This is a genomic window from Micromonospora sp. DT81.3 (genome assembly GCF_049847225.1).
Lineage (GTDB): Bacteria > Actinomycetota > Actinomycetes > Actinomycetales > Microbacteriaceae > Microbacterium.
The window spans coordinates 340,867-392,951 of record NZ_JBNCNY010000005.1 but is presented as its reverse complement, the minus strand read 5'-3'; the positions used below and the strand labels follow the sequence as shown (position 1 = coordinate 392,951).

Below are 52,085 nucleotides of genomic sequence, written 5' to 3'. Positions count from 1 at the left end.
GAGACGGAACCCTCTACCAACCGAGGAACACCGAACCCGCCCTTGCAGCTTGACACAGGACATAGGGGCACCCCCCCGGACGCGCCACGGACGCGCCGCACGCCTTCCTCCGGTACCTGTGTCCGCGCGGGCACCCTCCGGTACAGAGGGGGCACGGGGCCGCGCCCTTCGGTACATGCGGAATCGTGTCGCGAGCACAACGGCGGGTTTCCTCCGCGACACGCCGTCTGCCCCCGCCTGTTTCCGGCGCGTCGCCGCCAATCCCCGCCGTTGTGCACGAAATGCCGCTACTTGAGTACTTGCGTAATGACTCAAGTATGCGTAGGTTGAGGACATGACAGACGACCTCAGCGCGACGTTCGCGGCCCTCGCGGACCCGACAAGGCGCGCGATCCTCGAGCGGCTGTCGCGGGGTGAGGCGACGATCGGCGAACTGGCCGAGCCGTTCGACCTCAGCCTGCCCGCGGTCTCGCGGCACATCACCGTGCTCGAGCAGGCGGGGCTCGTGATCAAGCACCGACACGCGCAGCAGCGCTCGTGCCGCATCGAACCCGCCAGACTGCGGGATGCCGAGGACTGGATCGGCCGCTACCGCTCGTTCTTCGAGGAGCGCTTCGACCGTCTGGGGCGTCAGCTCGCCGGGCTCACGGCATCCGACCGACCACTTGCAGATCCGATGAATCAGAAGGAGACACGATCGTGACCGAGACGCAGATCCAGCGCGAGATCAGCATCCGCAGGCATTTCGACGCTCCGCCGAGCGCGGTCTTCCGTGCGTGGACCGACCCCGATCACCTCGGCTGGTTCCTGAATCCGGAGCAGCCGCGCCCCGAGCAGCCCATCGAGGTCGACCTCCGCGTGGGCGGCGCCTGGCGGGTGCCGATGGTGATCGATGACCAGACCGCGTACACGACCGGAGGCATCTACCTCGAACTCGAGCGCGACCGCCGCATCGTCTTCGCGTGGGGCGCGGTGGACGGATGGCCGGAGCTCGACCCTGAGGACCTGGGCGCCGGTCCCGTGGGCACGGTCGAGCTGGTGGATGCCGGGGGCGGCACCGACGCGACCTTCTCCCTGACACTGCCCGACCACCTCTCCGAGGCCGCCGCGCAGCGGTGGCTCGATCTCGGCATCCGCGAAGGCTGGACCATGACGATCGCGCGGCTGCACCTCTGACCTGTCCGACCATCGCGAAAGGACGCGAACGGCGGTTTCGCGCCGCCTGAAGACGCAGATCGCGTCCCCTCGGCAACTGAGGAGGATGCGATCGCCTTCGCCGTAGGGGAGAGAGCGATCCCATTTGGGTTCACCCGGGATACGATGCGTGGGCGCACATGCACCCGAATCGTGGGCGTGAGATTCACCGTGCACGAGACTGAGTTTCACGCGCCGCACACCGAAAGAGCTCTCGATGACGAAGCAGGACATCGCGCCGACGATCGTGGCGGACTCCGATCTGCCCCCCGAACCACGCCGCGGCAGAGCCGGCAGGATCCTCGGACGCACGCTGTTCGCGGCCGTCGCGGGCGTGCTCGTGATCGCGGTGATCGCCGCGAGCTTCGTGGTCTGGACCATCCAGCGGTCATTCCCGGCGCTCTCCGGGAGCATCACGATCTCGGCAGTCGAGAGCCCCGTGGCGGTGCAGCGCGACGCCCTCGGGATCCCGACGATCTCGGCCGACAGCACCCACGATCTGTTCGCGGCGCAGGGATACGTGCACGCCCAGGACCGGTTCTGGGAGATGGACTTCCGCCGGCACGTCACCAGCGGCCGCGTCTCCGAGCTCTTCGGCGAGTCGCAGCTCGGCACCGACAGCTTCCTCCGCACGCTCGGATGGCGGGTGACGGCCGAGCAGGAGGTCGCGGCCATGGATCCCACCGTGCTCGGGTACTACGAGGCATACGCCGACGGGGTCAACGCCTACCTCGAGGAGCACGAGGGCGCCGAACTCTCGCTCGAGTACGCCGTGCTCGGCCTGCAGAACGCCGACTACGAGCCCGAGCCGTGGGAGCCGGCGGACTCCGTCGCGTGGCTGAAGGCGATGGCCTGGGACCTGCGCACCAACGTCGAGGACGAGACGACGCGCGCGATGCTCGCCCAGAGTTTCACCCCCAGCCAGCTGACGGAGCTCTACCCCGGCTATCCGTTCGACCGGAATCCCGTGATCGTGCCGGCGGTCGTGGCCGTCGAGCCGGTGAGCGTGGAGGCGGGAGCCGAGGGCGAGGCGGAGGTCGTTCCCGCCGGTATCGAATGGCGTGAGGTCTCCGACGTCGTGTCGGCAGCGAGCGTTCTGCTCGGCGGCGCCGGCGAAGGCATCGGGTCCAACTCGTGGGTCGTCTCGGGAGAGCTGACCGAGACGGGCATGCCGCTCCTGGCGAACGATCCCCACCTCGGGGCGTCGCTGCCCAGCGTGTGGCATCAGATCCAGCTGCGCTGCGCGGTGCGCACCCCGAAGTGCCCGTTCGACGTCGCTGGATTCGGATTCTCCGGGGTGCCCGGCGTCGTCATCGGCCACAACGACCGGATCGCGTGGGGGTTCACCAATCTCACGACGGATGTCACCGACCTCTACATCGAGAAGCTCGAGGGCGACTCGTACTGGCGCGACGGCGCACTCGTGCCGCTCGAGACACGCACCGAGACCATCGAGGTCGCCGGCGGCGAGGACGTGCAGCTCGAGATCCGCTCGACGGTGCACGGCCCGATCGTCTCCGGTCTGACCGAGGGATTCACCGCCATCGCGGGCAACCCCTACCTGTCGGGCGACGGCGGCACGGTCGCGGCGGCCGAGGACCCGCTCGAAGGCGAGTACGCCCTGAGCCTGCGCTGGACCGCGCTCGAGCCCGGCACGACGGCGCAGGCCATCTTCGCGCTCAACGTGGCGCAGGATTTCGAGCAGTTCCGAGCGGCGGCGCAGCGCTTCGACGTGCCGGCGCAGAACCTGATCTACGCCGACGTGGACGGCAACATCGGCTATCAGGCGCCGGGCAAGCTGCCGGTCCGCGGCGCAGGCGATGGGTGGATGCCGCAGCCCGGGTGGGACAGCGCGTACGACTGGAAGGGCTACATCCCGTTCGACGAGCTGCCGACCTCGTACAACCCGGATTCGGGCTACATCGTCACGGCCAACAACGCGATCGTCGACGAGCGCTACCCGTACTTCCTCTCCCGCGACTGGGACTACGGCTACCGGGCCGCCCGCATCGTCGACCTGCTCGAGCGGAAGATCGCGGCGGCGCCGTTGACGGCGGAGGACATGCGTGCGATTCAGGCGGACAACGAGTTCTGGATCGGCAAGCGGCTGGCGACGGCGCTCATGGATGTCGACATCCGCGGTGCGGGTCCGAAGGCCGCCGTGGAGCTGCTGCGGTCCTGGGACGCCCAGAACCAGGCGGATTCCCCGGCCGCCGCCTACGCCAACGTCTATTGGGACACCCTGCTCGACACGCTGTTCGCCGAGCGGGAGGCACCCGCGCCGGTGAGCGGCCAGGGCCGCCTGTTCACGGTCGTCGACACGATGCTCGAGAACCCGGACTCCGGATGGTGGACCAACGAAGAGCTCGGCGTGGACGGCCGCGACGACATGCTCGCCTACGTGGCCGGCGAGGCATACGACCGGCTCGTCGAGCTGCAGGGAGAGGACCCCGACCGGTGGGAGTGGGGCTCGCTCCACACACTCACCCTCGCGAGCGAGACCTTCGGCACCTCCGGAGTCCCGGCCATCGAGGCCCTGTTCAACCGCGGGCCGTTCCCGGTCGGCGGCGGCTCGTCCGTGGTGAATGCGACGGGATGGAACATCGGCGAGGGCTACGAAGTCGTGACGGTGCCCTCGATGCGCATGGTGGTCGACCTGTCCGACTTCGACGCGTCGACCTGGAACCACCTCACCGGCGCGAGCGGCCACGCATTCCATCCCAACTACGCCGACCAGACCGAGGACTGGCAGCACTTCCGCCAGGCGGCGTGGGCATACACGGCGGATGCCGTCGACTCGAGCGCGGCGAACACCCTCACCCTGACGCCGGCGGGGTGAGGATCAGCCGCCGGCGGCCGGTGGGGTCTCGCGCGATTCGCGGAGCTCGTCGGCGACCAGCGCCCGCTCGTCGATCGTGCCGTTGCGGTAGGCCTGCCGGCCCACCATGTGCGCCGACAGCGGTGCCGTCGCCAGCTGGATGAGCACGACGGGCACGAGGAAGGCGACGACTTCCCACGATCGCAGCGAGAGCGCGATGGCCGTGCAGATGAGCATCAGTCCCAGCACCTGCGGCTTCGTGGCGGCGTGCAGCCGCGTCGGCACGTCGCGAAGCCGCAGCAGTCCGATCGCGGCGATCAGGCACAGCAGAGCGCCGATCAGCACCAGCACCATGGCCGCGGCATCCAGGAGAGCGTCGACATCCATCACGGCACGTTGTCCCTTCTCGCGACGAAGCGCGCGACCGCGATCGACCCGAAGACACCCACGGCGGCGATGATCAGCAGCACCGGCAGCGTGCGGGTGTGCTGGTTGATCACCATCTCGGCGCCGAGCACGCACATCACCAGGGTCAGGAGCACGTCCGAGGCGATCGCGCGGTCGAGGATCGACGGCCCGATGACGATGCGGATGACGGTGAGCAGGGCAGCAGCCGAGAAGACGACCAGGATGACCACCATCAGGGCGCTCATACGTTCCTCCCCACCGCGGTCTTCTGCGACTCGCGCACCGTCGCCAGCTGCGCGGTGGAGCCGACGGCTCGCACGATCCGCGCCTCCCAGAGCAGCACGCTGCGGCGCTGGGCCTCGACGTCTTCGAGAGACCTCACGCCGATCACGTGCAGGAAGAGCACGCGCCGATCGCGGTCGGCCTCCACGACCAGCGAACCCGGAATGAGCGAGGCCGTGACGGCCGTGTGCGCCATGATCAGGTCGTCGTCGGTGCGGAGGGGCACCGCCACGATGGCCGTCCCCGGCTGGGCGCGGAAGTCGAGCACCTGCCAGGCGACCAGCAGCGAGCCGCGCACCACCGCCCCGACGAACTGCAGCACGAAGAGCAGCCCGTACCAGACGTTCACGCGGCCCGAGAGCTCGACCGGCGGCAGCCGGAAGACGCGTGTCACGACCACCGCGACCAAAAGCCCGGTGACGAACGCCAGCACGGTGAACTGGCCCCAGAGCAGCATCCATAGCGCGATGAGCCACACGAAGAAGGGCAGCTGCCTCCAGAGCTGACGGAGGGCGGTGCGGCGGGTGTCGGGGCTCACGGCCGCACCCCCGCGTTCTGATCGGCGGCGTTCTGATCGGCGGCGTTCTGGTGGGCGGCGTCGAGCTGCGAGATGTAGACCGGCTCGAGCAGCGCATCGCCGATGCGGGTGCACACCTGGTACAGCGGACCGGCGAACACCGTGAGAGCGATGGTGACCGCGACCATTCCCGTGGTGGCGGCCGTCATGATCAGCGGAATCACCCGGCGCCTGGTCTGCACGCGGGCGGCGGGCGCATCGCCGAGATAGGAGATGCGGGCCGCAGTCTCGGCGGAGTCGTCCTCTTCTCGCCAGAACGCGAGGTTCCACGCGCGCATGAGGGCGTAGAGCGTGAGCAGCGACGTCAGGATGCCGGCCACGATGAGCACCATCATGATCGGCGTGCCGACCTCGGCCGCCGCGTCGAAGAGCGCGAACTTGCCGATGAAGCCGGAGAAGGGCGGCAGGCCGCCGAGGTTGATGGCCGGGATGAAATAGAGCACCGCGATCACCGGTGCCGCCCGCATCAGTCCCTTCACCCGCAGGATCGACGTGCTGCCCGCCCGGCGCTCGATGAGGCCGACCGCGAGGAACAGCGTCGTCTGCACGATGATGTGGTGCACCATGTAGTAGATCGTCGCCCCGATCGCCGCCGGCGTCGCGATCGCCAGTCCGAAGATCATGTAGCCGACGTGGCTGACGAGCGTGAACGACAGGATGCGCTTCAGCTCCGCCTGCGCCACCGCCCCGAGCACGCCGATCACCATCGTGGCGAGGGCGACGATCAGCAGCAGCACGTTGACGCTCGAGTCCGCGAAGAGCTGGGTCTCGGTGCGGATCAGCGCGTACACGCCGACCTTGGTCAGCAGGCCGGCGAACACGGCCGTCACCGGCGCGGGAGCGGTCGGGTAGGAGTCTGGAAGCCAGAAGGAGAGGGGGAAGACGGCGGCCTTGATGCTGAATGCCACGAGCAGCAGCAGGTGCAGAACGAGCTGAACCTCCTGCGGCAGTTCGTTCATCCGCTCGGCGATCTGGGCCATGTTGACCGTGCCGAGGGCCCCGTAGATCGCGGCGATGGCCGCGAGGAACAGGATCGAAGAGACGAGCGAGACCACGATGTAGACGACGCCGGTGCGGATGCGGGACTCGGTGCTGCCGAGCGTTATCAGCACGTACGAGGCCACGAGCAGGATCTCGAAGCCGACGTAGAGGTTGAACAGATCGCCGGCGATGAACGCGGTGAAGATGCCGGCCGACAGGATGAGGTACGACGGGTGGAAGATCGAGACCGGCGTGTCGTCATCGCCGTCCGCCGCGCCCTGGCCGACGGAGAAGAGCAGGACGGCCAGCAGCACGACGCTCGAGACGGCCACCAGCAGGGCCGCCAGCCGGTCCACGTAGAGCACGATGCCGAAGGGGATGGGCCACCCGCCGACCGACACGGCGATCGGCTCGCCGGAGTCGACGGTGACCAGGAGGATCGCCGCGATCACGAAGACGACGGTGAGCGTGACGATCGAGACGGTCACCTGCGAGCGACGGCGGCGACCGAAGATCAGGGTCAGGGCGGCGCCCAGGAGCGGCAGCGTGACGAGCAGGGGAACGAGCGCGCTCATCGTTCCCCTCCTTCTGAGCCGCCGGAGCCCGCACCGCCGGAGCCCGAGCCCCTGTTCCCGCGACGGCCGGCCGACGGCCGATCGGTGGGGGCGTCATCCCGGATGGAGGGGATGTCGCGCGCGTGCAGCACCACGATCGGCGCTGTGTCGACCCCGACGAAGTCGGTGGTCGCCGTGTCGGCCGGGGTGACCGCGTCGTCTTCCATGACATCCTCGGCCTCGGCTCCGCGATCGCGGATGGCGATGTCGGCGAGGTCGTCCTCCACGGTGTCCTGCTGGCCGAGCTGCCATGAGCGGTAGATCAGGGCGAGCAGGAAGGCGGAGACGGCGAAGGTGATGACGATCGCGGTCAGGGTGAGTGCCTGTGGCAGCGGGTCGCTCATCTCGTCCGGATCGCCCGAGCCGAAGAACGGCGCGATCCCCGGACGGCCCATCACGATCAGGAGCAGCAGGTTGGCCGCGTTGCCCAGCAGCAGGAAGCCGATGAGCACCCGGGTGAGGCTGCGCTCGAGCATCGCGTACACGCCGCATGCGAAGAGCACCCCCATGATGACGATGAGTGTGAGCGAGACGGTCATGCCGGCTCCGACGCGGTCTTCATCAGATGCTCACCCCCTTCGAGCGCAGTTCCTGAGCCTGGCGATCGACCTCCGCACCGAGGCTGCGCAGCACGTCGAGCACGAGCCCGATGACCACCAGATAGACGCCGATGTCGAACAGCGTCGACGTGACGAACTCGACATGACCGAGCACGGGCACGTCGGCCTCGAAGTAGGTGCTGGTCAGCGGCGCCGACCCGAAGAAGAGCGGAACGATCGCGCACGCCACCGCGATCGTCATACCGACGCCCAGCAGGGTGCCCGCGTCGCTCGGGGCCGCGACGCCGAGCTCGTAGCGGCCGCCCGCGATGTAGCGCATCACAAGTGCCATGCCGGCGACGAGTCCGCCGGCGAAGCCGCCGCCCGGCAGGTTGTGACCGGCGAAGAGCAGGTAGATCGACACCACGATGATCGTGTGGAAGAGCACGCGGACGATGACCTCGAGCAGGATCGAGCGGTTCTCCGGACGCATCCGCTGCCCGCCGAGCAGCCACGCGCGGGGGCTGTCGCTGTTGTCGGAGGTCTGAAGGCGCACACCGTCGGTGGTCTCCACCAGCGGGCGCCGACGGGTCGTGCGGCTCTTGGTCTTGGGCAGCGGCTGAGTCGCCGCCGGCAGGCTTCCGGAGCGATGGGTCACGAACACGAGCGAGGCGACGCCGGTCGCGGCGAGGATCAGCACCGACAGCTCGCCCATGGTGTCCCAGCCGCGCAGGTCGACGAGCGCCACGTTCACGACGTTCCGCCCGTGCCCCACCTCGTAGGCGAGTTGGGGGAAGCGGTCCGAAATGGGTTCGGCCACCCTCGCTCCGGTGGCGACGATCGCCACGAGCGCCATGGTGACGCCGACGCCGATGCCGAGCACCGCGCGGGCGATAGGCCATACCGACGCGTTGTGCTCGCCCATCCGAGCGGGAAGGCGGCGCAGCACGAGAGCGAACGCCACGAGGGTCACGGTCTCGACGAGCACCTGGGTCAGCGCCAGATCCGGCGCGCCGCTCGTCGCGAACAGAAGGACCATGCCGATGCCGGTCACCGAGACCAGCACGACGCCCGTGTAGCGCTTGGTGGCGCGCACCGCGAAGATCCCCGCGGCGATCATGAGGGGCGCCACCACCAGCTGCATGGGCGTCTGCCACGGCTCCAGGTTCGCGATCCAGTTCCCGCCGGCGACCAGCGCCGTCGCCTCGGCCGCGACCAGCACGACGAAGATCGTGCCCACGTACACCGGCAGCGAACCGCGCTGGGTGAAGGTCGTCGTCAGCACGGAGAGGCGGTCGACGCCCTTCAGGGCGAGGTTGTAGGCGTCCGCGGCGGTGAAGCGCAGCATCCGGGGCCCGGTGTCCCAGCCCGTCGCCCGCGTGAGCCAGAAGATGCCCACGCCGAGCACGAGCGTGATCAGCGACACCAGCAGCGCGGGCTCGATGCCGTGCCAGAGGGCCAGGTGATAGGTCTCGGCGGGTGGGGCGACCTCCGGCGTCGACTCCGGCGCCGTGTCGGCGTACGGGGTGAAGACCGTGTCGAGGAACGGCGCGGCGATTCCCGCGACGACCGTGAGGCCCGCGAGCACGACCGGAGCGCCGAGGAACCCGAGAGGCGGATCCGGCCACGCGGTGACCGGGAGCGGCCGTCTATCGGCATCCTTCTTCGTCGCGAAGGCTCCCCAGACGAAGCGGATGCCGTACGCCATCGTCAGCGCGGACCCGATCGCCGATCCGATGAAGGCGACCCAGCCCCAGGCCGAACCCCCGAAGGCCTCGTACATCAGCGCGGTGAAGACGCCCTCCTTCGCGACGAAGCCGACGGTGGGCGGGATGCCGGCCATCGATGCCACGGCGATGATGGAGAAGGTCGCCATCACGGGCGCCTGCCGGCCCACACCGCTGAGCTCGTCGATGTCCCGGGTCGAGAGCTGACGGTCGATCACGCCGACCACGAGGAACAGCGCCGACTTGAACAGCGCGTGGCTCAGGAGCAGAGCCAGACCGGCCAGCGCGGCATCGCGCGTCCCGAATCCGAGGACCACCGTGAGGAACCCGAGCTGGCTGACCGTGCCGAAGGCCAGCACCCGCTTCAGGTCGGTCTCCCGCAGCGCCTGGATGCCCCCGAGCAGCATCGTGAAGACGCCCAGGCCGATCACGATCGGCCGCCATGGACCGGCATCCGCGAACGCCGGTGCGAGCCGCGCGAGCAGGTAGATCCCCGCCTTCACCATCGCGGCCGCATGCAGGTACGCGCTCACCGGAGTCGGAGCGGCCATCGCGCCCGGCAGCCAGAAGTGGAACGGGAAGATGGCCGACTTGCTGAGCGCCCCGACGAGGAGCAGCACCAGGGCCGCGTCGACGATCGTGCCGGTCGGCGGGTCGGCGAGGATCGTCGAGATGCTCGAGGTGCCGGCCGCGACGACCATCAGCACGACACCGATCAGCATCACCAGGCCGCCGAGCGTCGTCACGAGCAGGGCCTGCAGCGCGGCGCGGCGACTGCCCGCGCGGCGGTGGTAGTACCCGATCAGCAGGTAGGAGAGGACGCTCGTGACCTCCCAGAACATCACGAGCACGACCAGGTCGTCGGTCAGGACCAATCCGTACATGGCGCCCGCGAACGCCAGCAGCACGGCCGAGAACTGGCCGAGTCCCTCGTACTTGTCCCGGAAGTACCACCGGCAGTAGAGCATCACGAGCGCGCCGACGCCGGTGACGATGAGCGCCAGCAGCCAGCTCAGCGTGTCCATGCGCATGGACAGCTCGATGCCGAGCGGCGGGATCCAGTCGTATGACTCGAACGGAATGTTTCCGGCGAGGATGTCCGTCGTCTGGGCCGCGGTATGGATGAACGCGGCGATCGGCAGCACGGCCGCGAGGTAGAACGCCCGGGCGCCGAGCCTGCTCACGAGCCACGGAAGGGCGAGCGGCGCCAGCGCGAACGCACCAAGCAGGAGCAGCATCGGCTTCTCCTCTGGCTCGTCGGCCGGGGACGGCTCAGGCGGGCGGCTGTGATTCCAGTCTACCGGGGAGCGCTCAGGGCACGGGGCCGCTGGTGTTGCCCTCACGGAAGCTGCACTCGAACAGGATCGTCTCGACATCCGCGCCCGCCAGCATCCGGGAGACCGCATCGCCGGCCGCCCGGCCCTTCTCCACGGCGGGCTGCACGAGGGTGGTGAGTTCGTAGGGAGCCAGCCCGTCGACCTGTATTCCGTCGAACCCGGTCACGCTGAGATGCTCGGGAACCCGCAGCCCCGCCTCCTCGGCGGCGCGGATGACGCCGGCGGCCAGCAGGTCGCTCTGCGCGATGATCGCGGTGGGACGCGGGCGCATCGCCAGCAGCGCACGCGCCGCCGACAGCCCCTCGTCGATGGAGCTCGCCGCGGCCGACACCGCGGGGGCGTCCGGATAGACGTCCCGCGCCCCCGCCAGGCGCTCGATCGTGACGGCGACCGTTGCGTTCGCCAGCCGGTCATCCGTCACCGGTCCGCGTTCGCGCTGCGCGTCGAGCGGCAGGGCGACGATGCCGACGTCCTCGTGACCAAGCGCCCGCAGGTGGCTGGCCGCCTGACGCTGCGCCTCGCGGTTGTCCAGGTGGATCTGCGGGATGCCGGGGCCGGCGTCGCCTTCGATGACCACGACCGGGATGCCGCGTGACTGCACGATGTCGAGGGACTCCCTGAGGCGCCCGCTGCAGCCCACGAGCACGACGGCATCGAGCGGCGCGCTGCCTAGGCTCGCCCCGCCGCCTTCGGCGCCGACCCCCTGATCGTCCCGCAGAAGCAGCAGGCCGGCCCCGAGCGGTGCAACGGCGTCGGTCAGCCCGTCCATCAGCGCCGTCTTCACCGGATCGAGGAACGCGGCGCGCAGATGCTCTTCGAAGACGACGCCCACGATGCCGCTGCGTCCGGTGCGCAGCGACGCGGCTCTGGGGTCGGGTCCGGAGTAGCCGAGGGCCGCCGCGGCATCCAGCACCCGCTTTCGCGTCGCCTCGGAGACGGCGGTCTTGCCGCTGAAGACGACGGACGCGGTCGACGGAGACACGTTGGCGCTGCGCGCCACGTCGGCGATCGTGGCTCTTCTGCTGCCCATCGGCACCTCCCTCCAACGAATCGTACGCGGTCCGAGGGATTTGATCGAATCGATTCGATAACGGACGGCCGAATCAGTACTCTTGTCGCATGGACGTCGTTCTCACCCCCGCGCAGCTCACCCGCTGGCGCCTCGCCGTGTTCGCCATCTTCCTCGCGAGCGGCCTGAGCATCGCGACATGGGCATCACGCGTCCCGGCGATCAAGATCACCCTCGGCGTCGACAACATCCAGATCGGCCTCATGCTGCTGGGCGCGGGGATCGCATCCATCGTCGGCCTCTCGCTCGCTCCGCTCGTGCTGGCCCGGTTCGGGGCCCGCCGGGGCATGCTCGTCGCGATCCTGGTCTTCGCGGTCGGCGTCGCCGTCATCGGCGTGGGCACGGATGTCGCCCAGTCGTTCGTGGTGGTGGTGCTCGGCCTGGTGATGTTCGGGCTCGGCAACGGCGCGGTCGACGTCATGATGAACGTCGAGGGCGCCGCGATCGAGAAGCAGACCGGAAAGACGATCCTGCCGCTGTTCCACGCCTTCTTCAGCTTCGGCACCGTGATCGGTGCGGGGCTCGGAGCGCTCGCTGCGGCGTGGGGCATCAACGTGCTCCTGCACACGTCCCTGATGTCGGTCGCCATCGTCGTGATCGGATTCGTCACCTTCGCGAACGTGCCGTCGCGGGACATCGCGATGGATGTCGATGCCGAAGCGGACAAGCCGCACTGGCGCGACCGCCTGCACACGTCTCTGGCCGCGTGGCGGGAGCCCCGCACCTACGCGCTGGGCGTGATCATGCTGGGCATGGCGTTCGCGGAGGGCGGCGCGAACGACTGGCTCGCGCTCGGCATGGTCGAGGGCCACGGCTCGGATCAGGCCATCGGTGCGCTCGGCCTCACGGTCTTCTCGGTGAGCATGACGGTCGTCCGCGTGCTCGGCGGGCCGCTGGTCGACCGGTTCGGCCGCGTCGCGACGCTCCGGGTGCTCGCCGCGACCGCCGCCGTCGGCCTGCTGCTGTTCATCCTCGCTCCGACGGTCCCGCTCGTCTTCGTCGGCGCGGCGCTCTGGGGAGCCGGAGTCTCGCTCGGGTTCCCGCTCGGCATGTCGGCCGCCGCGGACGACCCGCTCAAGGCCGCCGCGCGCGTGAGCGCCGCCGCGACCATCGGCTACATCTCGTTCCTCTGCGGCCCGCCGATCCTCGGGTTCATCAGCGAGCAGATCGGGCTGCTGAACACCCTGTACATCCTCGTCGCGCTGATCGTGGCATCCGGGCTCGCATCGGGCGCGGCCAAGCCCCTTCCCGGCTCGAACGTCGGCGCCGGCCACCCCCGCGAGCACTCGTCCTCGCACTGACCCGGCGGCCCCGACCTCCGTTCGGGTTCGGGGCGCAAACCCACGTTCCGGGGCGCATCCCGCGCGCCCCGAGGGAAGCCACGGGCCCCAAACCCGCCAGTGAAACGGCCGAGTCCCAACGGTCACGCGGCGAGGCGTGGCCTACGGGAGGAGATCCGGCTTGGGGAGGGCGAATTCTTAGGTGATCCTCCTCCCGAGGCGGGATCTCCTCCCGAAGCACGGCCGCGCGCCCCGAGGGAGGAAATCCGCCCCAAACCCGGGTGGGGACCGAGGGGCGATCCGCGGGACAGCCACCGACTCGTCCGCGTGCCGTCTCGGCGCGGGTAGGCTCGTCGCCGTGCGCCTCGTCATTGCCCGCTGCTCCGTCGACTACGCCGGGCGCCTCAACGCGCACCTGCCGCTGGCGACCCGGCTGCTGGTGCACAAGGGCGACGGCAGCCTGCTCGTGCACTCCGACGGCGGCAGCTACAAGCCTCTGAACTGGATGAGCCCGCCCTGCCGCCTGACGGTCGAGCAGCCCGACGAGAACCTCGTCAGCGCCGGCGTCGTCGAGGTCTGGAGGGTCGTTCACCAGAAGACCGGCGACGCGCTCACCGTCCGGCTGCACGAGGTGCTGCACGATTCCGACCACGAGCTCGGCATCGACCCCGGCCTGCAGAAGGATGGGGTGGAGGCCGATCTGCAGCGCCTGCTCGCCGAGCAGGTCGACCTGCTCGGCGACGGCGTCACCCTCGTGCGGCGCGAGTACCCGACCGCGATCGGCCCCGTCGACCTGCTCGTGCGGGATGCTGAAGGGGCCGCCATCGCCGTGGAGGTGAAGCGCCGCGGCGACATCGACGGCGTCGAGCAGCTCACGCGATACCTCGAGCTGCTCGGCCGCGACCCGCATCTCGCTCCTGTCCGCGGGGTCTTCGCGGCCCAGGAGATCAAACCCCAGGCCCGCGTGCTGGCCGCCGATCGCGGTATCCGGTGCCTCACTCTGGACTACGACGAGATGAAGGGGATCGACTCCGGGGTGCCCCGGCTCTTCTGATCCCCACGCCGAGCTTGCGCGGCATCGCCCCGCGCGGGCGGGCACCGTACCGAAGTTTCGCGCACGCGCCGCGCCCGTAGGGTAGACGCATGTCGCCGCGCTCACCCTGGTCCGCCGTCCTCTGGGACGTCGACGGCACGATCGTGGATGCCTCCGACGGCATCCTGCGCCGGCTCACCATCACGCTCGAGCACTTCGGCCGCCGGGCGCCGATCCGCGACGAGCTCGCGCACTGGATCGGCCCGCCGATGTACGAGTCGTTCCAGGCGCAGGGCGGCATGACTCCCGACGAGGCCAATGAGGCGGTCGCCTTCTACCGGGTACTCGGCCGCGGCGATGGCTACACGACGGGAGCCAAGCTCTACCCCGGCGTGAGCGATCTCATCGCGCGCCTGCACGCGGCGGGTGTTCCGCAGGCGACGGCGAGTTCCAAGCCCGAGGTGCAGGTGCGGGCGCTGCTCGACCATTTCGAGCTGACTCCCTCGTTCACGGCCATCGTGGGCGCGACGCTCGATGAGAAGACGCTCAGCGCGAAGAGCGACATCGTCGCCGAGGCGCTCCGGCAGCTGCGGGCGGCGGATGTCGACACCAGCCGCAGCGTGCTGATCGGCGATCGCCACCACGACATCGAGGGGGCGGCGGCGAACGGGCTGCCGACGATCTTCGTGCGGTGGGGCTTCAGCTGGCCCCATGAGGCGGATGCCGCGCAGCGGGCGGTCGAGAACGTCGACGAGCTGGCCCAGCTGCTGCTCGTCGGGAATGCCGAATGAACGAGGCCCTCGTCGCCCTCGTCCCGTCCGTCGTCGTGTTCGGGGCGACGGCCGCCGTGGTCGCGCTCGTTGCCTGGACGGTGCGCCGCTCTCGCCGCGGTCCGCGAGCCCGGGCGGCGGCGGAGGCCGAGCGCGCCACCGCGGGGTCTGCGCTCGTCGCACTCGATGACGCCGTGGCGCAGCTCGACCTGGAGGTGGGCCTCTCGGGCGCCCTCTACGGCGGTGAGGATGCCGCGACCCTTCGCCGCGCCCGCATGAGCGCGCAGCACGCGCGCGACCAGGCGTTCCACGAGTACCGCGACATCTCGGCGCCCGACGTGCCGCCGCCGGTCGTCACGCGCACGGCCGAGCGCATCCGCACCCGATCGCAGAAGGCCCTCGCCGCGATCGCGGCGGCACGCGGCGCACATGACCAGTGGATGAGCGCCCACGTCTCCGCGCCCGCGCAGGTGGCGTCGGCCACGGCTCGGCTCGAGGAGCTCCGCGAGACGATGGGCGACCCGGCCGCGCTCGTGCAGCAGCTTTCCACGCGCTTCGAGGAGTCCGAGTGGCGGCCGGCCGCGGATGCCGCACGCGCGGCCGTCGCCGGCGCGGACGAAGCGCAGCGCCTGCTCGCCTCGGCCGCCGCGCGCTCCCAGGATCCCACCCGATCGGCGCTCCCCGAACTGGCCGCCGCGGAGCGTGCGTTGCGCACCGCGCAGTCCGAGGCGAATGCGCTCGAGGAGGCTCACCGCCTCGTCACCCAGGCCGCGGCCGCTGTGCCGGAAGAGCTCGCGTCGGCGCGGGCCGCCGTTCACCAGGCCGTCACGGTGCGCGACGGGCTCGAGCCGTCGGCCGCCGACCGCCTCGGTGTCGCCATCCGAGCGGCGGACGATGCCCTCGCGCAGATCGAGAAGGATGCCGCCAGGCGTCCCACCGCCGCAATCTCGGCCCTCGCTCGCATGCGCGACCGCCTGGACCTCGCCCTCGGTGATGCGCGGACGGCGCAGCAGCGGCTTCGCGGAGCCCGGACGGCCCTGCCCGGAACGCTCGCCGCCGCCCGCGGAGCGATCGCCCGGGCGGAGTCATCCATCTCGCACGCCACCGCGAGCGCCGACGCCCGGGTTCGCCTCGCCTCCGCCGAGGACGCCCTGGCCGCCGCACGGCAGAGCGGGGATCCGGTGCAGGCGCTCGACTCCGCTCGCCTGGCGATCCGGCATGCCGAGGATGCCCAGGCGCTCGCGGACTTCGCGAAGAGAAGCGCCCGCTGACCTGACGCCGGAACGCCGCGGCCTCTAACCTGATGCCATGACGGCACCGCCAGCGATCCAGACCGAGAGTTCTGCCGGCCGCAGTCGCCCGATCGCCACGGTCGTCCGGCGCATCCCCGCGACGCTCTCCGTCGTGGCCGTGCTTCTGGTCGTCGGGGTGGTCAGCCAAGGCCTTTGGCGCCCCTTCGAAGCGCAGCCGGCGTTCGACGCAGTGGCCTACGGCCTGCCGGCTCTCGAGGCCGGCCGCTGGTGGACACCGGTCACCGGCACGTTCTTCGTCGTGCAGCCGTGGGTCTTCATCCCCACGCTGCTCAGCTTCGCCGGAATGGCGTACCTCGAACATCGCCGGGGTTCCCGCGTCGCGCTGCTCTACTTCGGAATCGGACAGCTCTTCGCGATCTTTGCGGCCGCCGCCTTCCTGATGGTCGGGCGGCTCCTGCCGTGGCCGTGGGCGATCGAGCTCTCGCAGGCACTGGATGTCGGCCCGTCCGGCGGCACGATGGCGTGCATCGCCGCCGCGGTGGGGCTGCTCGCGGCCCCGTGGCGGCAGCGCGGCTGGGTGCTCGTCTTCGTCTACGGCGCGATCAGCCTGCTCTTCCTCGGTGACCTCGCCGACCTCGAGCACGCCATCGCGATCCTGCTCGTGCTGGCCGTCGACAGGTCGTTCCGCATCCAGCGCACGACGATCCGTGAGCAGCGCCTGCTCGCCTTCGCCGGCATCCTCGCCCTCGGCGCGATCCAGATCCTCACCCTGCTCATCCCGACGGACGGACCGTTCGGACCCACCGAGCCGCTCGCGGGGCCCTGGATCGACGTCGCCATCGACACCGTCATCATCCTGCTCGTCGCGACCGGCCTTCGGCGCGGCCGACGCTGGGCGTGGCTCGCGTCGCTCTTATGGATGGCGCTCAGCGTGCTCGCGGTCACGCTTCTCCTCGTGCTGCTCGTCGCCGACGCGGCAGGGGTCGCGGACGCGCTCGGAGATATCGACGTGACTCTGGGAAGCACGTCGCTGAGTGTCGCCTTTTTCGTCTACCTGCTGGCTACGCGGCGCGCCTTCGGGGCGCGGCGTCGTCGTCCGCTGGCGCCGGGCGCACCACCGACAGCGGACGAGGTGCGCTCACTGATCAGGACCGAGGGCGGCGGCACCCTGTCGTGGATGTCGACGTGGGAGGGCATGCAATACCTCCGCACCTCGACCGGCATCGTCCCCTTCCAGACGCACGCCACCGTGGCGATCGTGCTCGCCGATCCGCTGGGACCGGCTGAGGGCATCAGGGACTCCGTCGCCGAGTTCATCGCCGCGACCGAGGCTCAGGGGCTGATTCCCTGCTTCTTCAGCGCGAGCGCCGCGACGCGCGATGCCGTGCCGGACGGATGGCGCGACCTCGTCGTCGCCGACGACACGATCGTCGACCTGCCGGGCCTCACCTTCCAGGGCAAGGCGTGGTCGAAGGTGCGACAGGCGTTCAGCCGCGCCGAGAGGGAGGGAATGATCTTCCGCGTCACAACGCTGGCCGCCGAGCCGTGGGGCATCCGCCAGCAGCTGCGCGCGATCTCGGAATCGTGGGTCGGCGACAAAGGACTCCCCGAGATGCGCTTCACGCTCGGCACCCTCGAAGAGGCGGAGGATCCCGATGTGCGGCTCGCTCTCGCCATCTCGCCGCAGGGGGATGTGGACGGGTTCCTGAGCTGGCTGCCGGTCTTCGGCCCGGGCGGTTCGCCGCGGGGCTGGACGCTCGACCTCATGCGCCGGCGCGATGGCGGCTTCCCGGCGGTCATGGAGTTCCTGATCGGCACGTCGGCGCGCACGTTCCGCGACGAGGGCGCACAGATCATGTCGCTCTCGGGAGCCCCGCTGGCCCATCAGACCGAGCCCGATGCCGGCGCGATCGCTTCCCTGCTCGAGCAGCTGTCGTCATCCCTCGAGCCGGTCTACGGCTTCAAGAGCCTCCACCAGTTCAAGACGAAGTTCAACCCGCGCTACGAGCCGATCTACCTGCTCTACCGCGACGAGGGCGACCTCTCCCGCATCGCGGCGGGACTCACGAGGGCCTTCCTGCCGGATGCCACCCTGCGGCAGTTCGCGGCGGCGGGGGTGGATCTGCTTCGCGGTCGCTGAGACCGGCCGCGGGCGCGCGAAAGCCGCCCGTGCCCCGGTCGATGGAGATCGTCCGGACGGGCGGCTGAGCCGCTGCGCCGTGAGGCGGCTGCGCCGTGTTCTGAGACGTGCGACCCGGGGCACAGGGCACCGGGTGCGGCTGCCTAGAGGGGGCGGATGTTCTCGGCCTGCAGGCCCTTCGGGCCTTGAGCCGTGTCGAACTCGACGCGCTGGTTCTCCTCGAGCGCGCGGTAGCCGCTCGACTGGATCGCCGTGTAGTGGGCGAAGACGTCGGCTCCACCCTCGTCAGGGGAGATGAAGCCGAAGCCCTTCTCCGCGTTGAACCACTTGACAGTGCCCTGAGTCATTCCATGCCTTCTTTGGGGGTGCGCGAAGCTTCGCGACGCGCGGTACATCGACGATTTCCACGGTAGTGGAGCGCGCAGTCCACCGGAACGGACGCGTGAAAGATGGTGACACAAATGTTGCACGCCGATATCCGTTCGACGCCCGGGCCGAGTGCGAGCACTGCGAAGCCCGGGCGTCGACGTATCCCCCCGGATAGGTCACGCGAGGCGTGACCGGGCTACTCTACCGATATATCAGTGCCGGCGGGACAGGAATGCGTCGGGAGTGGGCGCCAGGTGGACTCACGGACTTCCGCCGTAGACTCTCCTCGGCCATGAGCACCGACGACCTCCTCTCCCCGCGCGTACCGCGCACAGCGATGCTGGGCGATGAGATCTACACGATCCTCGGCCAGGCCATCCGTGACGGGCGGCTCACCCCCGGCCAGCGCGTGCGCGACGTCGAACTGGCGGCCGCGCTCGGCGTCTCGCGCACCCCGGTGCGAGAGGCCCTGCAGCGCCTTGCGCGCATCGGTCTCGTCGAGGTGTCCGCGAATCGCTACACCCGCGTGTCCGTGCCGGATGAGCGGGTGCTCGCCGATACCTACGAGTACCTCATCTATGCGATGGGGTTCGGCCTGCGGATGTCGCTCGCCCGGTGCACCGACGCCGAACTCGCCGAGGCCGTGGCGCTCGTCGACGGCATGATCGAGGCATCCGCCGCCGGCGACATCAGATCGCTCGCAACCGCCAGCCAGGCGTTCTATCAGCAGATCAGCCTGACGACCGGCAACTCGGTCTTCCTCAAGATCATGCGCGAGGCCGGGCCGGCGTTCCAGCGCAATCTCGACACCTGGCGGCCGGTGCGCATCGACCCTCGGGATCGCACCGCGTCGTACTGTGAGCTGCGCGACGCGGTCGCGGCGCGCGATGGGGCAGAGGCCGAGCGCGTGATCCGCGCCCAGCACGAGATCCGCTGAACCGCGTATCGTGGCGATGGTGGGCCACGTCGAACTGAGAGCCGTCGACGACGATGACGTCGACGCGATCTTCGAGATGATGCGCGACCGCGAGGCGGTCGAGCTGGCCGCGTTCACGGCGGACGATCCGGATGACCGCGGCGCCTTCGACGAGTGGATGACGCGGCACAGGACCTCACCGGATGTGTCGATGTTCACCATCACCGAGCGCGGCGGGTTCGCCGGCACGGCCGCCACCTTCACCGTCGATGGCGACCGCGAGGTCACGTTCTGGATCGCACGGCACGCGTGGGGACGAGGCGTCGCGACCGGCGCCGTGCGGCTGCTCGTCTCCCGGGAGGCCGTGCGGCCGCTGTTCGCCCGGGTGGCCGCCCACAACCTCGCGGCTCAGGCCGTGCTTCGCAGGCTGAGCTTCACCGAGGTTTCGCGGGACTGGGCGTACGCCCCGAGCCTCGGGCGCGAGATCGAGGAGATCGTCTTCACCCTCGTGCCCGTGCTGGAGTAGCCCGCCCGGGCCCCCGGTCGGCGGACCGCGTCTCCCGCGGTCGCGGATCGCGGTGGGAGAATGAGTGGATGCTGGGGGCTGCTCTGAAGAACCGCGGCGTCCAGGCCGCGCTCGTATCCGCGCTGCTCTTCGGTGCCGGAACCCCGTTCGCGAAGCTCCTGCTCGGCGACATCAGCCCCTGGCTGCTTGCCGGGCTGCTCTACTGCGGCTCGGGCGTCGGCCTGGGGCTTCTCCGACTGGTCCGCCGCGCGCCGCGCGTGCGCCTGGGTCGAGGGGAGCTGCTGCCGCTCGCCGGTGCCGTCCTCACCGGCGGCGTCGTCGCCCCGGTGCTGCTGATGGTCGGACTCTCGAACATGCCGGCCTCCGGCGCGTCGCTCCTGCTGAATGCGGAGGGCGTGTTCACCGCAGTGCTGGCATGGTTCGTCTTCCGCGAGAACGTCGATCGCCGCGTCGCCCTGGGCATGCTGGCCATCGTCGCCGGAGCGGTTCTGATCAGCATCCCCGAAGGCGCCGAGCTCGGCAGCGCTTGGCCGGCGCTGGCGGTGCTCGGCGCATGCCTCTGCTGGGGACTGGACAACAACCTCACCCGCATGATCGCGCTGAACGACGCCACGTGGCTCGCCGCGGTCAAGGGGCTGGTCGCGGGTCCGGTGAACCTGGTTCTGGCGTTCGCCCTCGGCGCCTCGCTGCCAGGAACGGGAAGCCTCGCGGCCGCGATGATCGTCGGGTTCTTCGCGTACGGCGTCAGCCTCGCCCTCTTCATCGTGGGGATGAGACATGTAGGAACCGCCCGGGCGGGCGCATACTTCTCGGTCGCGCCGTTCTTCGGCGCGCTGCTCGCCATCCTTCTCGGTGAGCCGGTGACCTGGCAGCTCCTGGCCGCGGGACTTCTCATGGCGCTCGGAGTCTGGCTGCATCTCACCGAGCGGCACGGGCACGCGCACACGCACGACGCCCAGGTGCACGAGCACTGGCACACGCACGATGAGCATCATCGGCACGAGCATGACGAACCCGTCGCCGCAGGAACATGGCACACCCACGAACACGGTCACGAGCGGCTCACCCACACGCACGAGCACTATCCCGACGCGCACCACCGGCACATGCACGAGCTCCCGCACGCCCGGGCGCGCAGACGCGCCCAGTGAGCCGCGAGCAGCCCTGAAGACGTGAAGACGTCAGGCCGTGCCCTTCGCCGCCCACGCGACCGCGTCGATGCGGAACGGGCCGTCCGGCAGCAGCTCCGCGCAGCGGCGGCGCACCGCCTCCCGTGTCTGCGCGTCGAGGCGAGCGAGCTGCGCGCCCGCCGGGCCCACTCCGAGCGTGTACGGCTCCCACCAGTCCGCGAATGACGCGAACTCGACGGAGACCGACAGCTCGGACTGCTCGACGCCCGCGCATCCGGCCCCGGTCAACAGGGCGGCGAGATCCCCGCGCCGGGCTCCCGCCCGGGTCACCTCGTCGTCGACATCCGGCATCACGTCCCGCAGGGCGCGGAAGAACAGGGACTGCGGCGCCCGTTGATTCTGGAAGTCCCAGACGTTCGCCGCCACCACGCCGCCCGGCCGTGTCACGCGGCGCATCTCGCCGATCCCCGCCGCGGGATCGGACATGAAGTGGACGACGAGCTGGGCGAAGGCCGCCTCGAAGGAGCCGTCCTCGAACGCCAGCGCTTCGGCGGACGCCTCCAGGACCCGCACGCCCGGCATCCGCTCTCGAGCCGCCGCGACGAACTGCGGGGACGGATCGACGGCCGTGACGGATGCCGCGCCCAGGCGCGCGGCGAGCACCTCGGTCAGCGCACCGGGACCACAGCCCACGTCGAGCGCCGAGACTGCGGCATCCGCACCCGTGAACGCCCACTCCACGAAAGCACCGCCGAGCGGTCTCGAGAACCGCCCCATGAACCGGTCGTAGGCCGTCGCCGCCACCTCGAACGACATGGCCCGGAGTCTACGCCGCGGTCACCGCGGAGATGGTCCAGGATGCCGCGTGCGCGACACCGGGCTCGAGCACGATGAGGTCGGTGCCCGAGTTGAAGGCATCCGGCGGGCACGTCATCGGCTCGACGGCGAGGCCGATGCGGTTGCCGGGGTTTCCCGGGCGATCCGCCGTGTGGATCTGCACCCAGGTGCACGCCGCGCCCCACGACATCTCGACGCCGGAACCGTCGGCCGCCAGAACCCGCACGGTGGCGCGGCCATCCGGCGAGCGCCGCAGCCCCGTGAAGGCGTGGTCGATCTCGACCGAGCCGATCTGCGCGCGTGTGCGGAAGTCGAAGTCGGGGTGCGAATCGACGGGCTCGACCGCCACCGGCAGCAGCCGGTCGGGTGTGACGGTGAGCACCTCGTCGGCGGGGTGCTCGAGCAGCCAGTCATCCACCTTGCCGGGACCGGCGACCAGGTAGGGGTGGGGTCCGGTGCCGTATGGTGCCGGGACACTCCCGACGTTGGTCGCCGTCACCGTCTGTGTGAGGCCCCTGGCGTCGAGCGCGAACGACACGTCGACGCGCACGGGGAAGGGGTACGCCGTCTGGGCCTGGATCACGGCCGAGAGGGTCACGGCATCCGGCGACTTGTCGATCGCCTCGAAGTCGAGCCAGCCGGCCAGACCGTGGATGGCGTTGTGCCGCGCCGGCTCGCTGAGGGGCAGCTGGTAGTCCGTGCCGCCGAAGGAGTAGCGGCCGTCGGCGATGCGGTTCGGCCAGGGTGCGAGCGTCAGGCCCCGGGAGGCGGGGCGCACCTCGTCGGCCTCGAAGGGCACCACGAGGTCGCGCTCGTGGTGGCGCAGGCTGCGCAGCGTGGCGCCGACGCTCGCGATGACGGCGGAGTAGTCGCCGGAGCGGATGGTGTGCTGGGTGCCGGAGAGGGGGATCGTCACGGTGTCATGCCTTTCTGGTGCTGGATCGCACAATCAGCTCGGGGACGCGCGAGGGAACGGGCGCATCCGACTCTTCATCCTGCAGCATCACGAGCACTGCGCTCATGGCGTCTCTTCCCAGCGCCTCGAAATCCTGGCGCATCGTGGTCAACGGCGGTCGGAAGTGACCGGCCTCCGGGATGTCGTCGAATCCTACGACGCTGACGTCGTCCGGCACACGCAGGGATGCCTCGTCGAGCGCGTGGTAGAGGCCGAGGGCCATCTGATCGTTCGAGACGAAGATCGCCTCCGGGCGCCCGGCGGCCAGGAGCGCCTTGCCGATCTGGTAGCCGGATTCCGGCGACCAGTCGCCGAAGCGCGGGTCCGGCACGGGCAGTCCCTCTTCCGTCAGCCGGTCGCGCCAGCCCCGCATCCGCTCCTCCGCATCCATCGAACCCGGCGGGCCGGCGATGTGACGGATGTCGCGGTGCCCCAGTTCGAGCAGGTGGCCGACCGCGATCCGCGCGCCCTCGTACTGGTCGAGGGTCACGCGATGGGCGCGTCCCCGCTCCTCGGAGGCGACGACGACCAGCGGAACGCCCAGTTCCCACCCGTCGAAGGCGTCGAACGTCGAGCGCTCGGCGGCCACGAGCACGATCGCCTCGACGTTCTGGCGGATCAGCATCTCGGCGGCCGAGCGCAGGCTGGCGGCCTCGCGGTCGGCGGGACTGACCGTGATCACCGCGTACTTTGCGTCGCTCGCCGCCTCACCGAGGTGCAGCACGACGCTCGACGGCCCGAAGTCCGGGAGGCCCGTCGAGACGAGGCCGATGGTCCGCGAGCGCCGCGTGACGAGTGCGCGAGCGGCCTGCGAAGGCACGTAGCGCAGCTGCCGGATGGCCTGCTCCACCCGCTGCCGGGTCGCCGGCCGCACGTTCGGCAGGTCGTTGAGCACGCGGGAGACGGTCTGGTGCGACACGCCGGCGAGGCGTGCCACGTCGAAGATCGTCGCGACGCGCGTCCGCTCTCCGCCTGTGCTCACCTGGTCCGCCGGCCCCCCTAGGGCGCGCCCCTGCGCGACCGTCACCCCATTATCCCGAGTGGCATGCCCTTCACCTGCGCCTGGCGGTCAGCGCGCGCTGCAGGATGATGAAGACCAGCAGCAGCCCTCCGATGAAGATCTTGGTCCACCACGACGACAGCGTGCCCTCGAAGGTGATGATCGTCTGGATGAGGCCCAGCACGAGCACGCCCAGCACCGAGCCCAGCACGAAGCCGTAGCCGCCGGTCAGCAGTGTGCCGCCGATCACCACGGCGGCGATGGCGTCGAGTTCCGTGCCGATCGCGGTGAGCGGGTAGCCGGACAGCGTGTAGAAGGTGAAGAGCACGCCCGCAAGCCCCGAGCAGAAGCCGCTGATCACATAGACGAGCACCTTGGTGCGCGAGACGGGAAGGCCCATCAGCATTCCGCTCTGCTCGCTGCCGCCGATCGCGTACACGGTGCGGCCGAACCTGGTCTTGTGCAGCACCCACACCGCGACGGCCACCACGAGGATCGCGATGATCACGCTCGCCGTGATGGACAGTGTTCCACCGAGTGGGATGCGCGTCGTGGCGAGGGCGATGAACGCGGGGTCGGTGATCGAGATCGAGCTCTGGCTGATGACGTAACAGAGCCCGCGCGCGAGGAACATCGCCGCGAGCGTGGCGATGAACGGCTGCACCTTGAAGACGTGGATCATCAGCCCGACGAGAAGACCCAGCGTGCTGGTCAGCACGAGGATGAGCGGGATGACGACGGCCGGCGCCCAGCCGGCCTGCAGCAGGCTCGCGACGATCATCGTGCTCAAGGCGACCACCGCCCCCACGCTGAGGTCGATGCCGCCCGTCAGGATGACGAAGGTCATGCCGACGGCGAGCACGATGAGGTAGGCGTTGTCGACGAACAGGTTGAGCAGCACCTGGCCCGAGAAGAAGCCCGTGTAGCGCAGACCGCCCGCGACGAAGACGGCGGTGAAGAGGACGGCGGTGACCGTCACCGGTCCGTACTTGGGACTCAGCAGCGTGCGGCGCACGGCTCTGGTCCAGCGGCGCGTGGGCGAGGCGACCGGGCGGACGGGCGCGGGCGCCTGGGGCGATGATGTCGTCGTGGTCATGAGGCCACCGAGTTCACGAGGGTCGCCGTGATCATGAGGTCACCGGAGCCTTTCCGGCTCGTGCCGCGAGCCTTCGTCGGAACGAGGCCAGCGCGTCGTTCGTCGTGGGCGACTGCAGCAGGCACACGGCCGTCACCACCGCGGCCTTGAAGACCATCGTCGCGATCGGCGGGATGCCGACCGTGTAGACGGTCGTCACCAGCGTCTGGATGACCAGGGCCCCGATGAGCGTGCCGGCGAGCGAGTATCGGCCGCCCGCGAGGGAGGTGCCGCCGATCACAACCGCGAGGATCGCGTCGAGCTCGATGAACAGTCCCGTGCTGTTGGCGTCGGCGGCCGTCGTGTTCGCGGTGAGGATGAGCCCCGCGATGCCGGCGCAGAACGCGGAGAAGGTGTACACGGCGAAGAGCAGGCCGCGGGCACGCACGCCCGCCTGCCGGCTCGCCTCCGGGTTGATGCCGACCGACTCGATCAGCATCCCGAGGGCGGTGCGGCGGGTGAGAACGGCCGCGACGGCGAAGATGACGGCGGCGATGATCACGGCGATCGGGATCCCGCCCCAGAAGCCGGAGCCGAGCGCCTTGAACGGAGGGCTGTCGACGGTGAGGATCTGGCCCTCCGTGATGAGCATGGCGATGCCACGACCGGCCGTCATCAGGATCAGCGTGGCGATGATCGGCTGGATGCCGACGACGGCGATCAGCAGGCCGTTCCACAGCCCGAGCACGAGCGAGATGACGAGGGCGGTCGCGATCGCGACGGCCACCGTGGCCGGGTTGCTCGGATCGGGTGAGCCGAGCAGGATGCTGCAGGCCACCGCCCCCGAGATCGCGCACACCGCGCCGACCGACAGGTCGATGCCGCGGGTGGCGATCACCAGAGTCATGCCCACGGCGACGATCAGCGTCGGAGCACCGTTGCGGAGGATGTCGATGAGGCTGCCGTAGAGGTTGCCGTCGCGGATCGAGACGGTGAAGAAGCCCGGAAAGGCGATCACGTTGATCGTGAACAGCACCAGCAGCATCACCACGGGCCAGAAGAGGCGGCTTGCCACCATGCGTGCGGCGAGGGCGCTCATGCCACGTCTCCCGTCAGGTCATCCTCGTCGGAGCCCTCGGCGATGAGCGCGAGGAGCGTGTCGACGGTGAGGTTCTCGTTGGGAAGGTCGGCGACCATGCGGCGATCGCGCATCACGGCGATGCGGTGGCTGACGCGCAGCACCTCCTCGAGTTCGGCCGAGATGTACACGACCGACATCCCGTTCTCGGCGAGGCTGAAGACGAGCTTCTGGATCTCGGCCTTCGCGCCGATGTCGATGCCGCGCGTCGGCTCGTCGAGGATCAGAAGCCGCGGTGCGATCGCCAGCCATCGGGCGAGCAGCACCTTCTGCTGGTTGCCGCCGGAGAGGTTGCGCAGCAGCGCGTTCGGGTTGGCCGGCTTGATGTTCAGTGCCTGGATGTAGCTCTGCGCGAGCTCCTCCTGGCGTCGCTTCGGGATGGGCCGGAACCACCCGCGATCCGCCTGCAGCGCCAGCACGATGTTGTCCCGCACGGTGAGCTCATCGACCACCCCTTCGGCGCGGCGGTTCTCCGACGAGAACGCGACCCGCCGGGCAAGGGCCTGCCGGGGTGTGCGCAGGCGCTTGCGCTCGCCGGCGAAGCTCAGCTGGCCGCTGTCGGCGCGGTCTATGCCGCCCAGCAGGCGGGCCACCTCGGTGCGCCCTGAGCCGAGCAGCCCGGCGAATCCGACGACCTCGCCCTCGTGGATGACCAGATCGAAAGGCTCGACAGCACCCTTGCGGCCGACATCCTTCGCCCGCAGGTACACCGAGGCGTCGTCCTCGTCGGCGTTGGATTCCCGCACGCGCTGCTCGAGATCCTCGAGGGTGGCGATCTCCTTGCCGATCATCTTCTGCACCAGGTCGATGCGCAGCAGCTGCTCGGTGCGGTACTCGCCGACGAGGCGCCCGTTGCGCAGCACCGTCAGCCGGTCGGCGATCTCGTACACCTGGTCGAGGAAGTGCGAGACGAAGAGAATGGCGACGCCGCTCTCCTTGAGGGAGCGGATGACGCGGAACAGTTCGGCGACCTCCTCGGCGTCGAGGCTGGAGGTCGGCTCATCGAGGATCAGCACGCGCGCGTCGATGTTGGTGGCCCGGGCGATCGCGACGAGCTGCTGAATGGCCAGCGAGTGATCGCCCAGCAGCGATCCGGGGTCGATGTCCAGGCCCATGCCGCTCAGCAGCTCGGTCGCTCGCAGCCGCATGGCCCGTCCGTCGATCGAGCCGAATCGGCGCGGCTCGCGGCCGAGCATGATGTTCTCGGCGACCGAGAGGTTGGGCAGGAGGTTGACCTCCTGATACACGGTGCTGATGCCGGCGTCCTGAGCCTGAGCAGGGCCGTGGAACGACACCTGCGTGCCGTCCACGGTGATGGTGCCCTCATCGCAGGAGTACACGCCGGTCAGGGCCTTGATGAGAGTGGACTTGCCGGCGCCGTTCTCGCCCATCAGCGAGTGGACCTCGCCGGGGAACATCCGGAAGTCGACGCCCTCGAGCGCTTTCACTCCCGGAAAGGAGATGGTGATCCCGGTCATCTCCACGAGGGGTGATGGCGCAGTCATGGTGACCTCTTCGTCGTTATGGGCAGGGCGTTCGCGCGGATGTGGTGGCATCCCCGGCGTGTCGAGCGTAGGGGTGGGTGCGCGCCCTCGGGCACGCACCCACCGCGCCCGCGGATGCGGCGCTGTCGCTCAGTATGGGGCTGTCGCTCAGTACTGGCGGTCGGGGAGGGCCTCGACAGCCTGCTCCTGGGTGAAGGTCGTCTCTTCCGTGATGATCCGCTTGTCGACGGAGCCGCCTTCGTTCAGCGTCTTGATGATGTCGACGAGCTGCGCACCGAGCAGCGGCGAGCACTCCACGATGAAGTTGATCTTGCCGTCGGCGAGGGCCTGCATGCCGTCCTTGACCGCGTCGATCGTGACGATCTTGATGTCCTGCCCCGGTACCAGGCCGGCCGCCTCGATCGCCTCGATGGCGCCCAGGCCCATGTCGTCGTTGTGGGCGTACACGAGATCGACGTCGGGGTTCGACTTGAGCAGCGCTTCCATGACCTGCTTGCCGCCTGCGCGGGTGAAGTCACCTGTCTGGCTCGCGACGACCTCGAACTTCGGATCCTCTCCGATCACTTCTGCGAACCCCTCGGCCCGGTCGATCGCGGGTGCGGAGCCGGTGGTGCCCTCGAGCTGGATGATCTTGACGGAGTCCGCATCGGCGAACTCCTCGACCACCCAGTCGCCGGCCTTCTGGCCCTCGACGACGAAGTCCGAGCCGAGGAACGACTCGTAGAGCGAGTCGTCGGCGCTGTCGACGGCGCGGTCGGTGAGGATGACGGGGATGCCGGCGGCCTTGGCCTCGTTGAGCACCGCGTCCCACCCGCTCTCCACGACCGGCGAGAAGGCGATGTAGTCGACCTGCTGCTGGATGTAGGAGCGGATCGCCTTGATCTGGTTCTCCTGCTTCTGCTGCGCATCCGAGAACTTGAGCTCGATGCCCGCCTCTTCGAACGCCGACTGGATGTCGGTGGTGTTGGCGGTGCGCCATCCACTCTCCGCGCCGACCTGGGCGAAGCCGACCACGAGGTCTTCGATCGGCTTGGGGCCCGAGCCGCCGTCGGTCTCGGCGCCGCCACCGGCGCCTGCCCCGCCGCTCGCGCAGCCGGCGAGCCCGATCAGCAGGGCACCGACCGCCGCAACGGAAATGAGCTTCTTGTTCATTCGTGAACCTCCTTGTCCAAGTCCGGCGGGGCCGCGTGCTGTTGAGTGCTGCTCTTGGTGCCGGGCGGTCAACACTGGCCGCGTCGAAATGTTAGCGCTAACTGTTAGCGTTCACAATGCCCAGTCGAGTTCGTCATGAATGAGCCGCCAAACGGTCCTGTGAGCGCAAACATCGTGTCGCGGTCGCGCTCGGTCGTCGCTTCACCGTCTCTGCGAGCCGGCCCTGCGTCCGGCATACCCGGAAAACGAGTGAAGGGGCCACTTTCGGGACCCCTTCACAGAACTGTGCGCGAGGGGGTGTCTGGTTTCAGGACATCGTGGACGCATGTCTCGGGACATCGTGAACGGGTCCAGCGGTGCTGGGGGGATGTCTCGGGACATCGTGGACGGTGGCCAAGTACGAGGTGCTCATCAAAGCCGTCACTGTCCAGGGACTGTCCTATCGGCAGGTCGCTGCCCGCTATGGGGTGTCCAAGTCGCTCGTGCACAAGTTGCATCGTCGCTGGCTGGCTGAGGGCGACGGCGCGTTCGAACCGCAGTCCAGACGGCCCCGCTCGAGTCCGAACCGCACCCCAGAGACCGTCCGGTCTCGGATCATTGTCCTGCGCGACGAGCTCGTCGCCGACGGGCTGGATGCCGGCGCCGATACGATCACGGAGATGCTCACCCGTGAGGGCATCACGACCTCGCGAGCCAGCGTCTGGCGGATCCTCACCGGAGCCGGAAGAGTCGCAACCCCACCCACGGCTACCAACGCAAAAACGGATAAACCCCCAAAACCGGGGGTTCATCCGTCCGCGATGTCCTGAGACATCACACTGTGCGCGAGGGGGGAGTTGAACCCCCACGTCCTTTCGGACACTGGCACCTGAAGCCAGCGCGTCTGCCTATTCCGCCACTCGCGCAGTTCGCGACGCAGGCGGCTTCTCGCCCGCATCAACCTCCCGAGGATATCACGCCGTACGGAGCCAGCCCGTCGTGCGCCGGCGAACGACTGTGGTGCACACCGTTCTGCGGCCCCACAGGCTGTGCAACTACGATGTCGATACCTGCCTGCCTGCCTGAGGAGTCGTGTGGGACTACTTGACAGCTTCGAGAAGGGTCTCGAGCGTGCCGTGAACAGCGCGTTCGCCAAGACCTTCCGCAGTGGCATCCAACCGGTCGAAATAGCGTCCGCTCTGCGCCGTGAACTCGACACCAAGGCCGCCGTCGTGAGCCGCGACCGCATCCTGGCGCCGAACTCGCTGACGGTGCGGCTCTCGCCCGCCGACGACGAGAAGATGAGCTCGCTCGGCGCCACGCTCGTCGAGGAGCTCGACACGCTGGTGCAGAAGCACGCCAAGGCGCAGGGCTACAGCTTCGCCGGTCCCGTCTCGATCACGATCCGACGCGACGACAGCGTGCCGACGGGGACCATCGGCGTGGACTCCGGCACGGCGGCCGGTCAGGTGTCCTGGCGGGCGGTCGTCGACATCGACGGTAAGCGGCATCCGCTCACGAAGTCCCGCACGGTGATTGGCCGCGGCAGCGATGCCGACATCACGATCGCCGACCCCGGCACCAGCCGCAAGCACGTCGAGATCCTCTGGGACGGCCGGCGCGCCATGGTGCGCGACCTCGGGTCGACCAACGGGTCGTTCCTCGACGGCCGCAAGGTCGATGAAGCCGCCCTCACTCCCGAATCGACCGTGCGCATCGGGCGCACGGAGATCGTGTTCCGCGTGGTCGCGCAGAGCACGCCGCCTCGTCCGCCGATGCCACCGGCGGATGCGACGCGTGCCTACGACGTGCGGGACGGGGGCCTCGCGCCGTGAGCGAACTGACCCTCCTGCTCCTGCGCATCGGCTTCCTCCTCCTGCTCTGGTTCTTCGTCTTCGCGGTCGTCTACTCCCTACGAGCCGACCTGTTCGGCGTCAAGGTGCGCAAGCTTCCCGAGGCGGCGGCGGCCGCCCCGGCCCCCGCCGCCACTCCCGCTTCTCCTCGGGGGGCGCCCTCCGCCTCCCAGGCCGCCACGGCGGCCGTCGCCGCGAAACCCGTTGCTCAGACATCCCGCCCGGGTGGCAAGGCGACGCGAGACGCCGTCTCCCGCATCGTCATCACCTCGGGGCCGAAGGCCGGCCTCGAGCTGCCGATCGGCTCCGAGCCGCTGACGATCGGGCGCTCGAGCGAATCGGGGCTCGTCATCCGCGACGACTACACGTCCAGTCACCACGCCCGGCTCGTGCTGTGGGGCGACCAGTGGATGATCCAGGACCTCGACTCCACGAACGGCACCTGGCACAACGGTCAGCGCGTCTCGACTCCCACGCCCATCCTGGTCGGCGCGCCGATCAAGGTCGGCGCGACGACGTTCGAGCTGCGGAAGTAAAGGAGCCATGGTCTTCGAGGGCTCCAGCGCCGCCATCTCCCACACCGGGAAGGTGCGCTCCAACAACCAGGATTCGGGCTACGCCGGCTCGAACCTGTTCGTCGTGGCCGACGGCATGGGCGGCCATGCCGGCGGCGATGTCGCGTCGAGCCTCGCCGTCACGCGGCTGGAGAGCCTGGACCGGACGTACTCATCCACCGCCGAGGCCGAGCGGGAGCTGCAGCACGCGATAGCGGATGCCGCTGCCGACCTGATCGAGATGGTGCGCGAGCGCCCGGAACTGGCCGGCATGGGCACCACTGTCAGCGCGCTCGTGATGGTCGACGGCTACGCCGTGATCGCCCACATCGGCGACTCGCGCATCTACCTCTACCGCGACGACCAGCTCACGCAGATCACCACCGACCACACCTTCGTCCAGCGACTCGTGGAGTCCGGCCGCATCACCGAGGAGGAGGCGCGGTACCACCCGCGGCGCTCGGTGCTGATGCGCGTGCTCGGCGACATGTCCTCCGACCCCGAGGTCGACACCTTCATCATGCCGACGCAGGACGGCGACAGATGGATGCTGTGCTCCGACGGCCTGTCGGGGGTCGTGGACGACGCCCACACCGCCAAAGCCCTCGGCATGGGGATCGCGCCGGGGCGGACGGCCGACAACCTGCTCAAGCAGGCGCTCGACGGCGGGGCGCCCGACAACGTCACCATCGTCATCGTCGACGTCGGCGGGCAGCATCCCCTCGTGTCGGGCACGCCGACGATCGTCGGATCGGCATCCAATCCGCTCGGGGTGGCCGTGCCCGCCGCACGCTCCGGACGCAGCGGCTGGCTGCACCCGAACCGCCAGGCGGCCAACGAGCCGACGCATTTCGAGCCGGCCGCCGAGTTCCTCGAAGAGCTGATCGAGGAGGATCGCCGCCGCGCCCGCCGACGCCGCGTCGGCTGGATCATCGGCCTCGTCGTCGTGCTCGGTCTGCTCGCCGCCGCCGTCCTCGGCGCCTACAACTGGACGCAGACCCTGTTCTACGTCGGCGCCGATGACGACACCGTCGTGGTGTTCCGCGGCATCCAGCAGGGAATCGGTCCGATCTCGCTGTCCACGCCCTACGAAGACACCGGCATCCTGCTCGATGACCTCCCCTCCTTCGAACGGAGCACCGTGGAGGAGACGATCAGCGCACGATCCCTCGCGAACGCGGAAGCGATCATCGAGCGCCTGCGCGAGACCGCGGAGCAGACCGGATGACGGCGACATCCGACCTCTCGGCCGACACGACGGTTCTGCGGGCGCTCCGCAAGATGCGCCTGCCGCAGACCCAGCGCAACCGCGAACTGGGCCTGCTGATCTTCGCGTGCGCCATCAATGCCGCGGCGATGGCGCTGGTGCAGCTCGGCGCGCTGCGTGAGATCGAGTGGACGTTCCTGTTCTACGGCGGCGGCCTCACCGTACTGGTGTTCGCCCTGCACATCCTGCTGCGTCTGCGTGCCGCGGATGCCGATCCGTTCGTCGTGCCGATCGCCACGCTGCTCACGGGCCTCGGCATAGCGATGATCTACCGCATCGACATCGCGGTCGACCTGCAGGGCTGGGAGGCCTATTCGACCAAGCAGCTCGCGTGGACGGCGATCGCGGTCGTGGGGGCGAGCGCGGTGGTGTTCTTCCTCCGCAACTACCGGGTGCTGTTCCGCTACACCTACGTGTCCGGCCTCGCCGGCATCCTCCTGCTGCTTCTTCCCTTCATCCCGGGTCTCGGTGTGGACGACGCCGGTGCCGATGTCTGGGTGACGATCGCCGGGGTTTTCTCTTTCCAGCCGGGCGAGCTCGCGAAGATCCTGCTCGCGATCTTCTTCGCCGGCTACCTGGTGCGAACGCGCGAGAGCCTCGCGTCGACCGGCACGCGCTTCCTCGGGATGACGTGGCCGCGCGCACGCGAGTTCGGGCCGCTGCTCGTGATCTGGCTGATCTCCCTGGGCATCATCGTGCTGCAGCGCGACCTCGGCACCGGGCTGCTGATCTTCGGCATGTTCGTGGCGATGCTCTACGTCGCGACGGGCAAGACCAGCTGGGTCGTCATCGGTGTCGGGCTCGCCGTGGCCGGCGCCCTGCTCGCATCCCAGGTGCTGAGCTACGTCGGCGGGCGCTTCGCGAACTGGCTCGATGCCTTCAACCCCGAGATCATCGACAGGGGCGGCGGCAGCTATCAGCTCGTACAGGGCATCTTCGGCCTCGCGCAGGGCGGGCTGATCGGCACCGGCCTCGGTCAGGGCCGTCCCTACCTCACGCCGCTGTCGCAGAGCGACTACATCTTGGCGAGCCTCGGCGAGGAGCTCGGGCTCGTCGGAGTGTTCGCGATCCTCTGCCTCTACATGGTGTTCGCGAGCCGAGGGATGCGCATCGGCCTCGCCGGCCAGGACGACTTCGGCAAGCTGCTGGCGACGGGGCTCTCGTTCACGATCGCCCTGCAGGTGTTCATCATGGTGGGCGGCGTCACGCGTCTGATCCCGCTGACCGGCCTGACGACGCCGTTCCTCACCGCGGGCGGGTCGTCGCTGATCGCGAACTGGCTCATCGTCGCGCTTCTGCTGCGCATCTCCGACGGCGTTCGCCGCCAGCCGAGGGTGGTGATCGGATGAGCCCCGTGCGAATCCTGCTCCCCCAGGGAGGTGCCGAGTGACCAAAGAACTCCGGCGGCTGAGCATCGTCATGCTCGTGATGTTCCTCGCCCTCTTCGGATCGACGAGCTGGATACAGGTCGTCCAGGCGGAGACGCTGTCCGAGCACCCCCGTAACACCCGCGCGCTCTACGACAGCTACGAGGTGCAGCGGGGCTCGATCATCGTCGGCGGCGTCGCCATCGCGACCTCCGTTCCATCCCAGGACGTCTACTCCTTCCAGAGGGTCTATACGGATGCCGGCATGTGGGCTCCCGTCACGGGATACATCAATCCGGCGCTGGGTTCTGCTACCGGCATCGAACAGGCGATGAACCCCGAGCTCTCGGGCACCGACGGGTCGCAGTTCCTCTCCCGCATCGAACGCATCGTGTCCGGGCAGCCGCCGCGGGGCTCGAACGTGCTGCTCACGCTCGACGCGGACGCGCAGCGCGCCGCATACGACGCCCTGCAGGGTCTTGAGGGCGCCGTGCTCGCCATCGAACCGGCGACCGGCCGCATTCTGGCGATGGCGACATCGCCGAGCTACGACACCAACCTGCTCGCGACGCACAACACGACGGACGCCCTCGCCGCCTACGACGCGCTGGACGCCGACCCCGGAGATCCGCTGTCCAACCGCGCGATCGCCGGCAACCTCAACCCGCCCGGATCCACGTTCAAGCTGGTCACGGCCGCGACGGCGTTCGCCTCGGGGGAATGGACGCCGCAGTCGACCCTGCCCAACCCCGCGATCTACCAGCTCCCGCAGTCATCGAGCACCGTGCAGAACGCGTGGGGCGGCACGTGCGGTCCCGGCGCGGAAGTCACAATCGCCGAGGCGCTGCGGCTGAGCTGCAACATCCCGTTCGCGGAGCTCGCCGTCCAGCTGGGAGACCGGGCGATCCTCGAGATGGCCGAGTCGTTCGGCTTCAACGACTCGTTCGAATCGCCCCTTGTCTCGACGCCGTCGGAGTACCCGCGGGCGCTGGATGACGCGCAGACCGCCCTGACGGGCTTCGGTCAGGGGCAGGTGATCGCCACGCCCCTGCAAATGGCGATGGTCTCGGCGGGGATCGCCAACGAGGGCGTGGTGATGAATCCCCGGATGGTGGACCGCGTCATCGGACCCGATCTCGCGGTGCAGCAGACGTTCGACGACACGGAGTTCGGGCGGGCGCTGGACGCCGAGATCGCCCGGGAGATGGTCGCCCTCATGGTGCGCAATGTCAGTGACGGCGCGGCCTCGGGTGCAAGAATAGAAGGAGTCGATGTGGCCGGAAAGACGGGCACGGCGGAGAACGGCGAACGCGAACCATATACCTTGTGGTTCACGGGGTTCGCCCCCGCTGACAACCCGCAGGTAGCCGTCGCGGTCGTGGTTGAGAACGGCGGCGGTCAAGGGCAGTCGGGCAGCGGTGACACCATCGCGGCTCCGATCGCGAAGAAGGTCATGGAGGCGGTGCTGAACAGATGAGGCCAACACAGGGTGTGTCTTTCGGCGGCCGCTACGAACTGATCTCTCGGATCGCGATCGGCGGCATGGGCGAGGTGTGGGAGGCCACAGACCACGTCATCGGCCGCACGGTCGCCATCAAGATCCTCAAGGACGAGTACATGGGCGATCCCGGGTTCCTCGAGCGCTTCCGCGCCGAGGCTCGTCACGCCGCTCTCGTCAATCACGAGGGCATCGCCAGCGTGTTCGACTACGGCGAGGAGAACGGCAGCGCGTTCCTTGTCATGGAGCTCGTACCGGGCGAGGCCCTGTCGACGATCATCGAGCGCGACGGAGCGCTCGGCGCCGACAAGACCCTCGACATCGTCGCGCAGACCTCCGCCGCGCTCCAGGCCGCGCACGCCGCCGGTCTCGTGCACCGCGACATCAAGCCGGGAAACCTGCTGATCACGCCCGATGGGCGCGTGAAGATCACCGACTTCGGCATCGCCCGCATCGCCGACCAGGTGCCACTGACCGCCACCGGTCAGGTCATGGGCACCGTGCAGTACCTCTCGCCGGAGCAGGCCTCCGGTCACGCCGCGTCGCCGGCCACCGACACCTACTCGCTCGGCATCGTGGCCTACGAGTGCCTCGCCGGCAAGCGCCCCTTCACGGGCGAGTCGCAGGTGGCGATCGCCATGGCCCAGATCAACGAGCAGCCGCCACCGCTGCCCCCGACGGTCGCCGTCCCGGTGCAGAACCTGGTCATGGCGATGATCGCCAAGAAGCCCGAGGACCGGCCGGCCTCCGCCGCGGCCGTCGCCCGTGCGGCCAGCGCTCTGCGGCGCGGAGACGTCGCGGCCGCCGCTGCGGCCGTGCCGGCGATCGCGACCGGAGTGGTCGGCGACGACGCCACGCAGCTGCTCGGCGCGGCGGGCGAGGACGCGACGCGTCTGCTCCCCTCGACGGCGGCCGTGCCGGTCGAAGAACCGGTGAAACGCAAGCGCAGCCCGTGGACCTGGCCCCTGATCGCCCTCATCGTGCTGCTGCTGCTCGTGCTCGGCGGAACGCTCTGGGCGGTGCTGACCAATCAGACGCCCGAGGCGGCTCCGTCCACATCGAGCTCCCCACCGTCGCTGCCACCCACTCCCAGCGCGACGGCGTCGCAGACGCCCGTGGACACGCGGGTCGATGTGGACGCACTCGCGCTGACAGGGAAGACCTGTGACGAGGCACGCTCGATTCTCGTCGATGCCGAACTTGTCGCACAGTGCGCGACGGGCAACGCCGCCACGAGCGACGACCAGGTTGGTCTCGTCTACGACTTCCAGCCCCGCGGAAGGCTCGCCGAGGGCACCGAGGTGACGGTGACGGTGTACGGCCCCGTCGTCGCCATCGGCGGTCCGCAGAGCGCGCCGACCCTGACGACGACCGACGGTAATCCTGTTACGCCTCCGATCCCCGCAGGCTCGACTGCACGACTGAACTGGCAGAACTTCACTTGCCCATCCGGTACAGGAACCCTGAGCCAATACACCGTCGCGCTGACGAACGCCACGTTCACGGAGAATCAGCCGGACGAGCAGGTCTTCCCGCCGGACGTGCGGCAGGCCAACATCGTGGTGAGCCAGGACGCGGTCGGGCAGAACGTGACCGCCATTTATACCGCCACGTGCAACGGCGGTCCGCGCGAGTCCGATCCGTCCCCACCCATGGATGTGCTGATCACCGACGCCGGGACCGACGAGGGGGAGGAGGGCGGCGAGTGACGGGGAGTGTTCGCCGTGTCCGCCTAGGCTAGGCTCGAAGCTTGTTTCACCACCCTGGGAGTCGATCCGTGTCGAGCGAACCGCGCGTCCTTTCGGGCAGGTATCGCATCGACGAACTCATCGGACGCGGCGGCATGGCCAGCGTCTACCGCGGATATGACATCACGCTGGGCCGCAGCGTCGCCATCAAGATCCTCCGTCGAGACCTGGCGAACGACAACGCCTTCCGCACGCGTTTCCGGCTCGAGGCACAGGCTGCCTCGCGCATGGCCAATCCCACGATCGTGCGCGTCTTCGACGCCGGAGAAGACACCGTCACCGACGCCTCCGGCACCCACCCCGCTCCGTACATCGTGATGGAACTCGTGCACGGTGCCCTGCTCAAGGACATCATCGCGGCGGGCCCGGTGCCGGTGACGGACGCCGTTCGATATGTCGACGGCATCCTCGAGGCGCTGGAGTACTCCCACCGCGCCGGTGTGGTGCACCGCGACATCAAGCCGGGCAACGTCATGGTGACGGACTCCGGCCAGGTGAAGGTGATGGACTTCGGCATCGCCCGCGCCGTCTCGGACTCCTCGTCGACCGTGGCGGAGACGACCTCGATCATCGGCACCGCGGCATACTTCTCGCCCGAGCAGGCGAAGGGCGAGTCGGTGGATGCCCGGGCCGACCTCTACTCGACAGGGGTGGTGCTCTACGAACTGCTGACGGGTCGCACCCCGTTCCGCGGGGACTCGCCCGTGGCCGTCGCCTACCAGCACGTCAGCGAGACACCGGTCCCGCCGTCGGAGGTCATCGCGACCGTTCCGCGCGCCTTGGACGCGGTCGTGCTGCGCGCCCTGGCGAAGGATCCGTTCCATCGATACCAGGACGCCGCCTCGTTCCGCGAGGCGGTGGATGGCGCCGTCGATGGCAAGGCGCCTTCCAAGCGCCAGCTCGGCTCCCTCACCAGCGAGCTCTACGGACCCAACCCCCGCCAGGCGGCGGAAACCGCCCGTTCGCTCCGCCAGCTCACCACCGACACGACGATGACCCGCACGCAGAGCGGTCCGCCGGTCGCGTGGATCTGGGCGGGCGTGGCCGTGCTCGCGGTTCTGCTCATCTCGGTGCTCTTCTGGGCCGTCACGATCCGACCGGCCTCGGAGGTGCCCACCAACGCTCGCATCATTCCCGATGTGACCGGGATGACGTACGAGGAGGCGAACGAGGCGCTCGAGGCCGAGGACCTGGTCGCGTATCGCGCCGAAGAGGCGAGCAACGATGTCGCCCTCGGCGACGTCATCCGCAGCGAGCCCGAAGTCGGGGCATCTGTGTCCCCCGGCCAGAGGGTGACGCTCTACGTGTCCCGGGGCCCCGAAACGAGCGTGGTTCCGCCCCTCGAGGGACTGCTCGAAGAACCGGCACGTGCCGCGATCACCGCTGCAGGCCTGTCCATCGGCGCCATCACCCAGCGCAACGATCCTGCCCTGGCTGCGGGCACCGTGATCTCATCCGATCCCGAGTCCGGCGACGAGGTCGATCGTGCGACGCCCGTGAATCTCGTGCTCGCCACGGGCCGCGTGGTGCTCCTCGACTACCGGGGGTTCACTGTGGAGGCGGCTACGCGGGCGCTCGAGGCCGAGGATTCCCAGCTGTTCGTCGAGCCCCTCGAAGATCCTTCCTGCGCGGCGTCCGACCCCGCTATCGTCGTCGCCCAGTCCATCCCGCCGGGAGAGGCGACCGTGCACGCCACCATCACCCTCACCTACTGCTCCGGGTCCTAGCTCGATCGCTCCCGAGCTTCGGCCGCTGACGATTCCGGCGCCGTAGGCAGCGGGTGCAGCGCCGACGAAGCCAGCACGGCACCCGGCATCCCGACCGCAGACAGCCAGTTCGCGAGCAGCCGGTAGCCCCCATCGGTGAGCACCGACTCCGGGTGGAACTGAACTCCCCAGATCGGCAGCGAGCGGTGGGCGATGCCCATGATGACCCCACCGTCGGTGCGGCTGGTGACGACCAGTTCCCTCTGAAGGGTTTCCGGCTCGATGGCCAGCGAGTGGTATCGCGTCGCGGTGAACGGGTCAGGGAGCCCGTCGTAGAGCGGCGAGCCGTCGTGATGGACGAGCGATGTCATGCCGTGCATGAGCTCCGGTGCGTGCCCGACGGTGGCGCCGAATGCCTCGGCGATCGCCTGGTGACCGAGGCAGACGCCGAGCAGCGGCATCCGCGACTCGGCGGACGCACGGACGACGGCGATGGACGCCCCGGCATCCGCGGGAGCACCCGGCCCCGGCGAGACCAGCACGCCGTCGTACCCCTGGATCGCGCGCGCCGGGTCGCTGATCTCGTCGGCCTCGATGAGGTGCACCTCGGCGCCGAGCTGTTCCACGTAGCCGACCAGGGTGTGCACGAAGCTGTCGTGGTTGTCGACGACCAGCACCCGCGTACTCATGTCCCGCCTGTCGTCTCCTGCGAACGCGAGATCCCGCCGGGGGCACACCCTGCGACCGTCACTCGACGGTCACCTCCTGCGGATTCACGATCTGGCTCACAAAGGGGAAGACGAAGAAGAAGAGGGCGTAGAGGATGGCGACGGCAAGGATCAGCAGGATGAGAACCCGTACCCACCACGGGCCCGGCAGCACCCGCCACAGCGCCCCGTACATCAGACTGCCGCGTCCGTCAGCGACGTGGGCGGTCCCTCGGCCCGAGGCCGGAACGACTCGAAGATGCTGTAGCCCACGATGCGCTCGGCCAGCGAGAACTTGGGCGAACAGCTCGTCATCGTCAGGTAGCGCCCGTCCGCCGGGGTCCCCGGCGCCTGCGGCACGTCCTCGAGCACGTCGATCTCCGAGGGCTGCACGTACTCGAGGTTGCGGAACCGGTAGGTGTACCACCCGACGGGCGTCTCGATGACGACCGCGTCGCCGACATGCAGCTCGGCGAGGCGGGCGAACGGCGCTCCGAATGTCGTTCGGTGTGCCGCCAGGGCGACGTTGCCGACCTGACCGGGCATCTCCGTGTCCGGGTAGTGTCCGATGCCGATGTGGTCGAGGGTGCCGGCGCGTGTCACGCCCCCGGCGATCATGGTGGCGTACTCGGCGCCGAACCGCGGGATCCGCATGATCCCGAACACCTCGGTGTTGCCCGGCTGGTCGAGCACGATCGGCTCCCACACCTGTTCCGGAGCGGTCGTCGCGGACGGGTCGGGTGAGCCGGTCGGGTCTGGAGTGGCCGGTACCGGTACGGGAACCTCGTCGGCGGATGCATCCCATTCCTCGGAGAGCTCCTGGCCCGCGGCGTTGTTCTGCGCGCCGTAGATCATGTCGCCGATCCAGAGCTGCCAGCCGACGTAGAGCAGCACGACGATCCCCAGCGTGATGAGGAGTTCACCGAGCACGCCGGTGACGGACGTGCGCCGACGGGCCCGTCCGAGAGGCGCCTCCGGGGAGGCAGCGGTTCGCCCATCCACAGGGCGAGTCTACCGAGCACGCCCGTACGGAGCCTGGCAGTAGAATGGCGGCATGGCACGATCTGACAAGGGTGACGAGCAAATCGAACGCAGCGAAGCGGATGTCGCACCCAATCCGGTGTGGTTCAAGCCGGTGATGATCGGCTTCATGCTCCTGGGCCTCGTCTGGGTGCTGGTCTTCTACTTGAGCAACATGGCCTTCCCGATCCCAGGCATCGGCGCGTGGAACCTCGTCATCGGCTTCGGCATCGCCTTCATCGGGTTCCTGATGACCACCCGCTGGAGATAGCGGGAATTACACGCGTGTCATTCGTCCACATGTGTGGATGAACCTGTGGATAACTCCGCCCCATCGCCGAAGACGACTCCGACGCTCGCGGCTCAGGTGTAGATCGTTAGCGGGATCAGCAGCAGTGCGCCGAGCCCGGCGACCAGTGCGCAGAGCAGCAGAATCTGCAGCCCTCGCAGGCGCGGACTGCGGGTGCGCGCGAAGATCAGCCCGATGAGCGCTCCGGTGACCAGGCCCCCGACGTGCGCCTGCCAGGAGATGTTCCTGCCAGGAAGAAATCCCAGCACCAGGTTGATCCCCAGGATGATCGCGATGAAGGTGATGTTGGCACCGATGTGCCGTCCGATCACCAACAGAGCGCCCAGCAGTCCGAACACCGCTCCGGACGCGCCGATGACACCGACTCCGAACCCGAGCAGAGCCACGGCGACGGAGCCGCCGAGTCCGCTGATCAGATACAGCGCCAGGAACCTGACGTGACCGAGCAGAGGCTCGAGGCTGCGGCCGATCATCCAGACGGCTAGCATGTTCAGCGCCAGATGCAGGAAGTTGTCGTGCACCAACAAGCTGGTGAGCAGTCGCCACGGCTGGAAGGTGCCGGTCAGCTGGGGGTAGAGGAACGGTGCGAAGAAGGCGAGCCCTTCCCGCACGGGCGAATTCGGAATCATCTGCGTCAGGTACACGAGCACCGTCACCGCGATGACGCTGTAGGTCACGACAGGGCGCTCGCGGGATACCACGGCCGACGCCGACCCCCTGGACCACCGTCGCTGAGCCTTGACCTGGGCGGGGGTCTGAGACTTCTGCTGGTCGCGCATGCACTCCGGACAGATCACGCCGACGGCCGCCTGCGTCTGACATTCCGGACAGATCGTGCGCAGACACCGCTGGCACAGCACGAAGCTCTGCCGGTCCGGATGCCGGTAGCAGAAGTTCTCGCTGTTGCGGGCGAACTGGGGGGATGTCACGGGGTGATCGACGTCACAGGTCTGGTTCTAGACCTGCGAGATCTCGACCGACTCCAGCACAACCGGCTCGATCGGCCGGTCGCCGCCAGCGGTCGGGACGGCGGCGATCTCGTCGACGACGGCGCGCGACTCGTCGTCCGCGACCTCGCCGAAAATGGTGTGCTTGCCCTGCAGCCACGGCGTGGGATCGGTCGTGATGAAGAACTGGGAGCCGTTGGTGCCTTCCGTCTGCCCGGTGATGGCGTTCCGACGCAGACCGGCGTTCGCCATGGCGAGCTTGTACGGGGCACGGAAGTCGAGGTCACCCGAGATCTCGTCATTGAACGTGTAACCGGGGCCGCCGACGCCCTGTCCGAGCGGATCGCCGCCCTGGATCATGAAGCCGGGGATGATGCGGTGGAAGACGACGTCTTTGTACAGGGGGCCCTCGCCCGGCTTGCCCGTGGCGGGGTGGGTCCACGACCCGGAACCGTCGGCGAGACCGATGAAGTTCTGCACCGTTCGCGGTGCGTGGTCACCGTAGAGGTTGACGACGATGTCGCCGTGGTTGGTGTGCAAGGTGGCAACGGCGGTGTGCTGAGGCATGCGTACATTCTCTCAGAGTTCTGTGCAACCCCTCGCGTGGCCGTCGTGGTCTGGCAAGATGGGACATTCAGATCCTCATCGATTAGGGAGGGCCCCGTGAGCCTCAGCCGGAAGCGTAAGAAGGAACTCCGCAAGCTGCAGGATTCTGCGAGCAGACTGTGGGAGACCCAGCAGGTCCTCGTTGGAGAAGCCGCGGGCATCGCCCGTGAGGCGGGTCGCCAGCTCGGCAACTACCGCCGCGAGCAGGTCGTGCCGACCGTGCAGGCCAAGTACGGCGAGACGCTGGCGCCGGTCGTCTCCAAGACGAAGAACATCTTCGACGAGCGCGTCGTCCCCACGGTCGGAACCGCATGGGGCTCCGCCCTCTCGGTTCTGGATGCCGCGAACGAGGTCCGCCAGCGTGCCGCCGCTGGTCGTGGCATCGACCTGGCGCCGTTCAAGAAGGTCTCTCCGGTCGTCGCCGCGCCGGCACCCAAGGGCATCGGCGTCGGTGGAGTCGTCGCGATCGTGCTCGGCGTCGCCGCAGCCGTCGGCGTGGTGTACGCCGCATGGCAGACGCTCCGCGCGGATGACGAGCTCTGGGTAGCGGATGATCCGCTGCGCGCGCCCGACGCGTGACATCGGATCCCGAGGACGTCGAATCGGCTGAAGAGCCGGTCGAAGACCCCGTTCGGCGCGTCCGCGAAGCGGCCGCCGAGCGGGGTCTCACCATTGAGATCCGCGAGCGTCCGGCCGCCCGCAGTCTGCCCGAGGCGGCGGAGCTCCTCGGCCTGCGTCCGGCGGACATCGTCAAGACGCTCGTCGTGAAGAGGGCCGACGACACCTATCTGTTCGCCCTCGTGCCGGGGGATCGCGCCATCTCATGGCCGAAGCTGCGGCAGGTCGTCGGCGTCAACAAGCTGCAGCTCCCCGAGCCCGAGCGCGCCCTGGCTGCCACCGGTTATGCCCGCGGCACCATCGTGCCGATCGGAAGCACCAACGAGTGGCCCGTCTTCGCCGACGAGCGGATCGTGGGGGAGCGGATCGCCATGGGCGCGGGCGCCCACGGCTACAGCCTCTTCGTCGACGCCGACGATCTCGTGCGGGCCTACGGTGCGACGGTGGCCGACATCTCGCAAGAGATCACAGAAGGCCGGCCATCTTGAGGGCTACGTCGACGAGCTTGACGCGCTGAAGCCCGCTCACCTGTTCGAGGGTGAACCACTCCGCCCGGTCTGTGGAGCCGTCCTGCTCGTTGCGGAGCCTTCCCCCAGTGATCCGCGCGCGGTAGATGATGCGCAGCGCCTGGAGCGGCTCCGTGGCGTCGGGCTGCACCCGCCGGTTGGTGGGGATCACTCGAGAGTGGATGCCGAGCAGGTCGACGATCTTGACCCGGTATCCGGTCTCCTCGCGCACCTCGCGCCGTGCCGCCATCTCGGGGTCTTCGCCGGGCTCCAGGCCGCCGCCGGGCATCGTCCAGGCGGCGCGGCGGCCCTCGTTCCAGTGAGCGAGCAGGACCCGGCCTTCGTCATCGGTGACGACGGCGTAGGCGGCGACGCGCAGGTCCATGGTTCACACCCTAACCGCGGCGCTCCCCGGCAGACGAGGAGCGCCGCGGGAAGGAAGACCAGCCCGCAGTGCTGGAAGATCAGCCCTGTAGTGCAGCGGCCGGACTCGTCGGCACGCGCCGGAAGGCGCGCCGCTGACGGTACCGCCCGATGGCGATGATGCCTGCGCCGATTGCCACGAACGCCAGGAAGATCGCCGAGATGTAGAGAAGCGCGGATCCCCATCCGCCGGCGCCATGCGGGTCGAGGAACGGGTAGGGGTACCACCACGCCGTCTCGCCGGCCGGGTCGACCACCAGCTCGCCGCGCACCATGGTGTGCACCAGCCACGCGAGCGGGTAGGCCGCGAGCGCCGGGAGGCTCGACCATGACAGGCCGCGGCGACGCCTTGCGAAGAGGAGATCGGCGAGGAAGTACAGCGGCAGCACCACGTGAAGCACCTCGACGGCGTAGGAGTCCATCATCGCGATACCAGGTGAGTCGCCCAGGGCGGCCACGGAAGGCTCCCCGCGCAGAAGCACGTTGTACACGACGCCGAGCAGCAGGATCGGGCCCGTGGCGATCGCCATCCCCAGAGCGATCGCCCGCGGCTCGGTCGAGACATCGGGATGCAGTCGCCACCACGCCGCGGCGGCGGTGAGCGCCGCGACGCTGAGCAGCGTCGAGACGATCGTGAACAGACTGAAGTAGTTGGCGAGCACGAGCGGCAGATCCTGCTCCCGCCTCGTGGCGCGATCCACGTTCACCACGAATCCAGCGGCTACCCCTGACAGGCCGGCGGCCGCAGCCCCGAGCCTCAACCATGACCAGAACATGAGATTCCCCCCAGGAGTCGGACTACGGTGTCCGACGTATGTGAGGCAGGTTTATCGGCTCCCGGCGGCGGGGGCGCAAACTATAGCGGCGTGCGAAGAGAAAGCAAGGATGCGGTGGCGCATTCCTTGTGCGCCTTCTACATACTGTCCCCCATACGGAGGACGTGATCTACAAATCGGGCGCCTGTCCCCCTCTTGGGGGACAGAATCTGGCCCAAGACAGGAGCGGTCAGAGGCCGGACGAAACCGCATTCAGCAGTTCCGCCACATCGAGTCCCGCGGCCGGGGCATCCACCCGGTGAGTCAGCAGCACCACACAGGCGCCCGCATCGGGCAGCATCCAGAACTCCGCCCCCGCCCAGCCGGCGTGGCCGTAGACGTCGCGTGCGAGCATGCCCGGAGCACGCCGCAGCAGGTTCCAGGACAGCCCCCATTCCTGACCCCGCTCGGCAGGATACGGCTCCAGCTTCGGGAGTCCGCCCGTGCGCGGCTCCAGCGACGCGGACAGTGCGAGGGGAGTGACGATCGCCCCGTCGTCGGCGATCAGCGACCGCCCGATGGCGAGCAGGTCGGCCGCACGGCCGTACAGGCCGGCCCCGGGATGCCGCAACGACGCGAATCGAGCGGGGTCGAAGTCTCCACGGCCATGCACCCGGTGCGGCTCGGAGACCGGGTCGAAGGCGATCCCTGCGGCCGACACGGCGGAGAAGGCTTCGCGCAGCCCCTCGTCCAGGCTCATGCCCGTGGCGTCCTCGACGAGCACACGCACGCCCTCGAAGGCGAGCGATGAGTACCGCGTTGCGCTGCCTGGGGCGAAGTCCGAGCCGGCCTTGCGAAGAACGTCGAGCAGCGGACCCTGGACATCCAACGCCGGCTCGGAGAGGCCGCTCGTGTGGCTGAGCAGGTGGTGCAGTCGCACCGGCGAGCGTCCGAGCCCCCGCAGCTCGGGGATGACCCGATCGAGCGGAGCCTCGAGCGAGAGCCGTCCCCGCTCGACGGCCCGCAGGGCGACCAGTCCGACGAGCGGCTTGGTGACCGAGAACAGCGGGTAGACATCGTCCGGCGTCGCCGCACGCCGGCCGTCGGACCCGTATGCCCGGATGTCGATGATCTCTTCGGCCGTGGCGATACCCAGAACGGCCGTGGGAAGGATTCCCCGCTCGACTTGACGCTCGGCCCAGTCGAACGCGGGGGTGAACTGCATGTGGAGCCTAGGAGAATCGAACTCCTGACATCCTGCTTGCAAAGCAGGCGCTCTACCAACTGAGCTAAGGCCCCTGAGGCGAGGTGGTGGGGGTACCAGGACTTGAACCTGGGACCTCTTCATTATCAGTGAAGCGCTCTAACCGCCTGAGCTATACCCCCGTCAACCTCCAAGACTTTACCTGAAGGTTTCGGTTTCGAGAAACCGGCCCTAGTTCGAGGTGAACCCCACCAGGAGACCGCCGGTGATCTTGACCGCGAGATTGTAGATGCCGGCGACCACGGCGCCCAGGACCGTCACGACGATGAGGTTGAGGATGGCGACGACGGCCGCGAAGGCCATCACCTGGGGGAGCCCGACGAAGGACTGGATCGAGATGCCGTCCGAGAAGCTCTGGAAGAACTCGTCGACTTGGGCGACCAGGCCGGTGGTCTGCACCACCGTGTAGACGAGGAAGAACGTGACGACCGTGACGATCGCGAGGGCGACGGCGGCGAGGAACGAAAGCTTCACAGCCGACCAGAAGTCGATATAGACCAGGCGCAGGCGCACCTGCTTCGAACTGGACTTGCTGGTGGACTTCTTGGCGAGCTTGTCGGCTACGGTGCTCATGCGTCAGTACTTTCCTCGGGGATGTCGGTGGAGGCTTCGACCTCATCGGCTGCATCGTCGGCAGCTTCGGCTGCTATGGCCAGGCCGCGCTCTCCGTTGCGAGCGATCGCGATGATTCGATCCTCGTCGCCGGCGCGTGCAAACACGACGCCCATGGTGTCGCGGCCCTTGGCGGGGACCTCGGCCACGGCAGAGCGTACCACCTTGCCGCTGGCAAGAACCACCAAGACCTCGTCGTCCTCTCCCACGATCAGACCGCCGGCGAGCACCCCGCGATCATCGTTCAGGCGCGCGACCTTGATGCCGATCCCGCCTCGGCTCTGGCTGCGGTACTGGTCGACGGAGGTGCGCTTCGCGTAGCCGCCCTCGGTGACGACGAATACGTAGCCCTGATCCCTGACCACCGAGGCGGAGAGCAGGCTGTCGTGTCCGCGGAACGACATTCCCTTCACTCCCTCGGTGGAGCGCCCCATCGGGCGCAGCGACTCGTCGGACGCGGTGAAGCGCAGTGACATGCCGTGCCGGCTGATCAGCAGGATGCCATCGCCCTCCTCGACGAGCATCGCGCTCGTCACCTCGTCGTCTTCGCGCAGCTTGATGGCGATGACGCCGCCCTGCCGGTTCGTGTCGTATTCGGCCAGACGCGTCTTCTTGATGAGGCCGCCCCGGGTAGCCAGCACGAGATACGTCGCGACGGAGTAGTCGCGGATGTCGAGGATCTGGGCGATCTCCTCGCCCGGCTGCAGGGCGAGGAGGTTCGCGACGTGCTGACCCTTGGCGTCGCGGCCCGCCTCGCCCACCTCGTAGGCCTTGATGCGATACACGCGGCCCTTGGTGGTGAAGAACAGCAGCCAGTGGTGCGTGGTGGTCACGAAGAAGTGCTCCACCACGTCGTCCGCGCGCAGCTGGGCGCCCTTGACGCCCTTTCCGCCGCGGTGCTGCGACCGGTAATTGTCACTGCGCGTGCGCTTGATGTACCCGTCGCGGGTGACGGTGAGCACCATCTCCTCTTCGGGAATGAGGTCCTCGTGCGACATGTCGCCGTCGTAGCCGGGCAGGATCTGCGTGCGGCGGTCATCGCCGAAGCGGTCGACGATGCCGACGAGCTCGTCGCGGATGATGGTGCGCTGACGCGCCGGGTCCGCCAGGATCGCCTTGAAGTCCGCGATCTGCGCCTCGAGGTCCGTGGCCTCGTCGATGATCTTCTGGCGCTCCAGGGCCGCCAGGCGACGCAGCTGCATCGCGAGGATCGCATCGGCCTGGATGTCGTCGATCTCGAGCAAGGACTTCAGGCCCTCGCGGGCGTCGTCCACCGTCGGCGAGCGGCGGATCAGCGCGATCACGTCGTCGAGCGCGTCCAGCGCCTTGAGGTAGCCGCGCAGGATGTGCATGCGCTCTTCCGCCTTGCGAAGGCGGAACCGCGTGCGCCGGACGATGACCTCGATCTGGTGATCGATCCAGTGCGTGATGAACCCGTCGAGGGGCAGCGTGCGCGGCACGCCGTCGACGATCGCGAGCATGTTCGCGCCGAAGTTCTCCTGCAGCTGAGTGTGCTTGTACAGGTTGTTCAGCACGACCTTGGCGACGGCATCCCGCTTCAGCACGATCACGAGGCGCTGACCGGTGCGCCCGGACGACTCGTCGCGGATGTCGGCGATACCGGTGATCCTGCCCTCGCGCGCGAGGTCGCTGATCTTCACGGCGACATTGTCGGGGTTCACCTGATACGGCAGCTCGGTGATCACGAGGCAGGTGCGGCCCTGCACCTCTTCGACGTTGACCACGGCTCGCATCGTGATGGAGCCCCGACCGGTGCGGTAGGCGTCCTTGATGCCGCGCGTGCCGAGGATCTGCGCGTGCGTCGGGAAGTCCGGCCCGGGGATCCGCTCCATGAGGGCCTCGAGCAGCTCCTCGCGCGTGGCCTCGGGGTTCTCGAGCGCCCAGAGTGCGCCGTTGGAGACCTCTCGGAGGTTGTGCGGCGGGATGTTGGTCGCCATGCCGACCGCGATGCCGACCGAGCCGTTGACCAGCAGGTTCGGGAAGCGCGAAGGGAGCACGACGGGCTCCTGCGTCTGGCCGTCGTAGTTGTCCTGGAAGTCGACGGTGTCTTCTTCGATGTCGCGCACCATCTCGAGCGCGAGCGGGGCCATCTTCGTCTCGGTGTATCGGGGCGCGGCGGCGCCCTGGTTGCCCGGAGAGCCGAAGTTTCCCTGACCGAGGGCCAGCGGGTACCGCAGCGACCACGGCTGCACGAGGCGGACAAGGGCGTCGTAGATCGGCGCATCGCCGTGCGGGTGGTAGTGGCCCATGACTTCGCCCACCACACGCGCGCACTTGGAGAACGACTTGTCTGGACGGAACCCGCCGTCGTACATCGCGTAGATCACACGGCGGTGCACGGGCTTCAGACCGTCCTCGACGCGCGGCAGTGCGCGGCCGATGATCACGCTCATCGCATAGTCGAGGTAGCTGCGCTGCATCTCGGCCTGCAGATCGATCTGGTCGATGCGGCCGTGGTTGTGCTCGGGGACGGCGGGTCGTTCTGCGTCAGTCATGTTCTTCGTTTCGTTCGATGTGCTGGGGGCCGGCTCCGCGATGCTCCTGCTGAGGCAAGAGCTGGGCCCCTACCCCGATTGCCTCAGCGGGAGCATCGCTGCGCCGGCGTGCGCGTCGTGCGGTGCGGAGATAGCGGGGGTGCGACCCCGCGTCTGCCTCGCTGGGGCTGGAAGGGGGGTGTCAGATGTCAAGGAACCGGACGTCCTTGGCGTTGCGCTGGATGAAGCCGCGGCGCGATTCGACGTCTTCGCCCATCAGGATCGTGAAGATCTCGTCGGCGGCGGCCGCGTCGTCGATCGTCACCTGACGGAGCGTGCGGGTCTCCGGATCCATGGTGGTCTCCCACAGCTCCTTGTCGTTCATCTCGCCGAGACCCTTGTAGCGCTGGATGCCGTTGTCCTTCGGGATGCGCTTGCCTCCGGCGATGCCCTCCGTGAGGAGCGCATCGCGTTCACGGTCGCTGTAGACGTACTCGTGCGGGGAGTTCGACCATTTCAGCCGGAACAGCGGCGGCTGCGCGAGGTACACGAACCCCGCCTCGATGAGCCCGCGCATGTAGCGGAACAGAAGCGTCAGCAGGAGCGTGGTGATGTGCTGACCGTCGACATCGGCATCCGCCATCAGGACGATCTTGTGGTAGCGGGCCTTGCCGATGTCGAACTCTTCGCCGATGCCCGTGCCGAAGGCCTGGATCATCGCCTGCACCTCTTTGTTGCCGAGGGCCCGGTCGAGCCGCGCGCGCTCGACGTTCAGGATCTTGCCGCGAAGCGCCAGGATCGCCTGGGTGTGCGGATCCCGGCCCTGCACCGCCGAGCCACCGGCCGAGTCGCCCTCGACGAGGAAGATCTCGCTGATCGACGGGTCCTTGCTGGTGCAGTCCTTGAGCTTGTCGGGCATCGCCGCGCTCTCGAAGACGCTCTTGCGCCGGGCGGTCTCCCGGGCCTTGCGCGCCGCGAGGCGCGCGGTGGCCGCGTCGATCGCCTTGCGCACGATGTTCTTGGCCTGCGCCGGGTTGCGATCGAACCAGTCGCCGAGGCGGTCGCCCACGACCTTCTGCACGAACGCCTTGGCCTCGGTGTTGCCCAGCTTCGTCTTTGTCTGCCCCTCGAACTGCGGCTCGGAGAGCTTCACGGAGATGACAGCGGTCAGCCCCTCCCGCACGTCGTCGCCCGAGAGGTTCTCGTCCTTCTCCTTGAGCAGACCCTGCGCTCGCGCGTACTTGTTCACGAGCGTCGTGAGCGCGGCGCGGAATCCCTCTTCGTGCGTGCCGCCCTCGTGCGTGTTGATCGTGTTGGCGTAGGTGAAGACGTTCTCGGTGTAGCCGGTGGTCCACTGCATCGCGACCTCGAGCGCGATCTTGCGCTCGGTGTCCTCCGAATCGAAGTCGATGACGTCTTCGTTGACGTGCTCCGCCTTGCGCACCCGGTTGAGGTACTCGACGTAGTCCACGAGACCGCGTTCGTAGAGGAAGCTGTCGTTCGGCTGCTGCAGGACGACCTGGCCCGGTTCTGTCTCCTCGTCGTAGGCCGAGGACGGGCGCTCGTCGCGCAGATCGATGCGCAGGCCCTTGTTCAGGAATGCCATCTGCTGGAACCGGGTGCGCAGCGTGTCGTACTCGAAGTCGACCGATTCGAAGATCGCGGGGTCTGGCCAGAAGGTGATCGTGGTGCCGGTCTCGGTGCTCTCCTCGGCCCGCTCCAGCGGGGCCTGGGGAACCCCGCCGTCACGGTAGGACTGACGCCAGACGTATCCCTGTCGACGCACCTCCACCTCCAAGCGCGTGGAGAGGGCGTTCACGACCGACGAACCGACGCCGTGCAGGCCGCCGGAGACGGCGTACCCGCCGCCGCCGAACTTGCCACCGGCGTGCAGCACGGTGAGCACCACCTCGACGGTCGACCGTCCCTCGATCTTGTGGATGTCGACCGGGATGCCGCGTCCGTTGTCCACGACGCGCACGCCGCCGTCCGGCAGGATCGTCACGTCGATGAGGTCGCAGTAGCCGGCGAGCGCCTCGTCGACGGAGTTGTCGACGATCTCCTGCACCAGGTGATGCAGGCCCCGAGGTCCGGTGGAGCCGATGTACATGCCCGGGCGCTTGCGCACCGCTTCGAGACCCTCGAGCACCTGGATCTCGTCGGCCCCGTAGTCCGCGTGGATTCTCTCGGCTGGCAGTTCTTCTGCGGTGCGCTGATCGAGGTCTTCGGACAGGCTGTCGGGGGTCTGAGACGTCATATTCTCGGCGCACTCCACATCGTTATTCGGGGCCGCTGCAGTCTATCAACTATCGGCCGCAGCACGTGCGCTATAAGCCCCTGTGGCGCGATGGAATCGACCTGGGGAGGAAACGACGTGTCTCAACCGTAGGTATCGCGCGGGCCACGGCCTGGAATGGCTCTGGGACCCCATTTCCAGGAGGGGACGTCAGGCCCGACGAAGCGCACCGCCGTCACCTCGGCATCCGGGTGCCGCGACAGGATCTGCGAGAGGATGTGCGAGCGCATCAGCTGCAGCTGCTTCGCCCACGCCGTGGAGTCGCACCGGATCGTCAATATTCCATCGCTGAGGGCCACCGGCTGAGCATGCCGGGCGGTGTCCTCGCCGGCGACATCTTCCCACTGGAGCACGAGGTCTTCGCGCGCCAGCTGGGGAACCCACCCCGACTCCCGGGTCAGGTCGCTCAGCGCATCGCCGAGGCCCTTCGGGTCGCGACCAGGAGTGAAGGGCGCGTTCTCGTCATCGACGGCACCACGCCACCGGCGCCGGCGCACAGCGGCCGCGCTGGGCTCGAGCCCCCGCAGGCGCAGGTAGGTGGCGATGGTCTCCGGCACCGCATCAGTGGCGCCCTGACCGAGCGGGCCGCGGCGCGACGAATCCATCACGAAGCCTCCTCCACGATCCGGCCGGCCTCGACGCGGACGACCCGAGCGGCCAATGCCTGAGGCACATCCTCCTCCACCGCGGCCGTCACCACCACCTGCTCGTAGCCAGCGGCCAGCGAGGCCAGCCGGGCCCGGCGATCGGTGTCGAGCTCCGCGAAGACGTCGTCGAGGATCAGCACGGGGTCCCCGGCAGGGGAGTCGGCACGCAGCAGCTCGGCCGATGCGAGACGCAGCGCGAGCGCGACCGACCACGACTCGCCGTGCGACGCATATCCCTTGACGGGAAGACCGCGCACGCGCAGTACGAGGTCGTCGCGATGC

The 52,085-nt window shown here is 68.8% G+C and carries 49 protein-coding genes, 3 tRNA genes and 1 pseudogene (1 of these 53 running past the window's edge); 22 read left to right on the top strand and 31 right to left on the bottom strand.

Annotated features, from left to right (window positions below; translation table 11 throughout):
• Positions 1 to 334 precede the first annotated feature (334 nt).
• From ACPW96_RS14110 to ACPW96_RS14100, 3 genes are all read left to right on the top strand, one after another.
• Complete coding sequence (locus ACPW96_RS14110) at positions 335 to 703, top strand: ArsR/SmtB family transcription factor (protein ID WP_425822141.1); 369 nt, start codon at positions 335 to 337, stop codon at positions 701 to 703.
• Positions 700 to 1,176 carry an SRPBCC family protein gene (locus ACPW96_RS14105; RefSeq protein WP_425883827.1) on the top strand — a complete coding sequence of 159 codons (477 nt, stop codon included), beginning with the start codon at positions 700 to 702 and terminating at the stop codon, positions 1,174 to 1,176. The genes ACPW96_RS14110 and ACPW96_RS14105 overlap by 4 nt, the downstream gene beginning before the upstream one ends.
• A 235-nt stretch (positions 1,177 to 1,411) precedes the next feature.
• A complete protein-coding gene (locus ACPW96_RS14100) occupies positions 1,412 to 4,033 on the top strand; it encodes a penicillin acylase family protein (protein ID WP_425883825.1) in 2,622 nt (873 codons plus the stop codon).
• Positions 4,034 to 4,036: 3 nt separating this feature from the next.
• Here ACPW96_RS14100 and mnhG read toward each other — a convergent pair whose 3' ends face one another.
• The 7 genes from mnhG to ACPW96_RS14065 all read right to left on the bottom strand — a co-directional run bounded on the left by mnhG (position 4,037) and on the right by ACPW96_RS14065 (position 11,507).
• Positions 4,037 to 4,399, bottom strand: a complete 363-nt coding sequence (mnhG, locus tag ACPW96_RS14095; protein WP_425883823.1) for a monovalent cation/H(+) antiporter subunit G — start codon at positions 4,397 to 4,399, stop codon at positions 4,037 to 4,039.
• Positions 4,399 to 4,665: a monovalent cation/H+ antiporter complex subunit F gene (locus ACPW96_RS14090; RefSeq protein ID WP_425822149.1), complete on the bottom strand. Its 267-nt coding sequence runs from the start codon at positions 4,663 to 4,665 to the stop codon at positions 4,399 to 4,401. Before ACPW96_RS14090 ends, mnhG begins: the two co-directional genes overlap by 1 nt.
• Entirely contained in the window at positions 4,662 to 5,240 is a 579-nt protein-coding gene (locus tag ACPW96_RS14085; RefSeq protein ID WP_425822151.1) for a Na+/H+ antiporter subunit E, read from the bottom strand. The genes ACPW96_RS14090 and ACPW96_RS14085 overlap by 4 nt, the downstream gene beginning before the upstream one ends.
• Complete coding sequence (locus ACPW96_RS14080; RefSeq protein WP_425883821.1) at positions 5,237 to 6,835, bottom strand: Na+/H+ antiporter subunit D; 1,599 nt, start codon at positions 6,833 to 6,835, stop codon at positions 5,237 to 5,239. Before ACPW96_RS14080 ends, ACPW96_RS14085 begins: the two co-directional genes overlap by 4 nt.
• Entirely contained in the window at positions 6,832 to 7,413 is a 582-nt protein-coding gene (locus tag ACPW96_RS14075) for a Na(+)/H(+) antiporter subunit C (RefSeq protein ID WP_425822155.1), read from the bottom strand. The genes ACPW96_RS14080 and ACPW96_RS14075 overlap by 4 nt, the downstream gene beginning before the upstream one ends.
• Positions 7,414 to 7,435: 22 nt before the next feature.
• Positions 7,436 to 10,378: a Na+/H+ antiporter subunit A gene (locus ACPW96_RS14070; RefSeq protein ID WP_425883819.1), complete on the bottom strand. Its 2,943-nt coding sequence runs from the start codon at positions 10,376 to 10,378 to the stop codon at positions 7,436 to 7,438.
• Positions 10,379 to 10,451: 73 nt separating this feature from the next.
• Complete coding sequence (locus ACPW96_RS14065; protein WP_425883817.1) at positions 10,452 to 11,507, bottom strand: LacI family DNA-binding transcriptional regulator; 1,056 nt, start codon at positions 11,505 to 11,507, stop codon at positions 10,452 to 10,454.
• Positions 11,508 to 11,596: 89 nt separating this feature from the next.
• Here ACPW96_RS14065 and ACPW96_RS14060 point away from each other — a divergent pair, with 89 nt between their 5' ends.
• The 5 genes from ACPW96_RS14060 to ACPW96_RS14040 all read left to right on the top strand — a co-directional run bounded on the left by ACPW96_RS14060 (position 11,597) and on the right by ACPW96_RS14040 (position 18,022).
• Positions 11,597 to 12,847, top strand: coding sequence for an MFS transporter (locus tag ACPW96_RS14060; protein ID WP_425822161.1), 1,251 nt, complete (start codon positions 11,597 to 11,599; stop codon positions 12,845 to 12,847).
• 337 nt (positions 12,848 to 13,184) lie between these two features.
• The gene (gene nucS / locus ACPW96_RS14055) at positions 13,185 to 13,880 is read left to right on the top strand and encodes an endonuclease NucS (protein ID WP_425883815.1); all 696 of its coding nucleotides are present in this window, start codon (positions 13,185 to 13,187) and stop codon (positions 13,878 to 13,880) included.
• Positions 13,881 to 13,969: 89 nt separating this feature from the next.
• Positions 13,970 to 14,650: an HAD hydrolase-like protein gene (locus ACPW96_RS14050; RefSeq protein WP_425822165.1), complete on the top strand. Its 681-nt coding sequence runs from the start codon at positions 13,970 to 13,972 to the stop codon at positions 14,648 to 14,650.
• Positions 14,647 to 15,900, top strand: a complete 1,254-nt coding sequence (locus ACPW96_RS14045; protein WP_425883813.1) for a hypothetical protein — start codon at positions 14,647 to 14,649, stop codon at positions 15,898 to 15,900. The genes ACPW96_RS14050 and ACPW96_RS14045 overlap by 4 nt, the downstream gene beginning before the upstream one ends.
• A gap of 37 nt (positions 15,901 to 15,937) precedes the next feature.
• Positions 15,938 to 18,022, top strand: coding sequence for a bifunctional lysylphosphatidylglycerol flippase/synthetase MprF (locus ACPW96_RS14040; RefSeq protein ID WP_425822169.1), 2,085 nt, complete (start codon positions 15,938 to 15,940; stop codon positions 18,020 to 18,022).
• A gap of 143 nt (positions 18,023 to 18,165) precedes the next feature.
• Here ACPW96_RS14040 and ACPW96_RS14035 read toward each other — a convergent pair whose 3' ends face one another.
• The gene (locus ACPW96_RS14035) at positions 18,166 to 18,369 is read right to left on the bottom strand and encodes a cold-shock protein (RefSeq protein WP_425822171.1); all 204 of its coding nucleotides are present in this window, start codon (positions 18,367 to 18,369) and stop codon (positions 18,166 to 18,168) included.
• Positions 18,370 to 18,683: 314 nt separating this feature from the next.
• Here ACPW96_RS14035 and ACPW96_RS14030 point away from each other — a divergent pair, with 314 nt between their 5' ends.
• From ACPW96_RS14030 to ACPW96_RS14020, 3 genes are all read left to right on the top strand, one after another.
• Complete coding sequence (locus tag ACPW96_RS14030; protein ID WP_425822173.1) at positions 18,684 to 19,328, top strand: GntR family transcriptional regulator; 645 nt, start codon at positions 18,684 to 18,686, stop codon at positions 19,326 to 19,328.
• A 16-nt stretch (positions 19,329 to 19,344) separates the two neighbouring features.
• Positions 19,345 to 19,833 carry a GNAT family N-acetyltransferase gene (locus ACPW96_RS14025; RefSeq protein WP_425822175.1) on the top strand — a complete coding sequence of 163 codons (489 nt, stop codon included), beginning with the start codon at positions 19,345 to 19,347 and terminating at the stop codon, positions 19,831 to 19,833.
• A 68-nt stretch (positions 19,834 to 19,901) separates the two neighbouring features.
• Positions 19,902 to 20,984 (top strand): DMT family transporter, encoded by a 1,083-nt coding sequence (locus ACPW96_RS14020; RefSeq protein ID WP_425883812.1) that lies wholly within the window; start codon positions 19,902 to 19,904, stop codon positions 20,982 to 20,984.
• 30 nt (positions 20,985 to 21,014) lie between these two features.
• Here ACPW96_RS14020 and ACPW96_RS14015 read toward each other — a convergent pair whose 3' ends face one another.
• From ACPW96_RS14015 to ACPW96_RS13985, 7 genes are all read right to left on the bottom strand, one after another.
• On the bottom strand, positions 21,015 to 21,779 hold the full coding sequence (locus tag ACPW96_RS14015) for a class I SAM-dependent methyltransferase (RefSeq protein WP_425883810.1): 765 nt from the start codon (positions 21,777 to 21,779) through the stop codon (positions 21,015 to 21,017).
• Positions 21,780 to 21,789: 10 nt separating this feature from the next.
• Entirely contained in the window at positions 21,790 to 22,716 is a 927-nt protein-coding gene (locus tag ACPW96_RS14010) for an aldose 1-epimerase family protein (RefSeq protein WP_425822181.1), read from the bottom strand.
• A gap of 4 nt (positions 22,717 to 22,720) precedes the next feature.
• A complete protein-coding gene (locus ACPW96_RS14005) occupies positions 22,721 to 23,737 on the bottom strand; it encodes a LacI family DNA-binding transcriptional regulator (RefSeq protein WP_425883808.1) in 1,017 nt (338 codons plus the stop codon).
• Between the two features lie 70 nt (positions 23,738 to 23,807).
• The gene (gene yjfF / locus ACPW96_RS14000) at positions 23,808 to 24,851 is read right to left on the bottom strand and encodes a galactofuranose ABC transporter, permease protein YjfF (protein ID WP_425883806.1); all 1,044 of its coding nucleotides are present in this window, start codon (positions 24,849 to 24,851) and stop codon (positions 23,808 to 23,810) included.
• A 31-nt stretch (positions 24,852 to 24,882) separates the two neighbouring features.
• Entirely contained in the window at positions 24,883 to 25,929 is a 1,047-nt protein-coding gene (locus ACPW96_RS13995) for an ABC transporter permease (RefSeq protein WP_425883804.1), read from the bottom strand.
• Positions 25,926 to 27,473, bottom strand: coding sequence for a sugar ABC transporter ATP-binding protein (locus ACPW96_RS13990; protein WP_425822189.1), 1,548 nt, complete (start codon positions 27,471 to 27,473; stop codon positions 25,926 to 25,928). The genes ACPW96_RS13995 and ACPW96_RS13990 overlap by 4 nt, the downstream gene beginning before the upstream one ends.
• A gap of 147 nt (positions 27,474 to 27,620) precedes the next feature.
• Positions 27,621 to 28,625, bottom strand: coding sequence for an ABC transporter substrate-binding protein (locus ACPW96_RS13985; protein WP_425883802.1), 1,005 nt, complete (start codon positions 28,623 to 28,625; stop codon positions 27,621 to 27,623).
• Positions 28,626 to 29,014: 389 nt separating this feature from the next.
• Between ACPW96_RS13985 and ACPW96_RS13980 the strand changes: the two genes are divergently transcribed.
• The gene (locus ACPW96_RS13980) at positions 29,015 to 29,434 is read left to right on the top strand and encodes a helix-turn-helix domain-containing protein (RefSeq protein WP_425883800.1); all 420 of its coding nucleotides are present in this window, start codon (positions 29,015 to 29,017) and stop codon (positions 29,432 to 29,434) included.
• 12 nt (positions 29,435 to 29,446) lie between these two features.
• Here the strand turns inward: ACPW96_RS13980 and ACPW96_RS13975 are convergent.
• A tRNA-Leu gene (locus ACPW96_RS13975) sits at positions 29,447 to 29,530 on the bottom strand.
• A 168-nt stretch (positions 29,531 to 29,698) separates the two neighbouring features.
• Here ACPW96_RS13975 and ACPW96_RS13970 point away from each other — a divergent pair.
• The 7 genes from ACPW96_RS13970 (at position 29,699) to pknB (ending at position 38,618) form a co-directional block, all read left to right on the top strand.
• Complete coding sequence (locus ACPW96_RS13970; RefSeq protein WP_425822193.1) at positions 29,699 to 30,439, top strand: FhaA domain-containing protein; 741 nt, start codon at positions 29,699 to 29,701, stop codon at positions 30,437 to 30,439.
• Positions 30,436 to 30,993, top strand: a complete 558-nt coding sequence (locus ACPW96_RS13965) for an FHA domain-containing protein FhaB/FipA (protein ID WP_425822195.1) — start codon at positions 30,436 to 30,438, stop codon at positions 30,991 to 30,993. The genes ACPW96_RS13970 and ACPW96_RS13965 overlap by 4 nt, the downstream gene beginning before the upstream one ends.
• A gap of 7 nt (positions 30,994 to 31,000) precedes the next feature.
• Entirely contained in the window at positions 31,001 to 32,239 is a 1,239-nt protein-coding gene (locus ACPW96_RS13960) for a Stp1/IreP family PP2C-type Ser/Thr phosphatase (RefSeq protein ID WP_425822197.1), read from the top strand.
• Positions 32,236 to 33,627 (top strand): FtsW/RodA/SpoVE family cell cycle protein, encoded by a 1,392-nt coding sequence (locus ACPW96_RS13955; protein WP_425883798.1) that lies wholly within the window; start codon positions 32,236 to 32,238, stop codon positions 33,625 to 33,627. The genes ACPW96_RS13960 and ACPW96_RS13955 overlap by 4 nt, the downstream gene beginning before the upstream one ends.
• Before the next feature lie 37 nt (positions 33,628 to 33,664).
• Positions 33,665 to 35,122, top strand: coding sequence for a peptidoglycan D,D-transpeptidase FtsI family protein (locus ACPW96_RS13950; RefSeq protein WP_425883796.1), 1,458 nt, complete (start codon positions 33,665 to 33,667; stop codon positions 35,120 to 35,122).
• On the top strand, positions 35,119 to 36,852 hold the full coding sequence (locus tag ACPW96_RS13945) for a serine/threonine protein kinase (protein WP_425883794.1): 1,734 nt from the start codon (positions 35,119 to 35,121) through the stop codon (positions 36,850 to 36,852). The genes ACPW96_RS13950 and ACPW96_RS13945 overlap by 4 nt, the downstream gene beginning before the upstream one ends.
• Positions 36,853 to 36,920: 68 nt before the next feature.
• Positions 36,921 to 38,618 carry a Stk1 family PASTA domain-containing Ser/Thr kinase gene (pknB, locus tag ACPW96_RS13940; protein ID WP_425883792.1) on the top strand — a complete coding sequence of 566 codons (1,698 nt, stop codon included), beginning with the start codon at positions 36,921 to 36,923 and terminating at the stop codon, positions 38,616 to 38,618.
• Here pknB and ACPW96_RS13935 read toward each other — a convergent pair.
• Genes ACPW96_RS13935 through ACPW96_RS13925 form a run of 3 tightly spaced genes read right to left on the bottom strand, consistent with a single transcriptional unit; the run spans position 38,615 to position 40,306 of the window.
• A complete protein-coding gene (locus ACPW96_RS13935) occupies positions 38,615 to 39,286 on the bottom strand; it encodes an anthranilate synthase component II (RefSeq protein WP_425883791.1) in 672 nt (223 codons plus the stop codon). The genes pknB and ACPW96_RS13935 overlap by 4 nt on opposite strands.
• Positions 39,287 to 39,344: 58 nt before the next feature.
• The gene (locus ACPW96_RS13930) at positions 39,345 to 39,500 is read right to left on the bottom strand and encodes a hypothetical protein (RefSeq protein ID WP_425822209.1); all 156 of its coding nucleotides are present in this window, start codon (positions 39,498 to 39,500) and stop codon (positions 39,345 to 39,347) included.
• A complete protein-coding gene (locus ACPW96_RS13925) occupies positions 39,500 to 40,306 on the bottom strand; it encodes a class E sortase (RefSeq protein WP_425883790.1) in 807 nt (268 codons plus the stop codon). Before ACPW96_RS13925 ends, ACPW96_RS13930 begins: the two co-directional genes overlap by 1 nt.
• 52 nt (positions 40,307 to 40,358) lie before the next feature.
• On the opposite strand from ACPW96_RS13925, the gene ACPW96_RS13920 reads away from it, so the two are divergent.
• Complete coding sequence (locus tag ACPW96_RS13920; RefSeq protein WP_425822213.1) at positions 40,359 to 40,595, top strand: cell division protein CrgA; 237 nt, start codon at positions 40,359 to 40,361, stop codon at positions 40,593 to 40,595.
• Positions 40,596 to 40,687: 92 nt separating this feature from the next.
• On the opposite strand, the gene ACPW96_RS13915 is transcribed toward ACPW96_RS13920, so the two are convergent.
• On the bottom strand, positions 40,688 to 41,563 hold the full coding sequence (locus ACPW96_RS13915) for a rhomboid family intramembrane serine protease (protein ID WP_425883789.1): 876 nt from the start codon (positions 41,561 to 41,563) through the stop codon (positions 40,688 to 40,690).
• 27 nt (positions 41,564 to 41,590) lie between these two features.
• On the bottom strand, positions 41,591 to 42,148 hold the full coding sequence (locus tag ACPW96_RS13910; protein WP_425822217.1) for a peptidylprolyl isomerase: 558 nt from the start codon (positions 42,146 to 42,148) through the stop codon (positions 41,591 to 41,593).
• Between the two features lie 96 nt (positions 42,149 to 42,244).
• Here ACPW96_RS13910 and ACPW96_RS13905 point away from each other — a divergent pair, with 96 nt between their 5' ends.
• Together ACPW96_RS13905 and ACPW96_RS13900 are read left to right on the top strand one after the other, a co-directional pair.
• Positions 42,245 to 42,766 carry a DNA helicase gene (locus ACPW96_RS13905; protein WP_425822219.1) on the top strand — a complete coding sequence of 174 codons (522 nt, stop codon included), beginning with the start codon at positions 42,245 to 42,247 and terminating at the stop codon, positions 42,764 to 42,766.
• Complete coding sequence (locus ACPW96_RS13900) at positions 42,763 to 43,293, top strand: aminoacyl-tRNA deacylase (protein ID WP_425883788.1); 531 nt, start codon at positions 42,763 to 42,765, stop codon at positions 43,291 to 43,293. The genes ACPW96_RS13905 and ACPW96_RS13900 overlap by 4 nt, the downstream gene beginning before the upstream one ends.
• Here ACPW96_RS13900 and ACPW96_RS13895 read toward each other — a convergent pair.
• From ACPW96_RS13895 to recF, 10 genes and pseudogenes are all read right to left on the bottom strand, one after another.
• Positions 43,271 to 43,696: an NUDIX hydrolase gene (locus tag ACPW96_RS13895; protein WP_425822221.1), complete on the bottom strand. Its 426-nt coding sequence runs from the start codon at positions 43,694 to 43,696 to the stop codon at positions 43,271 to 43,273. The genes ACPW96_RS13900 and ACPW96_RS13895 overlap by 23 nt on opposite strands.
• A gap of 79 nt (positions 43,697 to 43,775) precedes the next feature.
• Entirely contained in the window at positions 43,776 to 44,444 is a 669-nt protein-coding gene (locus ACPW96_RS13890; protein ID WP_425822223.1) for a Pr6Pr family membrane protein, read from the bottom strand.
• A gap of 295 nt (positions 44,445 to 44,739) precedes the next feature.
• Positions 44,740 to 45,714, bottom strand: a complete 975-nt coding sequence (locus ACPW96_RS13885) for a serine hydrolase domain-containing protein (protein WP_425883787.1) — start codon at positions 45,712 to 45,714, stop codon at positions 44,740 to 44,742.
• A 1-nt stretch (position 45,715) separates the two neighbouring features.
• Positions 45,716 to 45,788, bottom strand: a tRNA-Ala gene (locus tag ACPW96_RS13880).
• Between the two features lie 10 nt (positions 45,789 to 45,798).
• Positions 45,799 to 45,875, bottom strand: a tRNA-Ile gene (locus ACPW96_RS13875).
• A 49-nt stretch (positions 45,876 to 45,924) separates the two neighbouring features.
• Complete coding sequence (locus ACPW96_RS13870) at positions 45,925 to 46,326, bottom strand: DUF3566 domain-containing protein (protein ID WP_425822227.1); 402 nt, start codon at positions 46,324 to 46,326, stop codon at positions 45,925 to 45,927.
• Between the two features lie 89 nt (positions 46,327 to 46,415).
• Positions 46,416 to 48,881 (bottom strand): annotated as a pseudogene (gene gyrA / locus ACPW96_RS13865) (DNA gyrase subunit A); the annotation flags it as partial.
• Between the two features lie 181 nt (positions 48,882 to 49,062).
• On the bottom strand, positions 49,063 to 51,117 hold the full coding sequence (gene gyrB, locus ACPW96_RS13860) for a DNA topoisomerase (ATP-hydrolyzing) subunit B (protein ID WP_425883785.1): 2,055 nt from the start codon (positions 51,115 to 51,117) through the stop codon (positions 49,063 to 49,065).
• A gap of 122 nt (positions 51,118 to 51,239) precedes the next feature.
• Positions 51,240 to 51,761 (bottom strand): DUF721 domain-containing protein, encoded by a 522-nt coding sequence (locus tag ACPW96_RS13855; RefSeq protein ID WP_425883783.1) that lies wholly within the window; start codon positions 51,759 to 51,761, stop codon positions 51,240 to 51,242.
• Positions 51,761 to 52,085, bottom strand: the 3' end of a protein-coding gene (recF, locus tag ACPW96_RS13850; protein ID WP_425822235.1) for a DNA replication/repair protein RecF. It continues 827 nt past the right edge of the window; only the last 325 of its 1,152 coding nucleotides appear in the window; its start codon lies beyond the right edge, outside the window; the stop codon is at positions 51,761 to 51,763. Before recF ends, ACPW96_RS13855 begins: the two co-directional genes overlap by 1 nt.

What these genes read in the sequence shown, in the direction of transcription:
- ACPW96_RS14110 (WP_425822141.1), top strand. Translation starts at nt 335, where the DNA reads ATGACAGACGACCTCAGCGCGACGTTCGCGGCCCTCGCGGACCCGACA.
- ACPW96_RS14100 (WP_425883825.1), top strand. Translation starts at nt 1,412, where the DNA reads ATGACGAAGCAGGACATCGCGCCGACGATCGTGGCGGACTCCGATCTG.
- mnhG (WP_425883823.1), bottom strand. Translation starts at nt 4,399, where the DNA reads ATGGATGTCGACGCTCTCCTGGATGCCGCGGCCATGGTGCTGGTGCTG.
- ACPW96_RS14090 (WP_425822149.1), bottom strand. Translation starts at nt 4,665, where the DNA reads ATGAGCGCCCTGATGGTGGTCATCCTGGTCGTCTTCTCGGCTGCTGCC.
- ACPW96_RS14080 (WP_425883821.1), bottom strand. Translation starts at nt 6,835, where the DNA reads ATGAGCGCGCTCGTTCCCCTGCTCGTCACGCTGCCGCTCCTGGGCGCC.
- ACPW96_RS14075 (WP_425822155.1), bottom strand. Translation starts at nt 7,413, where the DNA reads ATGACCGTCTCGCTCACACTCATCGTCATCATGGGGGTGCTCTTCGCA.
- ACPW96_RS14070 (WP_425883819.1), bottom strand. Translation starts at nt 10,378, where the DNA reads ATGCTGCTCCTGCTTGGTGCGTTCGCGCTGGCGCCGCTCGCCCTTCCG.
- ACPW96_RS14065 (WP_425883817.1), bottom strand. Translation starts at nt 11,507, where the DNA reads ATGGGCAGCAGAAGAGCCACGATCGCCGACGTGGCGCGCAGCGCCAAC.
- ACPW96_RS14060 (WP_425822161.1), top strand. Translation starts at nt 11,597, where the DNA reads ATGGACGTCGTTCTCACCCCCGCGCAGCTCACCCGCTGGCGCCTCGCC.
- ACPW96_RS14050 (WP_425822165.1), top strand. Translation starts at nt 13,970, where the DNA reads ATGTCGCCGCGCTCACCCTGGTCCGCCGTCCTCTGGGACGTCGACGGC.
- ACPW96_RS14045 (WP_425883813.1), top strand. Translation starts at nt 14,647, where the DNA reads ATGAACGAGGCCCTCGTCGCCCTCGTCCCGTCCGTCGTCGTGTTCGGG.
- ACPW96_RS14040 (WP_425822169.1), top strand. Translation starts at nt 15,938, where the DNA reads ATGACGGCACCGCCAGCGATCCAGACCGAGAGTTCTGCCGGCCGCAGT.
- ACPW96_RS14035 (WP_425822171.1), bottom strand. Translation starts at nt 18,369, where the DNA reads ATGACTCAGGGCACTGTCAAGTGGTTCAACGCGGAGAAGGGCTTCGGC.
- ACPW96_RS14030 (WP_425822173.1), top strand. Translation starts at nt 18,684, where the DNA reads ATGAGCACCGACGACCTCCTCTCCCCGCGCGTACCGCGCACAGCGATG.
- ACPW96_RS14025 (WP_425822175.1), top strand. Translation starts at nt 19,345, where the DNA reads ATGGTGGGCCACGTCGAACTGAGAGCCGTCGACGACGATGACGTCGAC.
- ACPW96_RS14020 (WP_425883812.1), top strand. Translation starts at nt 19,902, where the DNA reads ATGCTGGGGGCTGCTCTGAAGAACCGCGGCGTCCAGGCCGCGCTCGTA.
- ACPW96_RS14015 (WP_425883810.1), bottom strand. Translation starts at nt 21,779, where the DNA reads ATGTCGTTCGAGGTGGCGGCGACGGCCTACGACCGGTTCATGGGGCGG.
- yjfF (WP_425883806.1), bottom strand. Translation starts at nt 24,851, where the DNA reads ATGACCACGACGACATCATCGCCCCAGGCGCCCGCGCCCGTCCGCCCG.
- ACPW96_RS13995 (WP_425883804.1), bottom strand. Translation starts at nt 25,929, where the DNA reads ATGAGCGCCCTCGCCGCACGCATGGTGGCAAGCCGCCTCTTCTGGCCC.
- ACPW96_RS13990 (WP_425822189.1), bottom strand. Translation starts at nt 27,473, where the DNA reads ATGACTGCGCCATCACCCCTCGTGGAGATGACCGGGATCACCATCTCC.
- ACPW96_RS13985 (WP_425883802.1), bottom strand. Translation starts at nt 28,625, where the DNA reads ATGAACAAGAAGCTCATTTCCGTTGCGGCGGTCGGTGCCCTGCTGATC.
- ACPW96_RS13960 (WP_425822197.1), top strand. Translation starts at nt 31,001, where the DNA reads ATGGTCTTCGAGGGCTCCAGCGCCGCCATCTCCCACACCGGGAAGGTG.
- ACPW96_RS13955 (WP_425883798.1), top strand. Translation starts at nt 32,236, where the DNA reads ATGACGGCGACATCCGACCTCTCGGCCGACACGACGGTTCTGCGGGCG.
- ACPW96_RS13945 (WP_425883794.1), top strand. Translation starts at nt 35,119, where the DNA reads ATGAGGCCAACACAGGGTGTGTCTTTCGGCGGCCGCTACGAACTGATC.
- ACPW96_RS13935 (WP_425883791.1), bottom strand. Translation starts at nt 39,286, where the DNA reads ATGAGTACGCGGGTGCTGGTCGTCGACAACCACGACAGCTTCGTGCAC.
- ACPW96_RS13930 (WP_425822209.1), bottom strand. Translation starts at nt 39,500, where the DNA reads ATGTACGGGGCGCTGTGGCGGGTGCTGCCGGGCCCGTGGTGGGTACGG.
- ACPW96_RS13920 (WP_425822213.1), top strand. Translation starts at nt 40,359, where the DNA reads ATGGCACGATCTGACAAGGGTGACGAGCAAATCGAACGCAGCGAAGCG.
- ACPW96_RS13910 (WP_425822217.1), bottom strand. Translation starts at nt 42,148, where the DNA reads ATGCCTCAGCACACCGCCGTTGCCACCTTGCACACCAACCACGGCGAC.
- ACPW96_RS13895 (WP_425822221.1), bottom strand. Translation starts at nt 43,696, where the DNA reads ATGGACCTGCGCGTCGCCGCCTACGCCGTCGTCACCGATGACGAAGGC.
- ACPW96_RS13885 (WP_425883787.1), bottom strand. Translation starts at nt 45,714, where the DNA reads ATGCAGTTCACCCCCGCGTTCGACTGGGCCGAGCGTCAAGTCGAGCGG.
- ACPW96_RS13870 (WP_425822227.1), bottom strand. Translation starts at nt 46,326, where the DNA reads ATGAGCACCGTAGCCGACAAGCTCGCCAAGAAGTCCACCAGCAAGTCC.
- gyrB (WP_425883785.1), bottom strand. Translation starts at nt 51,117, where the DNA reads ATGACGTCTCAGACCCCCGACAGCCTGTCCGAAGACCTCGATCAGCGC.
- ACPW96_RS13855 (WP_425883783.1), bottom strand. Translation starts at nt 51,761, where the DNA reads ATGGATTCGTCGCGCCGCGGCCCGCTCGGTCAGGGCGCCACTGATGCG.